Raw genomic sequence first — 57,413 nt, 5'->3', positions numbered from 1 at the left:
ATCCTCCGTGCGCTGCTGGCCGAGCGGCTCCAGCCTTCGGCGAGCGACCCGGATCAGGCCCGGGTGTGGTGAGCACCGTGAGCGAACGGGGCCCGGCCGAGCTGCCGACGGGACTCTGGGCGCTCATCGGCTTCGTCGTCAGCGGCCGGACGCGAACGGAAAACCTGGTGCGGCTGATCAAGGCCGCCACGATCTCCGTCATCAGCGTTCTTCTCGTCGTGGCCGTCATCGTCGGCAGCGTGCTGATGGGCACCGGGCACCTCGGCACGGGTCTGGGCCTCGTCGCCGGAGCGGTCACCTCGCCCGTCCTCGGCGGGCTGGGCTGGAAGGGGTGGAAGAAGGTGCGGGGCTTCCTCCGATCCCGGAAGCAGCAGAAGAAGGATGCGAGCAGCGCGTCAGGCGTCGAAGTCGACGGTGATCGTCTCCGAGACCGGGTATGACTGGCACGTCAGCACGAAGCCCGCCGCCACCTCGGCCTCCTCCAGCGCGAAGTTGCGCCGCAGGTCGACCTTGCCCTCCGTCACGCGGGCGCGGCACGTTCCGCACACCCCGCCCTTGCAGGCGAACGGCAGGTCCGGGCGGAACTTCTGCGCCCCGTCGAGCACCGACGACGAGCGCGGCAGCGTCATCGGCGTCGAACGGCCGTCCAGGACCACCGACACCTCCGACGACTCCCCCGCCACCGCCGGGTCGAGGTGCTCCACCGGGGCCGGTGGGGTGTCCACGTAGAACAGCTCCTGGTGGATGCGCTCCCGCGGCACGCCCAGCGACGCCAGCAGCTCCTGCGCCCCCGACACCATCTCGAACGGGCCGCACAGCCACCAGTGGTCCACCGAAGCCACCGGCACCAGCGAAGAGAACAGCGTGCGCAACTTCGGGACGTCCAGGCGGCCGGTGAACAGCTCCGCCTCCCGAGGCTCACGCGACAGCACGTGGATCAGCTCCAGCCGCGACGGCGCACGGTCCTTCAGGTCCGCCAGTTCGTCCGCGAACATCACCGTGTCCGTGCGGCGGTTGCCGTACAGGACCGTCACCGTGGCGTCCGGGGTGGCCAGCAGCGACGACACGATCGACAGCACCGGCGTGATGCCCGAGCCCGCCGCGATCAGGACGTGGTGGCCGCCCGCCGAGAGGTCCGGGGTGAACGAACCCGTCGGCGGGGCCACCTCGACCGTGTCGCCCGGGCGGACGTCGTTCACCAGCCACGACGAGAAGAACCCGTCCGGCACCAAGCGGACGCCCACCCGCGGTGCCGCGCCCGCGGGGGCGCAGATCGAGTACGACCGGCGCTCGTCGCGGCCGTCGATCGAGCGCCGCAACGTCAAGGACTGGCCGGGCTTGAAGGCGTACTCGGACGCCAGCGACGAAGGCACGTCGAACGTCACCGCGACCGCGTCGTCGCACAGCCGCTCGACCCCGGCCACCGTCAACTCGTGGAACCGCGCCACCTAGATCTCCTTGACGTGTTCGAAGGGCTCGAGGCACGCGCGGCAGCGCCGCAGCGCCTTGCAGGCCGTCGCGCCGAACCGGGACTGCTCTTCGGTGTCCGGGGAACCGCAATGCGGGCAGCGGACCCGCGTGACCGGCGCCGACAGCGTCAGCGGGATCGGGCCCGACCGCCGCGGGGCCGCACCCGGCGGGGCGATCCCGGCCGCGGCCAGTTTCTCCCGCCCCGAGGGCGAAATCCAATCCGACGTCCACGCCGGCGACAGCTGGGTCCGGATCTCGACGTCCGCGAAGCCCGCCGAAACCAGCGCGTGCTCCAGGTCGTCGCGCATGGTGTCCATCGCCGGGCAGCCCGTGTACGTCGGCGTGATCGCGACGACCACCCGGCCCTCGGCCTCGGACACCGAGCGCAGCACGCCCAGGTCCGCCAGGGTCAGCATCGGCAGTTCGGGGTCGGTGACCGTGGCGGCCACCGCGGCCGCGGTCACCATCGAGCGTCCGGCATCGCCCGGGCCACGCTCTGCAGCTCCGCCAGCAGGAACCCCATCTGCTCGGTGTGGACGCCGTCGCGGCCCGTCCGCCCGGAAACCCCGGCGAGCTCGCCGGACGAAGGCCGGGACAGCGTCGAAGCCGCGAGGACCTGGTCCAGCACCGCGTCGAACTCGGGCCGCAGCGAAGCCGCGTCCACGAACTCCGTGGGGTGCGTGCGGAACAGCTCCCCCACGTACGGCCAGACCTCGTCGAGCCCCTCCTGCATCCGCGAGTGCGACAACGGCGTCCCGTCGCCGAGACGGACCAGCCACTGCGCCGCGTAGTCGCGGTGGTAGGCGAGCTCCTTGACGCCCTTGTCCGCGATCGCCGCCAGCACCGGGTCCACCGACGTCTCGAGTCGCTGGAACAGCGCCAGCCGCCACGTCGAGAACACGAACAGGCGCGCGATCAGGTGCCCGAAGTGGCCGCCGCCCAGCTCGGCGAGCCGGACGTTGCGGAACTCGTTTTCGGCGCGCAGGAACGCGAACGAGTCCTCGGTGCGCGAAGAGCCGTCGGCCTTGCCGGCGCGGGCGAGCAGCAGCCGCGCCTGCCCCAGCAGGTCCAGGGCGATGTTGGCGATGGCGACCTCGTCCTCCAGCTCGGGCGCGTTGGTGCACCACTCCTGGAGCCGGTGGGAGAAGACCAGCGCGTCGTCACCCAGCATCAGGCAGTACGCGGCCAGTTGCACACCGTCCACACCGGACGGTACCGAAGTGTCCACTCCGGACAGCGGGTCCTCGAAGCCGGTGCCGAACGCCCAGCGGGCGTCGTTCTCCTCGGTGATGGCCTCGTACACGTTGTCGAAACTCATATGTGCGGCACATCCTCGGGGATGTCGTAGAACGTCGGGTGCCGGTAGACCTTGTCGCCGCTGGGCGCGAAGAACGGGTCCTTCTCGTCCGGCGACGACGCCGTGATGTCCGCCGCGCGCACGACCCAGATCGACACGCCTTCGTTGCGGCGGGTGTAGAGGTCGCGGGCGTGGTGCAGCGCCATCCGGTCGTCGGCCGCGTGCAGCGAGCCGACGTGCACGTGGTTCAGCCCGCGCTTGCCGCGGACGAACACCTCGTACAGCGGCCAGTCGTGCTTGATCGGGCCCGGAGCCGCGGGGACGCCCTCCAGGGGGACGGCGCCGTGGCCGCCTTCGGCCGTCAGGTCGGTCACTTGCGCTCCTTCTTCCCGGCGTGCGCGACGGCGGCTTCCCGCACCCACGCGCCGTCTTCGTGCGCCCGGCGCCGGTGCTCGATCCGCGAGGCGTTGCACGGGCCGTTGCCCTTCAGCACGTTCTTGAACTCGTCCCAGTCCACCGCGCCGAAGTCGTAGTGCCCGCGCTCGGCGTTCCACTTCAGCGCAGGGTCCGGGAACGTGACGCCCAGGGCCTCGGCCTGCGGCACCGACATGTCCACGAACCGCTGCCGCAGCTCGTCGTTGGTGTGGCGCTTGATCTTCCACGCCATCGACTGCGCGGTGTTCGGCGAATCGGCGTCCGGCGGCCCGAACATCATCAGCGACGGCCACCACCAGCGGTTCACGGCCTCCTGCACCATCTCCCGCTGCTGCGAGGTCCCGCGCATCATCGTCATCAGCAGCTCGTAGCCCTGCCGCTGGTGGAAGGACTCCTCCTTGCAGATCCGGATCATCGCCCGCGCGTACGGCCCGTACGACGACCGGCACAGCGGCACCTGGTTGCAGATCGCCGCGCCGTCGACCAGCCAGCCGATCACGCCGACGTCGGCGAAGGTCAGCGTCGGGTAGTTGAAGATCGACGAGTACTTCTGCCGTCCGGTGATCAGCTTGTCGGTGAGGTCCGCCCGGTCCGCGCCCAGCGTCGCCGCGGCCGAGTACAGGTAGAGCCCGTGGCCGGCCTCGTCCTGCACCTTGGCCAGCAGGATCGCCTTGCGCCGCAGCGACGGCGCCCGGGTGATCCAGTTGCCTTCGGGCTGCATGCCGATGATCTCCGAGTGCGCGTGCTGCGCGATCTGCCGGATCATCGTCTTGCGGTAGCCGTCGGGCACCCAGTCGCGCGGCTCGATCCGCTGGTCGCGCTGGATGGTGTGCTCGAAGTGCTCTTCGAGCGAAGCTACGGCCGTCACGGCTGCTCCTTCGAAACCAGCGTCAGGACGTCGTACTTGGCCACGGACTCGCCGTCGGCGTTGGTGACGTCGGCGTCCCAGCGGACCTCGCCGTACTCCTGGTCGATCCGCGGGGTGATCTGCTTCGCGGTCAGCGTCACCGTCAGCGAGTCGCCGACCTTGACCGGGGTGAGGAAGCGGAGGTTCTCCAAGCCGTAGTTGGCCAGCACCGGGCCCGGCTCGGGCGAGACGAACAACCCGGCCGCGAAGGAGACGACCAGGTACCCGTGCGCGACGATCCCGCCGAACAGCGGGTTCGCGGCCGCCGCCGCGGGGTCGGTGTGCGCGTAGAACGTGTCGCCGGTGAACTCGGCGAAGTGGTCGACGTCTTCCTGGGAAACCACCCGCGGCCCGGCCACCACCGAGTCGCCGATGCGAAGCTCGGCCAGGGACTTCCGGAACGGGTGGACGCCCTCGGTGCGCGGCGCGCCGGCGACCCAGCGGCCGGTGACGGCGGAGAGCACCGCGGGCGAACCCTGCACGGCGGTGCGCTGCATGTGGTGCAGGACCCCGCGGATCCCGCCCATCTCCTCGCCGCCGCCCGCGCGGCCCGGGCCGCCGTGGACCAGCTGCGGCATCGGTGAGCCGTGCCCGGTGGACTCCTTCGCGTCTTCGGCGTCGAGCACCAGCAGCCGGCCGTGGAACGGCGCCGCACCCAGGACGACCTCGCGGACGAACTCCTTGTCCGCCGACACGATCGAGCCGGCGAGGCTGCCGCCGCCGCGAGCGGCGAAGTCGACGACCTGCTCGGTGGACGTGTACGGCATCAGCGTCGAGACCGGGCCGAACGCCTCGACCTCGTGCGGCTCGGTTCGTTCCGGATCGGCCTTGAGCAGCACCGGCGAGATGAAGGCGCCACGCTCGGCATCGGCGTCGACGACCTCGACCTTCTCCGGGTCACCGAACACGACGCTCCCGGCGTCCAGCAGCGCCTTCAGCGACCGCCGGACCTCCTCGCGCTGTTCCAGGCTGGCCAGCGCACCCATCCGGACGCCTTCCGACGCGGGGTTGCCGACGGTCACCTTCGCGAGCCGCTCGGACGCGGCGGCAGCGACGTCGTCGAGCAGCGACGCCGGAACGAACGCGCGTCGGATCGCGGTGCACTTCTGCCCCGCCTTGACCGTCATTTCGGTGGTCAGCTGCTTGACGAACAGGTCGAACTCGGTGGTGCCCTTCACGGCGTCCGGGCCGAGGATCGAGCAGTTCAGCGAGTCGGCCTCGGCGTTGAACCGGACGGCGTTGCGGATGATCGCCGGGTGCGCGCGCAGCTTCTGGGCGGTCGACGCCGAGCCGGTGAAGGACACCAGGTCCTGCGCGGTGACGTGGTCCAGGAGGTCGCCGACGTTGCCGGCGACGAACTGCAGCGCGCCCTCCGGCAGGATGCCCGACTCGATGATCAGCTCGACCAGCCGCGCGGTCAGGTACGCCGTCGAGCTGGCCGGCTTGACCAGGCTCGGGACACCGGCCAGGAAGGCGGGCGCGAACTTCTCCAGCGGCCCCCAGACCGGGAAGTTGAACGCGTTGATCTGGACGGCGACGCCCCGCAGCGGGGTCGCGATGTGCTGGGCGACGAACGTGCCCCCGCGCGAGAGCGGCTCCACCGCGCCTTCGACGTAGACGGTGTCGTTCGGCAGCTCGCGCTTGCCCTTCGAGCCGTAGCTGAAGAGGACGCCGATGCCGCCGTCGATGTCGAACTTCGAGTCGCCCAGCGTCGCCCCGGTGCGAGCCGACAGCGCGTACAACTCCTCGCGGTGCTCGCGCAGGTGCGAGGCCAGCGCCTTGAGCAGGGCCGCACGCTGGTGGAACGTCAGCTCGCGCAGCGCCGGGCCGCCGACCGCGCGGCCGTACGCCAGCGCGGCGGCGAAGTCGACGCCCGCCGAGGAGATCCGGGCGACCTCCTCGCCGGTGGCCGCGTCGTGCAGCGGGACGCCCTCGTCCGCCGCCGTGTGCCAGCTCCCGGAGACGTAGCTGCGCAGCAGTGCCATCAGGTCCCTCTCGCCGAATTACCTACCGGACGTTCAGTTAATCGCATGGTAGCCGCCGAGCCCGAAGATCGGAAGACCTCGACGCTTGACACCGGCCCCGACCACTGCCTTTACTGAGCGGCACCGCGAGGTGACCGTCCATTCGGTCAGTGAAGACGGGGGATCAATGACCAACGCCGCGCACACCATGTTCGCCGCCGACGAGGCGTCCCGCGCGCTGGGCATCGAACTCGTCGAAGCAGGAGACGGCCGGGCCGTGGCGACCATGACGATCACGCCCGCGATGGTCAACGGCCACGACATCGCCCACGGCGGGTACGTCTTCCTGCTCGCCGACACCGCGTTCGCCTGCGCCTGCAACACCCACGGCCCGGTCACGGTCGCCGCGGGCGCGGAGATCTCCTTCGTCGCGGCCGGCCGGCTGGGTGACCACCTCGTCGCCACGGCCACCGAGCGCACCCGCTACGGCCGCAACGGCATCTACGACGTCACCGTGCACCGGGAGACCCCCGCGGGGCCCGAGGTCGTCGCCGAATTCCGCGGCCGCAGCCGCGTCCTCTCCGCGAAACGGGACTGAGCATGATCGAGACGGACATCGGCGCGGACGAGCTGGCCGCCCTCCAGCTGGAACGTCTGCAGTGGACACTCCGGCACGCCTACACGAACGTGCCCGCCTACACGCGGAAGTTCGACGAGGCCGGCGTCCACCCGGACGACTGCAAGGAACTGGCCGACCTGGCGAAGTTCCCGTTCACCACCAAGCAGGACCTGCGCGAGAACTACCCGTTCGGGATGTTCGCCGTGCCGCAGGACCAGGTGCGGCGCATCCACGCCTCCAGCGGCACCACCGGCAAGGCCACCGTCGTCGGGTACACCGAGCAGGACATCGACACCTGGGCGACGGTGATGGCCCGCTCGATCCACGCGGCGGGCGGCCGGCCGGGGCACAAGGTGCACGTCGCCTACGGCTACGGCCTGTTCACCGGCGGCCTCGGCGCGCACTACGGCGCCGAGAAGCTGGGCTGCACGGTGATCCCGGCCTCCGGCGGGATGACCGCGCGGCAGGTGCAGCTGATCACCGACTTCCGCCCGGAGATCATCATGGTGACGCCGTCGTACATGCTGACGCTGCTCGACGAGTTCGAGCGGCAGGGCGTCGACCCGCGGGCGAGCTCGCTCAAGGTCGGCATCTTCGGCGCGGAGCCGTGGACCGAGCAGATGCGCGCCGAGATCGAGGAGCGGTTCGCGCTCGACGCCGTCGACATCTACGGGCTGTCGGAGGTGATGGGCCCGGGGGTCGCGCAGGAGTGCGTCGAAACGAAGGACGGCCTGCACATCTGGGAGGACCACTTCTACCCCGAGGTGATCGACCCGTACTCCGAGGAGGTCCTGGGCGGCGGCGAGACCGGTGAACTGGTGTTCACGTCGCTGACCAAGCAGGCGCTGCCGATCATCCGCTACCGCACCCGCGACCTGACCGAGCTGAACCCGGGCACCGCGCGGCCGGCGTTCCGGCGGATGGCCAAGGTCACCGGGCGCACCGACGACCTGATCATCCTGCGCGGGGTCAACGTCTTCCCGACGCAGATCGAGGAGATCGTGCTGCGGACGGCCGGGCTGAGCCCGCACTTCCAGCTCGTCCGGTCCACCCGCGGCCGGCTCGACCACCTCACCGTGCGGGTCGAGGCCCGCCACGACGCTTCCGGCGACGACCGGTCGCGGGCGGCTGCGGAGCTGGTCACCGGCGTGAAGGACGGCGTCGGCGTGACGGTGTCGGTGGACGTCGTCGACCCGGACACCCTGGAACGGTCGATGGGCAAGATGCGGCGGATCGTGGACGAGCGGGACAAGCCGTGACGGCCCCGCGGCGCGGGCGGCCCGGCTACGACCTCGAATCACTGCTGCAGGTGGCGGTGAAGCTGTTCAACGAGCGCGGCTACGACGGCACGAGCATGGAGGACCTCTCCCGCAAGCTCGGCATCACGAAGTCGGCGATCTACCACCACGTGCCCAGCAAGGAAGAGCTGCTGCGGCTGGCGGTCGACCGCGCGCTGGACGGGCTGTTCGAGGTGGCGTCGGAGACGGCTCAGCTCGACGGGCGGGCGATCGACCGGCTGGAGCACCTGGTGCGCGGTAGCGTGCTGGTGCTGGCGGACCGGCTGCCGTTCGTGACGTTGCTGCTGCGCGTGCGCGGCAACACGAAGGTGGAGCGGGCGGCGCTGGCGCGGCGGCGCGAGTTCGACCGGTTGGTGACCGACCTGGTCAAGCAGGCCGAAGCGGAGGGCGACGTCCGCCCGGACGTCGACCCGGCGGTCACCGCGCGGCTGGTGTTCGGCATGGTGAACTCGCTGATCGAGTGGTACAAGCCGCGGCGCGGGTCGGCGGCGGCCGAGGTCGCGGACGCGGTGTGCAAGGTGGCCTTCGAGGGCCTGCGCACCGGGTCGTGAGCCGTCACTCCGCCCGCACGCGCTCCAAGCCCGGGCGGAGGTCTTCTTCGAGGACCTCTCCGAGGTAGACCGCGGCCACCTGCTGCCGTTTGTCGACGATCAGCGAGATCGGCACCGCGGCGAGCGGGATCCCGCGCAGCTGCAGGGCGATCCGCCCGGAGTCGTCGTGGATCGACGGATAGCCGAGCTCGAAGTTCCGGACGAAGTCGGCGGCGTACTGGCGGTTGTCCCGGACGTTGAGCCTCCGCACGGCAGGGCGGGCACCACGCGCCCCACAGGTTGAGCAGGACGACCTTCCGAGCGTAGTCGCTCAGGGCGATCCGCCGGGCCGGGTCGGTGACGTCGGGACCGGCCAGCTCGGCCAACGCGCCCGAGCAGCATGGCCCCACCCTGGCCAGTGCTCACTCCTCGGTGATCTGCGGCGGCCGCCCGGCCTGCCACAGCAGGGCCTCCCGCAGCTGGCCGATGAGCCGCTCGTCGTCCGCTTCGGACGGGTCGATGCCCAGCGGGATCCAGCGCTCGGACACCTTTTCGCCCCGGTCGTAGCTGGAGATCACGATGCCCGAGTACGACAGGGACGCTTCGTCCGCGCAGTCGCCGTCCGGCAGCGGCTCGTCGGCTTCGAAGCCTTCGTCGAAGCTGACGTGGCGATGCTGCAGGCGGACGCTCACCCAGCGTCCGGCCGGCCGGATCGGCGCGCCTTCTTCGTTCATCTGCTCCTACCCCCGGTCACGGGCCCCCTGCCGTCTCGTCGTATCCGGACGCCGAGGAGTTACCGGCGGGTTATTCCGGTTGCGTAACGACAAAGGTTGGCGCGAAACACCCCCCGACCGCCACCCGAGTCACTCTTTTGACGATGGGTCAACTACTTGTTGACACCGTGCCGATCCCCCGCGAGGCTGAGCGGATGACCAGTGGGACCCGGCCCCGGCGCCGCCGGCTCGAGCCGGCCGAACGGCGGGCGGAGATCCTCGCCGCCGCCCGGCACCTGTTCGGGGCGGGCAGCTACGCCTCGGTGTCCACTTCGGACATCGCCGAGGCCGCCGGGGTGGCGCGCCCGCTGATCAACCACTACTTCGGCGGGAAGCGCGAGCTGTACCTGCAAGTGGTGCGGCAGCTGATGATCGTGCCCGCGCCGGTCACCGAAGCGCTGCCGGACACCACGATGGAGCAGCGGCTGGCGATCGGCGTCGAACGGTGGATCGAGGTCGTGGACCGCAACCGCGACGCCTGGCTGACCGTGATCGGGCCGGAGGCGGCCGGGCGCGACCCCGAGATCGAGCGGATCATGCTGGAGGCCGACGAGATCGCCGCCGACCGGGTCCTGGAGGCCGCGCTGATGACCGGCGTGACCGAAGGCCGCGAAGAGCTGCGGGCGATGATCCGGTCGTTCGGCGGAATGCTGCGCGCGGCGTCGCGGGAGTGGCTGATCCGCGGCACGCTGGACCGCGCGGCGCTGCGCACCTTCCTCACCGATTCGATCCTCAACCTGCTGAAGATCACCTACCCGGCGGTCCTCGCCGAGCGGCGCGGAAGCGGCGGGCGAACGCCGCCGGTGTCATCCCGGTCCAGCGCTTGAACGCGTGGATGAAGCTCGACGCTTCGGCGTACCCGAGCCGGTAGGCGACGTCCTCGACCGAGAGCACGCCGGTGTCCAGGAGCTCTTCGGCGAGCGCCTGGCGGACCTCGTCGACCAGCGCCCGGTAGCTCGTGCCCGCTTCGGTCAGGCGCCGGCGCAGGGTGCGCGTGCTGAGCGTCAGCCGGCGGGCGATCTCGTCCATTCCGGCGTCGACGCCGCCGAGCCGGACCAGGCGTTCCCGTACCTGCTGCGAAATGCCCGAACGCTCCCGTCGCCGCGCGACGAGCGCTTCGCACTGCGCGGCGCACAGGGCGACGGTCTGGTCGTTGGCCTGCGGCAGCGGCCGGCTCAGCAGCGCCGGATCGAGAGTCGCGCGGCAGCCGTCGGCGCCGAAGCGCGGCAGCACGCCGAACGCGGCCCGGTAGTCCTCAGGCGTGGCCGGTCCGTGCCGGAAGGTCAGCTCGTCCAGCGCGATCTCGGGCAGGAGGTCGCGCATGACGGCGAAGATCGCGGCCAGATCCCGCAGGACGAGGAAGCGGGCGACGTCGGCGGGCACGCGGCGGTCGTCGAGTTCCAGCGTCAGCCGGTCGGCGCCGAGGACGACGTGCGGGATGCAGAAGGCGAAGCTCAGGTCGAAGTAGCGGAGGGCGAAGAGCATCGCGTCGCGCAACGTCGGGCTGCTGATGCAGGCGAAGCCGAAGATGCCGAAGGTGGTGACGCGGTAGCGGCGGCCCAGCTGCAGCGCCGTCGCGTCGGAGCCGTCGAGAGCGGCCAGCGCCCGGACGACGGCCAGCTCCTGGCGGGCGTCGACCTGGACGGCCGGGTCGGCGAGCTGGTCCGGCGTCAGCGTGGTCGCGGCGAGCAGCCGTTCGGCCGGCACGCCCCGTTCCGCGGCGAACCGGGTCATCAGCTCGATGCTCGCGGTGCCGCGCGGGAAGTCCCAGTCCACGACGGCGGGCGCGGCGAGCTCGGCCATGGCCGGAATTCTGGATCACGACCGGAGAAGTGTCCAATCGAGGACCGGATCTGTCCGGGATGGTCGTTAGGGTGACGCCGTGGAGACCTTGAGCCGCCGAGCCGTGAACCGCGCCACGCTGGAGCGCCAGCTGCTGCTGCGCCGGGCGAAGGTGTCCGCTTTTGACGCGGTGGAGCATCTGGCCGGCCTCCAGGCGCAAGCGCCGTTTCCGCCGTACTTCGGGCTGTGGGCGCGGCTGGAGGGGTTCCGGCCGCCGGAACTCGCGGAGCTGCTCGAGAACCGCCGCGTGGTGCGGATCGCGCTGATGCGCGGCACCGTCCACCTGGTGACGGCGGCGGACGCGCTGGCGTGGCGGCCGGTGGTGCAGGTGCTCTACGACCGCGATCTCCAGCAGAACGCCCTGCACGCCCGCGCACTGGCCGGGCTCGACCACGACCTCGTCGCCGAGGCCGCGCGGAAGCTGCTCCTCGGCGGGCCGATGCCGGGCAGCGCGCTGGGCGCCGAGCTGGCGCGCACCTGGGACGTCCCGGCGGCCTCCCTGACCCACCTGGCCCGGGGCCGGCTGCCGCTGGTGCAGACGCCGCCCCGGGCGATCTGGGGCAAAGCCGGGCAGACGACGTACGCGTGCCTCGACGAGTGGGTGGGCGCTCCCCTGTCGCCGCCTTCGCCCGCTTCGCTGATTTCGCGGTACTTGCGCGCGTTCGGCCCGGCCACGGTGGCGGACGTGCAGACGTGGGCGGGCATCACGCGCCTGGGCGAGGTGGCCGCTTCGATGGACTTGCGCCGCTACCGCGACGCGGACGGCCGCGAGCTGCTGGATCTGCCGGAGCTGACGCTGCCCGGCGAGGACGTTCCGGCGCCGCCGCGGCTGCTGGGGCCGTTCGACCAGCTGATCCTGTCGTACGCCGACCGGACCCGGGTGATCTCGGACGCCTGCCGCAAGCGCGTGATTTCGCAGAACGGCCTGGTCAAGGGCACGCTGCTGGTCGACGGCCAGGTGTGCGGCTTCTGGGAGATCAAGGCGTCGCGCAAGGCGGCGGTGATCGAGCTGTCGCCGTTCGAGAAGCTGGTGAAGCGTGATCTGGCGGCGTTGGAGAAGTCGGCGGCAGAACTGGTGAAGTGGGCCGAGACGGCCGCGGAGACGCATGAGGTGCGCGTCCTCCCCCCGGAGTGAGCTGGCCGGAAATCTCGATTGAGTGACCGTTCGTGGCCTGTTGTCACAGGCCTTCAGTCCGTAGCTTTTCGGGCATGACTGGTTCGGCGAAGGGGCCGTCGGTGCTGATCGTGGGCGCCGGGTTCGGCGGCATCGGGACGGCGATCGAGCTCAAGCGGGCGGGGTTCACCGAGTTCACGATCCTGGAGAGCGCCGCCGAACCCGGCGGCGTCTGGCGGGACAACACCTACCCCGGGGCCGCGTGTGACATCCCCTCGCCGCTCTACTCCTTCTCCTTCGAGCCCAACCCGCGGTGGCCGAAGCGGTTCTCGCACCAGCCCGACATCCTCGCCTACCTGCGGCGCGTCATCGCGAAGTACGGGCTCGAGCCGCACATCCGGTACCGGACCGAAGTCACCGGGGCCGCGTTCGACGAAGCGCGCGGCCTCTGGCGCGTCGAGACGCGGGGCGGGGAGACCTTCGAGGCGACCGTCTTCGTCCCCGCCGTCGGGCAGCTGTCGCGGCCGGCGCTGCCGGACATCCCGAACCGGGAAAGCTTCGCCGGCGACGCCTTCCACTCCGCGCGGTGGGACCACGACGTCGACCTGACCGGCAAGCGCGTCGCCGTCATCGGGACCGGGGCCAGCGCCGTGCAGTTCGTGCCCGAGCTGCGGAAACGCGCCCAGCACGTCACGGTCTTCCAGCGCACGCCGCCGTACGTCATGGCGAAGTCCGATCCGAGCTACCGGCGGTGGCAGCACTGGCTGTTCGAGCACCTGCCGCCGACCCAGCTGCTCGGCCGGCTGCGGATCTTCCTGCTCGCCGAGTACGCCACCTACGCCATGACCGCCACCCGGTGCTGGCGAAGATGTTCGAGCTGCGGACCGCCCAGCTGCGCCGCCGCCACATCAAGGATCCGGAGCTGCGGGCCAAACTCAAGCCCGCCTACCCGCTGGGCTGCAAGCGGATCCTCTTCACCAACGAGTACCTGCCCGCCCTCGCCCAGCCGGACGTCGACGTCGAGACGCGGCGGATCCGCGAGATCACCGAGAAGGGCGTGCGGGTCGAGGACGGGACGGAGCTCGAGGCGGACGTCCTGGTCTACGGCACCGGTTTCGCGGCGACGGAGTTCCTCGGCCGGATGCAGGTGCGCGGCCTCGGCGGGCGGTCGCTGCAGGACGAGTGGTCCGGCGGCGCGCGGGCGTACCTGGGCATGACCGTGCCCGGCTTCCCCAACCTGTTCTGCGTCTACGGGCCCAACACGAACCTCGGCGCCGGGTCCATCATCTACATGATCGAGCGCCAGGCGCGCTACATCCGCCAGGCGGTGGAGCGGCTCACCCGGCCCGGAGTGTCCTATTTGGACGTGCGGCCGGAGGTCGAAGACTCCTACGACCGGGAGGTGCAGCAGCGGCTGGGCCGCAGCGTGTGGACCGCCTGCACGAGCTGGTACCGGCAGGCCGACGGCCGGGTGACGACCAACTGGCCCGGCCTGGTCACCGAGTACGACCGCCGGACCCGGCGCTTCGACGTCGCGGACTACCGGGTGGCGGGCTGATGGACTACGACGTCCTGGTGATCGGTTCGGGGTTCGGCGGCAGCGTCACGGCGCTGCGGCTGACCGAGAAGGGCTACCGCGTCGGCGTGCTGGAGACCGGCCGCCGGTTCGCCGACGACGAGTTCGCGAAGACGTCGAAGCGGGTGCGGAAGTACCTGTGGGCGCCGGCACTGGGGTGCTTCGGCATCCAACGGCTCACACTGCTGAAGAACACGTTCGTGATGAGCGGCTCGGGCGTCGGCGGGGGTTCGCTGGTGTACGCGAACACGCTGTACGAGCCACCGGACGGCTTCTACGCCGACCCGCAGTGGGCGCACATCACGGACTGGAAGGCCGAGCTCGCGCCGTACTACGACCAGGCGAAGCGGATGCTCGGCGTGGTCGAGAACCCGGCGACGACGGCCGCGGACCGGGTGCTGCTTTCGGTGGCCGAGGACATGGGCATCGGGCACACCTATCGGCGCACGCCGGTCGGCGTCTACTTCGGACAGTCCGGAGTGGACCCGTTCTTCGGCGGCGCCGGTCCCCGGCGTTCGTCCTGCACGCTGTGCGGCGAGTGCATGACCGGGTGCCGGGTCGGGGCGAAGAACACGACCGTGAAGAACTACCTGTACCTGGCCGAGCAAGCGGGTGCCGTGGTCCATCCCTTGACGACGGCGGTGTCGGTGCGGCCGATCGACGGCGGGTACGCGGTGGACACCCGCCGCACCGGCGGCCGTTCCCGCCGGACGTTCACGGCGTCGCAGGTGGTGTTCTCCGCGGCCGCGCTGGGAACCCAGCGGCTCCTGCACCGGATGCGGGACACGGGAACGCTGCCTGCGCTGTCCCCCCGGCTGGGCCTGCTGGCCCGCACGAACTCCGAAGCCATCCTGGCCGCGCGGTCGCTGCGGCCGGGCACGGACTACACGCGCGGGGTCGCGATCACGTCGTCGATCCACCCGGACGCGGTCACGCACGTGGAGCCGGTGCGGTACGGGCGTGGCAGCAACCTGATGGGGCTGCTGGCGACGGTGCTGGTGGACGGCTCGCCGGGCCGCCGTCGCTGGGTGCTCGGGCTCCGCGAGCTGTTTTCTGGCCGAACCGCGGGGAGGTGGATCCGCGGCCGGCGTTGGGCTCGCCGTACCGGCGGGTGGCGGCGGTGGCTCCTCGACGTCCGGTCGTCCCGCCGGAAGCACCGGGAGCCCTGCGGCTGCCACTGACACCCCGCTGAGGGCCCTCCCGGACCGCGCCGCCGGGAGGGCCTGCTCAGCGCACGGTCACGGCAGGCCCGCGAGCCCGGCCGACACCGTGTTGGCGAACGCGTACCCCTGCGACGCGTCCCAGTTGATCGACCACGTCATCGCGCCCCGGATCGACGGGTACGTCGCCGACGGTTTGAAGCTGCCGCACGATGTTCCGCGGGCCAGGCAGTTCAGCGCCGAGACCGTGTTGGCCGGGGCCTGGTAGCCGCCGCCCGCGGCTTGGGGCGACGCCGGGAGGCCGAGGCCGACCTGGTCCGCTCGCAGGCCGCCCTGCAGCTGGATGCAGGCCAGCGCCGTCAGGAAGTCGACCGTGCCCTGGGAGTAGACGTTGCCGTTGCAGCCGTTCATCGAGCCGGAGTTGTAGTACTGCATGTTGACGATCGTCAGGATGTCCTTGATGTTCAGCGCCAGCTGGAAGTAACCGCCGGCCGTGGACTGCATGTCGATCGTCTGCGGCGCCATCGTGAGGACCTTGCCGCCGCCGTTGTAGATGCTCCGCAGCGCCTGGCCCATGTAGGTGGCGTTGATGCCGTTCTCCAGGTCGATGTCGACGCCGTCGAAGCCGTAGTTCGCGATCAGCGACTTGATGCTGTTCGCGAAGTTGTTCGCCGACGAAGAGTCGCTGACGCTGATCGTGCCGTTCTGGCCGCCGACCGAGATGATGACCTTCTGGCCGCGGGCCTGCACCGTCTTGATGTCGGCCTTGAACTGGGCGTCCGTGTAGCCGCCGAGCTGTGAAGACAGGCCGGAGTCGAGCGTGAAGCTCACCGCGCCGGGCGTGCCGGTGGCGTCCGCGAAGGACACCGCGATGATGTTGTACTTCGTCGGGACATCGGCGAGCTTCAGCGCCTTGGCCCCGTTGTAGAAGTTCTGCCAGTAGCCCGTCAGGACGTGCTTCGGCAGGTCGCCCTGCGTGGGCGGCGTCGTGGTCGTCGTCGGTGGGGTGGTCGTCGTCGGGGGCGTGGTCGGGGTGGTGGGCGTGGTCGGCGTCGTCGTCGGCGGGGTGCCCGGGCCGTCGAGGCTGACGTCGTCGGCGAAGTACGCCGGCTGGCCGTACCAGCCGTGCAGGTACACCGTCAGCGACGTGCTCGAGCCGGTCGTGAAGCTCAGCGACAGCTGCTGGTAGCCGCTGGTGCCCGGCGTCCAGGTGCTGGCCGTCGCCGAGCCGGAAACGCCCAGGTAGACGTAGCTGCCCTGGACCCAGCCGGACAGCTTGTACGCCGTGTTCGCCGAGACGGTGAGCGTCTGCGAGCACTGGGCGTTGTCCGACGACGACGGTGTCGCGTTCAGGGCCCGGCTGCCGCTGTGCACCGGCGAGCTCACCGCGGCCGACGTGCCGGTGCACGTCCAGCCCGTGGTGCCGGCTTCGAAGCCGGGGTTGGCCAGGATGTTCGCCGCCGAAGCGCTGCCGGCGAGCACGAAAGTCACGCCGAGGCACAGTGCAACCACGGAAAGTAAGGAAAGCAGAGCGAAGCGGACCTTGGGGACCACGGGCGACCTCCACGACACTGGTGAGGCAGGTCACCACAAAGTGGACTAGACCAATCTGATTGTCAAGCAGCCCCATCCGAAAGTCGGGGCGGCGGAAACGGCAGAATGAGACGATCGGAACCAGGCGAAGCAGGAGCGTGTTGCAGTGAGCGTGTCGGTCGAGCAGAAGATCGCCGAAGAACTGGGCGTGCGCGAAGGACAGGTCAAGGCCGCCGTCGAGCTGCTCGACGGCGGGTCGACCGTGCCGTTCATCGCCCGTTACCGCAAGGAAGTCACCGGCATGCTCGACGACGCGCAGCTGCGCACGCTCGAAGAGCGGCTGCGCTACCTGCGGGAACTCGACGAGCGCCGGCTCGCCGTGCTCGAGTCCGTCCGCAGCCAGGGCAAGCTCGACGAGGCCCTGGAGGCCCAGATCCTCGCCGCGGACACGAAGTCCCGGCTCGAGGACATCTACCTCCCGTACAAGCCGAAGCGCCGCACGAAGGCGATGATCGCCCGCGAAGCCGGTCTCGAACCGCTGGCCGACGGCCTGCTGAACGACCCTTCGACGGATCCGCAGGCCGCGGCGGCGGTGTTCGTCGACGCCGACAAGGGTGTCGCGGACGCCCAAGCCGCCCTCGACGGTGCCCGCGCGATCCTCGTCGAGCGCTTCGCCGAGGATCCCGACCTGATCGGCGAGCTGCGCGAGAAGATGTGGGGTCAGGGCCACCTGGTGGCCAAGGTCCGCGCGGGCAAGGAGGAGGAAGGCGCGAAGTTCTCCGACTACTTCGACTTCTCCGAGCCCTACACCAAGCTCCCCTCGCACCGGATCCTCGCGATGCTGCGCGGCGAGAAGGAGGAGGTCCTCGACCTCACCATGTCGCCGGACGAGCCCACCGACGAGCCGCAGGTCGGGCCGACCGACTACGAGGCGCGCATCGCCGCGAAGTTCGGCATCACGCAGCAGGGACGTCCGGGCGACAAGTGGCTCGGCGACACCGTCCGCTGGGCCTGGCGCACCAAGATCCTCCTCCACCTGGGCATCGACCTGCGGATGCGGCTGCGCCAGGCGGCCGAGGACGACGCCGTGCGCGTGTTCGCCGCCAACCTGCGCGACCTGCTGCTGGCCGCGCCGGCCGGCACCCGCGCCACCATGGGCCTCGACCCGGGCTTCCGGACCGGCGTCAAGGTGGCGGTCGTGGACGCGACCGGCAAGGTCGTCGACACCCACGTCATCTACCCGCACCAGCCGGCGAACAAGTGGGACCAGTCGATCGCCGAGCTCGCGGCGCTGTGCGCGCGGCACAAGGTCGAGCTGATCTCGATCGGCAACGGGACGGCGTCGCGCGAGACCGACAAGCTCGCCATCGAGCTGATCAAGAAGCACCCGGAGCTGAAGCTGACGAAGGCGATCGTGTCCGAGGCGGGCGCGTCGGTGTACTCGGCGTCGGCGTTCGCTTCGGCGGAGCTGCCGAACATGGACGTCTCGCTGCGCGGCGCGGTGTCGATCGCCCGCCGGCTGCAGGACCCCCTGGCCGAGCTGGTGAAGATCGACCCGAAGTCGATCGGCGTCGGGCAGTACCAGCACGACCTGTCCGAGGTTTCGCTGTCGCGCTCGCTCGACGCGGTGGTCGAGGACTGCGTGAACGCGGTGGGCGTGGACGTCAACACGGCGTCGGCGCCGCTGCTGACCCGGGTTTCGGGCATCACGACGGGCCTGGCGGAGAACATCGTGTCCCACCGCGACACGAACGGGCCGTTCCGCTCCCGCATGGCGCTGAAGGAGGTCGCGCGGCTGGGCCCGAAGGCGTTCGAGCAGTGCGCGGGCTTCCTGCGCATCCCGGACGGCGACGACCCGCTCGACTCGTCGGCGGTCCACCCGGAGGCGTACCCGGTGGTCCGGCGGATCCTGTCGAAGACGGGCACGGACATCCGCGCGCTGATCGGCAACTCCCGGACGCTCTCGTCGCTGCGCCCCGGCGAGTTCGTGGACGAGACGTTCGGCCTCCCGACGGTGACGGACATCCTCTCGGAGCTGGACAAGCCGGGCCGCGACCCCCGCCCGGCGTTCAAGACGGCGACGTTCGCCGAGGGCGTGGACAAGATCGGCGACCTCAAGCCGGGCATGACGCTGGAGGGTGTCGTGACGAACGTGGCGGCGTTCGGCGCGTTCATCGACGTCGGCGTCCACCAGGACGGGCTGGCCCACGTTTCGGCGCTGTCGAAGAACTTCGTGAAGGACCCGCGGGAGGTCGTCAAGCCCGGGGACATCGTGAAGGTGAAGGTGCTGGACGTCGACGTGCCGCGCAAGCGGATCTCGCTGACGCTGCGCCTGGACGACGAGCCGGGCGCCGGATCTTCCCGCGGCGGCGGCGAGCGCCGGGACCGCGGCCAGGGCGGCGGCGGTCAGGGCGGCGGCCAGCGCCGCGGCGGTGGCGGCGGGGGCGGTCAGCGCGGCAGCAGCGGCGGTGGCGGCGGCCGGGACCGCGGCGGGAACACGAGCGGCTCGATGGCCGACGCGCTCCGGCGGGCCGGGTTCGGCAAGTAGCTCTCCGGTGAAGGCGGGCCACCAGCGGGTGGGCCCGCCTTCACCGCGTTCAGGGCGACCGCAGCGCGAACAGGCCCACGGCGAACAGCACCACCGGCACCACCGCGGCCGCGGCGCTGATCAGCCAGGTGCCCCCGCGCCACCCCACCGGCGACGCGTCCAGAACCAGCCGCCGCACCAACGCCGCCTCCACGACCGCCGTCAGCAGAAAACCCAGTCCCACGCTGAAGATCGCCGCCGCCCCGACGAACAGCAGCCCGGAAGTCGACGCGGCGGCCAAGGGCACCGCGACCTCCCAGCGCACCACCCCCGCGGCCGCCGCGAGCAGCGCCAGCAGCAGCACGAACACCACCAGGAAGCCGATCCGCGCCGGCATCGGGTGGGGGCCGCGCGCGAAGAGCCAGAAGCCCGCGTCGAGCCCCGCCACGACGACCGCCAGCACCACGAGACCTGCACGGAACGTCAGCACCCGATCACTCTAGCGGCGAACAGAACCTCGCCTCCACGCTTCCCAGCTCACCGAAGTCCGCCACCACGTGGCTGCCCGCGCGGATCGGGCAGGGCGGGGTGGCCGTTCCCGTCGTCACGATGTCGCCCGGGCAAAGCGTCCGGCCGTGGCGGGGCAGCTCCATCGCCAGCCAGTGCAGTGCCAGGCGTGGGTCGCCCAGCACCAGGCTGCCGCTGCCGCGGGAGAACTCCTCACCGTCGGCGTGGAGGACCACCTGGCAGCGGGGCAGGTCGACGGTGCGCCAGCCCGGCACCGGGCGGCCCTCGACGAACCGGCCCGAGCACGCCGCGTCGGCCAGCAGTTGCGGGCCGCCCGCGTGGCGGTGGTCGGTGTAGCGGCTGTCCGGCAGCTCGATCGCCAGGAACATCGTGTCGACCGCGTCGAGCACCGCGGTCAGCGACGGCGACAGACCCGGGTCGGCCTTGAGCCGGAAGGCGAACTCGGGTTCGGCGACGCCCATGGTCATGGTGTCCGCCGGTACCGGGGCACCCTCGACCTGGTGGAACCGTTCGAACATCGCGCCCGCCAGCGGCCCGGGGACGCCGAGGTACTGGCGGGCGTACACGGTGGTCGCGCCGATCTTCCAGCCGGACACCGGCCCGGCCAGCTCGGCGAGCGCCGCCTGCGCCGCCATGCCGTCGGCCAGGTCGCCCGGGCGGGCGTCGTCCGGGAGACCCTCCAGCCGCTTGCCGGTCAGCCACGCGTCCCAGATCAGCTCCGCCGCCCGCTCTCGGTTCACGTCCGAGATCTTGCCAACCGGAACACCGGGTGTCGATCGGCTTCCGCGGCGAACGCTTCGGCCGGGTCGCCCGGCTTCGCGTCGAAGAACGGCGCCGTCACCGGAAGCTTGCGGACGTACGCGCGCAGCACCGGGCCCGCCGTCGCGGCGTCGGCCTCCTCGACCTCCCACGTCTGCCGCGTGTCGCCGCGCCACAGCCGGGCGGTCGCGTCGGCGCGCAGGTTGTGCACCCAGCCGACCCGCCCGTACGGCGACACGAGCCAGCGGTCGCCAGCGGCTTCGACGACGTTGACCGGGGTGGTGCGGTCGGCGCCGGAGCGCCGCCCGCGCGTGGTCAGCAGCCACCCGGTGCTCCCGGCGATCGGGATGCCGCGTTTCAGGCCCGCGGTCACCAGGACGTTCACCGCTTTCCGCATGACACCCAGCCGGTACTCCCGCGCCATCACGGGTGCATGGCGTAGACCCCGGAAAGCGCCCGCACCCGCGCCCACACGTTCTCGAACCGCCCGGCGTCCACCACCGGCTTGCGCAGCGCCGCCAGGGCGATCGCCTGCTGGGCCTCGGTCGAGCTCGCCTTGCCGTTGAGGTCCACCGCCGCGACGCTGAAGTCCTGCACCAGCACCGCGAAGATCTGGTCGGTGACCTCGTCGTCCAAGCCGGTGATGCGGGCCTGCTCCAGGACGAGCTGGCCGTAGACGATCAGCGTGAACAGCTCGGTCAGCGCGAGCCCGAAGTCGAGGTCGGCCTGCTGCGCCTCGTCCGGCGCCGCCTCGGTGAGCAGCTTGACCAGGAAGCCGGCCTGTTCGGTGAACAGCGCGACGTTCGGGATGTGGCCGGCTTCGGCGTAGGCGGTCTTCCAGTCGTGGAACCGGACCTTGGACAGGCCGCGCGCCGGGCCCTGGCGGAAGAGGAATTCGTCGTCCACGGCGTCGGTGCGCGTCGGCACCGGCGCGTACTCCTGCGGCGCGAACAGGTAGTTCGGCATGAACTTCGCGATCAGCGCCAGGTTGACGGCCACCGTGCCCTCGAGCTTCGGCAAGCCGTCGATGTCGTTCTTGGACATCGCCAGGTAGGTGTCGGCCTCGAACCCCTTGGCCGCGACGACGTCGGCGACCAGGCCGATCACCTTCTGCGCCTCGGTGGTGACCTTCATCTTGGTGATCGGGTTGAACAGCAGGTAGCGGCGGTCGTCCGGGTGCGCGCTGCGGAAGTAGTCCACGGCTCGGTCGGAGAACAGCTTCATCGCGGTCAGCCGCGCGTAGGCCTCGACGAACTCACGGCGGACGTGCGGGAAGTCCGTCACCGGCTTGCCGTACAGGACGCGGTTGTGCGCGTGCGTGATGGCTTCGTACAGCGAGTGCGTCGCCATGCCGATGCCGCCGAAGCAGAGGTTGAACTTGCCGATGTTGACCGTGTTCAGCGCGGCGCTGAACGCCTCGGCGCCGACGTGCAGGATGTCCTCGGCGTGCACCGGGTAGTCCTCGAGCCGGAACTCGGCGACGTACATCTGCGACGGCACGACGTTCTTCACGACGTGGTAGTTCGGGTGCCCGGAGTCGGCGTAGAAGAAGACGTACTGGTCAGGGCCCTCGACGCCGTCGATGCGGCCGAACACCGACACCGTGCGCGCGCAGTTGCCGTTGCCGATGTAGTACTTCGAGCCGTTCGCGCGGTAGCCGTCGCCGTCCTTCGTCAGCACCAGGTCGGAGGAGTAGATGTCGGCGCCGTGGTCCTTTTCGGACAGTCCGAAGGCGCCGACGCCGCCGGCGTCCAGCGCGTCGGCCGCGCGCTTGCGGGCGACGTCGTTGCCGCTCTGCCACACCGGGCCGAGGCCGAGGATGGTGACCTGCCACGGGTACCAGTAGTTGAGGCCGTAGAACCCGAGGATTTCCGAGAGCGCGGCGACGCGGCTGGTGTCCCAGCGCTTGTCCGGGTGGCCTTCGGCGTTCGCGGCCGGGGTCAGGAAGGTCGAGAACAGGCCTTCCTTGCCCGCGAACTCGAGGAAGTCCGCGTAGAAGGTGCGGGCGTGGTAGTCCTCGGTCAGCTTCGCCTTGCCGCGCTGCTCGAACCAGTCGATGGTCGCCCGGAGCAGGCGGCGCGTTTCCGCGTCGAAGCAGGCCGGATCGTACTCGTGCGGGTTCAGCAGCATGGGTGGTCCTCCTCGATTACCGACCGGTAACTTAGCAAGGCCGCGCGAGTGCGGGCAATCTCACTGGGAGTAGGTCACTCGCGTTGGGTACACTGATCATGCGGGCCGCTCAGTTCTGCCTCGGCCCGCTGCTGTTGTCGACTACCACGCGCCGCGGCCGTTGACCGGTCTGCGCCGGGCAGGACAACCCTTCTCAGATGATGGAGACCAGGGCGTTCGTACGCCCGCATGCACTTATGAGCACTTTTGCCGAACTCGGCCTGCCCACCCCGCTCGTGGCCGCGCTGGCCACGCAGGGCGTCACCGAGCCCTTCCCCATCCAGGCGGCGACCCTGCCGCACACCCTCGCCGGCCGTGACGTCCTCGGCCGCGGCCGGACCGGCTCCGGCAAGACCTACGGTTTCGTGCTGCCCCTGCTGGCCCGCCTCGCCGCGGGTCCGACGCGGCGCAAGCCGGGCCGTCCCCGCGCGCTGATCCTGGCGCCGACGCGCGAGCTCGCGACGCAGATCGAGGCGTCGATCCTGCCGCTGGCCAAGCCGCTGGGACTGAAGACGACGACCATCTTCGGCGGCGTCAGCGCGAACCCGCAGATCACCCGGCTGCGTGACGGCGTCGACATCGTCGTCGCCTGCCCCGGCCGGCTCGCCGACCACATGCGCTCCGGGCACGTGAAGCTCGACGCCATCGAGATCACCGTCCTCGACGAGGCCGACCACATGGCCGACCTGGGCTTCCTGCCCGAGGTGCGGCGGATCATGGACCAGACGCCGTCGCGCGGGCAGCGGATGCTCTTCTCCGCGACGCTGGACAACGGCGTCGACGTGCTGGTCAAGCGCTTCATGAACGACCCGATCACGCACAGCGTCGACTCGGCGCAGTCGCCGGTGTCGACGATGGAGCACCACGTCCTGCACCTGGAGGAGACCCACCGGCTGCCGGTGCTGGTCGACCTGACCGCGGCGCCGGGCCGCACGCTGGTGTTCACGCGGACCAAGAGCCGCGCGAAGGCGCTCACCCGCAAGCTGGTGGCGTCGGGCGTCCCGGCGGTGGAGCTGCACGGCAACCTGGGCCAGAACGCCCGCACGCGCAACCTCGAGGCGTTCTCTTCCGGCACCGCGAAGACGCTGGTCGCGACCGACATCGCGGCGCGCGGCATCCACGTCGACGACGTCCGGCTGGTCATCCACGCGGACCCGCCGGTGGAGCACAAGGCGTACCTGCACCGCTCCGGCCGCACGGCGCGCGCCGGGGCGTCGGGCACGGTGGTGACGCTGATGACCGACGCGCAGGTCCGCGACGTGCGCGACCTCACCCGCAAAGCGGGCATCAAGCCGACGACGACCCAGCTCGGCCCGGGTCACCCGCTGCTGGCGGAGCTGGCCCCGGGCGAGCGCACGTTCTCGAAGGCCCCGGCGGTCGACAACCGGCCGAAGAAGGTGTCCGCCACGGGCGCGGCACCGGGCGGCGGCGGTCGCGGGCGTCGTGGCGCACCGGCCACGCCGAAGGAGAACCGCGGCGGGCAGCGGTCGCGGGCGAACGGGCAGCCGCGGCGGGACGAGCAGCAGCCGCGTGCGGCGGCCTCGGGCCGGGGCGGTTCGGGAGGCAACCGCCGGTCCGGCGGCGCGACCAAGGCGGCGGGCACCGGCCGATCGGCAGCCCCGGCGACCGGTGGCCGCCGGAGCGGTGGCGCGGCCGCGTTTTCGGCCGGCACCCGGGCGGCAGCCCGCCGGCCGCGCTGAACACAGCAGGACGAGGACCGGGCCGGGGCGAGTGACCGGCCCGGAACGGCCGGCATGACCGGCTAAGCGCAACCCACGGAGACCGGATGGGTCAGGATCTGCCCCGTCCGGTCTTCGGTCTTTCCCACCCTGTCAATGCCGCGCCACTCCTGGACGACCAGGTACAACGTGTCCTCGCTGAGCGCGCACGCGAAGCAGCCCCGGTCGAACGTCAGCTGCTCCAGCACCTCGCCGCCTTCCCGGACCCGGGTGCACGACCGGTGCGGCACGTCCGACACCCACACCGCGCCCGAGGCGTCGAGCGCGATGCCGTCCGGCACCCCTTCGCCGAGGTCCGCCCACACGCGGCGGTCCGTCAGGCCGCCGTCCGGGAGCACCGAGAACGCCGTCAGCCGGTTCGCGTACGACTCGGCCACGATCAGCGTCGAGCCGTCCGGGGTCAGGGCCATGCCGTTGCCGAACGCGATGTCGTCCGCCACCCGGCGGACCGAGCCGTCCGGGCCGGCGAACAAGATCGCCCCCGGCCGGTAGGGCTCTCCGGCCATCAGGTCGAAGCCACCCCCGTTGACGTAGCAGCCTCCGGCACCGGTCACCACCACCTCGTTGAACCCGGTACCACCCAGCTCGGCGTGCGTGGACAGGCCGGACTCCGAGAGCCGCAGCAGAAGACCGTCCGACGAAGACACGATCAGCGGCTGCCCGCCGAGGAAGTCGAAACACATCGGCATCGTCGGGAAGTCCGCGCGGAACACGACCTCGCGCTCCCCCGCCGGCGAGACGGCCACGATCTCGTGGGTCAGCCAGTCGGCGAACCAGAGCCGCCCGTCGTGCCAGCGCGGGGACTCGCCGAACGCGACTGCCTCGAGCAACACCGCCGTCATCGCCACACCCCCAGCAGAACCGCCACCACGGCGATCTTCGCCAGGAAGTCACCCGCGTGCAACGCCGCGAGGCGGACCGGCACCCGCTCGTGCAGCACCGATCCCGCGAGGATCACCACCGGGAAGCCCGCCCAGAGCAGCAGCGCGAGGCCGAGGGCGCCGGGCACGCCGTCCACGCCGACGGCCCCGACCAGCAGCGCGAACGCCACCACCAGCGCCACCGTCCGCGCGAACTCCGCGCCCATCCGCCACGGGGACGGCCGGGCCACGGCGCCCGCCGGGCTCAGGCGCGCCCAGACCGGCCCGAAGGCCAGGTACCACGCCGAACTCACCACGAACGCCGCCACCGACGTCACCAGTACCGCGATCACCATCGCTCGCTCCTTCGCTCGCCACAACCGCTTGCGAAGGGGACGTCGACACCGCGGAACCGGCTTCGACATCCGGGCGGAAACTTCTAGAGCGACGAGGTGAGCCCGCGCGCCCGCAGCACCGCGCGCTCCAGGGGGCGGAACACCAGCAGCTCGATCCCCACGCCGACCAGCAGGATCAGGAAGATCGCCGCGATCACCGTCTCCATGCTGTTGAACGACGATCCCTGGTTCAGGTACGCGCCGAGGCCGATGCCGAGCTGGGGGGACAGCGCGATCAGTTCCGCCGCCATCAGCGAGCGCCACGAGAACGCCCAGCCCTGCTTGAGCCCGGCGAGGAAGCCCGGCAGCGCCGCCGGCAGCAGGATGTGGCGGGCCGATGACAGCCGGTTCGCGCCCATCACCTGGCCCACGCGCGGGAGGATCGGGGGGATCTGGTCGATGCCGGACACCAGGCCGTTCGCGATCGACGGCACCGAGCCGAGCAGCACCACGAAGTAGATCGCCGCGTCGTTGATCCCGAACCACAGGATCGCCGCCGGCACCCACGCCACCGACGGGAGGCTCTGCAGCCCCGTCAGCAGCGGGCCGATCGCCGCGCGCACCACGCGGACCTTCGCCACCACCAGGCCCAGCGGGGTGCCGATGAGCACGCCGGCGAGGAAGCCGAGCGCCGCGCGGTGCACCGACGTCCAGACGAAGCCGAACACCTTGCCGTCGACGACGATGCTCCGGAACTCGCCCCACACCGCGGCCGGCGACGGCAGCTGCGACTCCGGCCAGAAGGCGGCGGCCCAGAGGATCTGCCAGACGACGACGAGCACGACGACCGCGCCCAGCGGAGGCAGGAATCCCCAGGCGAACCGCTTCCAGAAGCCCGGGCGGCGGTCGCCGAGGGGGGCGTCGAGCGAATCCAGTCCGGCGCCGACCGCGTCGAGGTCGGCACCCCCTTCGGGGGTCCCCAGGGGGGCGGAGCTCCCCTGGGCGGGGGTCTGGGGGTTCGACCCCCAGGCAGCCGAGTCAAGCTGCGGCATGGGTGCTGATCACCTCACGCAGGTGCCCGGTGATTTCCTCGGTCAGCTCCGCGGCGTCGGCCAGCGGCACGTCCGCCCACTCGCGCACGACCCGGCCGGGCCGCGACGACAGCAGCACCACGCGCTGGCCGAGCCGGACCGCCTCGCGCACGTCGTGCGTCACGAACAGCACGGACGTGCCCGTGCTCCGGTAGACGCGCAGCAGCTCGCCCTGCAGGACGTCGCGGGTGATGGCGTCGAGCGCGGCGAACGGCTCGTCCATCAGCAGGAGCGACTGCTCCGGGTCGCCACCGACGCGCAGCGTCGCGGCCAGCGCCCGGGCCAGCGCGACGCGCTGCCGCATCCCGCCGGACAGTTCGTGCGGCCGCTTGCCGCCCGCTCCGTTCAGCCGCACCAGGTCCAGCAGCTCGGCGGCCTTTTCGCGGCGCTCGGCCCGGCCGAACCCGGCCAGCCGCAGCGGCAGCTCGACGTTGCGCGCCGCGGTCAGCCACGGCATCAGCGCGGCCTCCTGGAACATGACCGCCGGCCGGGAGGTGTTCAGCGTGATCTCCCCCGCCGACGGCGCGTCCAGCCCGGCGACCAGGTTCAGCAGCGTGCTCTTGCCGCAGCCGGACGCGCCGAGCAGGCAGACGAACTCGCCGGGCGCGACCGTCAGGTCCACGCCGTCGAGCGCGACGACCGCGCGGCCGGCGGTGCCGAACGTCTTGCGCACGCCGTCGAGACGCACCGCGGTCGCGCCGGTGAAACTGGCCCGGCCGGTGGGGAGGGTCGTAGTCATCGCTGGCTGCCTCTCCGGACTCTCTTTGTTCGGGGGCTCCGGGTGGGCGGAGCCCCGGTTTCACTTGGTCAGTTCGGGGGCTTCGACGGCCGGCAGGTTCCGGGCCTTCAGCACCTCGTTCAGCGGGCCGAAGTCGGCGAAGCCCTTCAGCGCCACCGCCGACTTCACCACGCCGGCCGTGACCGAGTCCTGCGCGAGCTGCGGGAATTCGGCGGCGACGGGGTCGGTGGCCAGCTCGATGCCGGAGAAGGCACGGTCCAGGACCGCTGCGCTCAGGGTACTGCCGGCCAGCTCCTTGAGCGCGCCGTTGACCACGGTCTTCGCCTCCGCCGGGTTGGTCTTGGCCCAGTCGATGGCGGCGAGCTCGCCCTTGAGCAGGGCGCGGACGGTGTCCGGGTGCTGCTGCAGGAACTCGCTGCGCACGATGACGACGGTGGTCGGGAAGCGGCCACCCGGCCACAGCGTCTTCTCGTCGACCAGGACCTTCGCGCCGGCGTCGAGGACCAGCCGGGACGCCCACGGCTCGGGCAGCCAGCCGCCGTCGACCTCGCCCTTCTTGAAGGCGTCGAGCGTCTTGGGGTTGTCGAGGTTGGTGATCTTGACCTGGTCGGTCAGCTGCTTGCCGGCGAGGAACTTCTTGAGCGCGACGTCCTGGGTGTTGGCCAGCTGCGGCGTGGCGATGTTCTTGCCCTTGAGCTGGTCCACGCTCGTGATGTCGGGCTTGACGACCAGCTGCGCGCCGCCCGAGACGGCGCCGGAGACCAGCTGGATGGCGCCCTTGGACTTCGTGAAGGCGTTGATCGCCGGGCCGGAGCCGATGAAGGCGACGTCGAGGGAGCCGCCGAGCAGGGCGTTGACCTCTTCCGGGCCGGCGTTGAAGGTCTGGGTGGTGAGCTTGGTGGAGCCGAGCTCGGTCTTGAAGAAGTCCTTTTTGACGCCGATCAGCGCGGGAGCGTGCGTGACGTTCGGGAAGAAGCCGACCCGGACCTCGCCGGCGGCCCCCTGGTTCGCGGCCGGTGCGGTGCTGCTGTCGGCGCGCGAACAGCCTCCCAGTACGCCCACGACGGTCAGGGCGGCCAGCGCCGAGGCCAGGGTTCTCCGAGGGGTGCGCACGTCAGCATCGCCTTTCGTCGGTGTCGGGGCGAGGTTCGCACGGTCACCCACTCAGGCGCATAGCCATCCGCATCCCGGGAATCCTGGTGAGATTTCTTGACATCGGCGGCCGCGGCGCTTAGGGCCGCGGGAGAAAATCGCCAAACCGGGCAACCGCTCGCGTCACCCGGACGTGGTACAGGGTGGACCACGGATTCGGGAGGAAGACATGACGAGCAAGGGCCAGGGAGCCGCCGGCGTCCGCGTGGCGCTGGTCGTGTTGTTCATCGGTATGGGCCAGGCGTCGTTCGAGTGGCTCAGGTCACTGGGCATGGACGCACTGACGAGCATGGTGGTGTGGGCGATCCCGGTCGTCACGGCCGCGGCGGTGACGCTCGTGCTGTGGGTGGCCTCGGACCGCGCCTTCACGCTGCGCAACTGGCTGCCGGTGGCGATTTCGATCCCGGTGTACCTCGGCGGAGCATTCGGCTTGGCGACGGCCACGGCGAGTTTGGTGGCGTCGATCGTCAGCGGTGTGGGGCTGGGGGTGGCTGCGGTGGCTGTTGCTGGGGTGGTGCGGTCGCGGCGGCGGGTCTCGGCTGGTCAGTAGGGGTTTCTGCTTCGGTTGTCCACAGGGCGGTGGGGCTGTGGACAACCTGGCGGCAGGGCGGGCTTTTCGGACTTTTCGCCGGGGGTGGGCGATAGACTGGTCCTGGGACGCCCCCCTGGGAGTGGCGGGGGCTGCTGGCGTGGCGGGGGCTGCTGGAGTGGCGGAGGCTGCTGGCGTGGCGGAGGCTGCTGGAGCAGCCAGGCACTGCCAGAGCGGCGAGGCTGCTGGAGCGGCGAGGACTGCCGGAGCGGCCAGGCAACTGCCGGAGCAGGGGGGACCACCAGAGCAGCGGGAGCTGTTGGAGTGGCCAGGCACTGCCGGAGCGGCGGGGCTGCCGGAGCAGCGGGGGCTGCTCAACCATCAGCGGCGCAGCAGAAGTGACACGTCGCCGAACTCATGCCACAAGTACCGCTCCTCCACCGCCGCCTCATACGCCTTCTGGACCACCTCCGCCCCCGCCACCGCCTCCAGCAGCAACAAGTGCGATGCCTCCGGGGCGTGCAGCCCCGTCACGATCCCGTCCACCACCCGGGCCGGGCGGTCCGGGCCCAGCACCAGCTCCGTCCAGCCCTCGGCCGCGCGAACCCGACCCGCCGAGGCCGCCGATTCCAGTGCGCGGGCCGCCGTCGTACCCACCGCTACCACCCGGCCTCCGCGTTCCCGGACCCACGAGACCAACGCTGCCGTCGTCGGCGGGACTCGGTACCTCTCCGCCTGGGGTGGCTCCGCCGCCTCCGGGGACGACACTCCGGTGTGCAGCAGCAGCGGGGCGAACAGCACCCCGTCCGTCACCAAGCCGGTCACCAGCTCCGGCGTGAACGGCCGCGCCGCCGAGGGCATCTCCGCGCTGCCCGGCTCGCGGGCGAACACCGTCTGGTAGTCCGAAAGCGGCCACGCCCGGGGGACGTACCCGTAGCGGATCGGCCGGCCCGCCGCCGCGAGCAGCGCGCGGACCTCGATCGACGCCGTCGCGCGCCACAGCCTCGCTGTGCCCGGGACCGCCGGGGCCAGCAACGTCAGCGAGGCGTCACCGGCCAGGGCGAGGCGCTCGCCCGGACGACCGTCGAGCAAAGGGCCGTCCGGTGCTCGCAGCTCGACGACCCAGGATCCGTCGTCGAGCCGTGTCGCGAAATGGACCACGACCGGGCGGCCGTTCCGGCGCGCGTCGACCGCCGCCGGGAGCGTCCCCGACGTGTTCACCACCAGCAGGTCGCCCGGGCGAAGGTGCTCCCCCAAGCCGGTGAACGCCGTGTGGTGGACGCCCGCCGGGGACGCGACCAGCAGGCGGACCTCGTCGCGGGACAGGCCGCGGGCCTCCGGCGGGGCCGATGCCGACAGCTCCGCGGGCAGGTCGAACCGGATGTTCACGCCGTCACCAGCAGGTCGGCCGCGCGGTAACGGCCACTCGGCGGACGCTCGTCGAGCACCCTCAGGAACGCCGGGACGGCCGTCTCCGGCAGCGGCCGGTCCGAGATGTCCTCGCCGGGGAACGCGCGCTGGTGCATCGCCGTGCGCAGGTCGCCCGGGTCGATCGCGTACACGGACAGGTCGGGGTGTTCCACGCCCAGGACGGCGGTCACCTGATCGAGTGCCGCCTTCGCGGAGCCGTAGCCGCCCCAGCCTTCGTACGCCTCGACAGCGGCGTCGGAACTGATGTCGATCACGACGCCGCGCGCCGCGGTCAACGCGGGCAGCAGGAGCTGCGTCAGCGCAAGAGGCGCGAAGACGTTGACGCGGTAGACGTCCTCCAGGTCCGCCACCGGGTAGCGCGCCAGGGGCGGCAGCGGGCTGACGCCGAGGGCGCTGGCGTTGTTGACGAGCAGGTCGAGTTCGGGACAGGCGTCGGCGAGCGCGGCGCGGTGGGCCGGGTCGGTGACGTCGCCGGGGACGGCCGTGAAGCCGGCCTCGCCGGCCGCCGAAGCCAGTGCGGCCGGGTCGCGGCCGTCGCCGATGACCGTCCACCTGCGACGTACCAGGGCGGCCGCGAGCGCGCGGCCCAGCCCGGCGGAAGCGCCGGTGACGAGTGCGGTGGGCATGGTTCCTCCTTCGAGGGTGACCACCCCATCGTGAAACCTCTACATTACTTGAGGTCAACCGAAGAGCGACCGCGCAGCAGGAAATACGCTGCCAGCGAAACGACCAGGCCGACGTAGTACGCGAGGTCCGCGCCGTGCAGCGCCGCGGCGACCGGTCCGGTGTAGAGGGTCGTGTTCATGAACGGCACCGCGGCGCCGAACCCCACCAGGAAGGCCACCACCGCCGCCCAAGGGCGCACGGAAACCGACGCCAGGACGTCCACGCGCCGGCCGCCGCGGGTGCGCGCGAGCCAGTCCGGGACGACCACGCCGAGGAACGGCGGGATCCAGTAGCTCACGAACAGCAGCACGTTCTGGAACTTCGCCGAGAGGTCGCCGCTGTGCATCCAGAGGATCAGCGCGAACGCGAGGACGGTGACGACCACCGCCGACACCGGGCGCCGCAGCCGGACGCCGACCGTCTGCAACGCGAGCGAGCCGCTGTAGTCGTTCATCGCGTTCGACGACACCGCCGCCAGCGCGATCACGGCCAGCGCCAGCGCGCCCAGGAACCCGCCGCCGAGCAGCTGAGCGACGCCCGCCGCCGTCTGGTCGCCCAGCGAAGACCCCAACGCGAGACCGAGGCCTTCGCCGATCGCGTACGAGACGACGAGACCGAGCAGCGTCGCCCAGAAGACCGCCCGTGACGAAGCCGAGACGGGCAGGTAGCGGCTGAAGTCCGACGCGTACGGCGCCCAGGAGATCGCCAGCGACAACGTGATCGTCGTGAACAGGACGACGCCGCCCGCCAGGCCGGCGCCGGAAGCGGTGCCGGCGCCGGCGATCGGGTGTCCGGAAAGGACCTTCACGGCGAGCGCGGCGAACGCGAGCAGCAGCAGCACGCTCATCACCGCCTGCACGCGGTGGATCAGCGCGTACCCGAACACGCCGAGCGCGCACTGCAGCACCAGCACGATCAGCACCGCCGCCCAGAACGGCAGCCCGGTCAGCTCGGCCAGCGCCTCGCCGCCGAAGAGGCCGACCAGCGCGTCCCAGGCGATCGAGCCGAGCCACTGCACCAGGCCGGGCAGCACGACGCCGCCGCCGAACGGCAGCCGGGCGAGCGGCAGCTGGCCGGTGCCGGTGCGCGGGCCCCACGTCGACAGGTACGCCACCGGCAGCGACCCGAGCACGGTGCCGGCGAGCATCGCGGCCAAGCCGGTCCAGAACCCGAGGCCGAGCGACGCCGCGAGGGTGCCGGTGAACACCGCCGTCATCGTCAGGTTCGGCGCGAACCACACGCTGAACAGCCGCCACGGGCGCCCGAACCGGTTGTCCTCCGGCACCGGCGCGATGCCGTGGGTTTCGATCGCCAGGTCGCGCCCGCCGGCAGGCATCCGCCCGCCGAAGACGTCGGCGTCCAGACCGTGTCCGCTCATGTTCCGCCTCTCATCGCCGATCACCCTAAAGCGCAGCCGCGTGGTGTAACGCGACGGCCCGAACGGGCGAATCACGGTTAGCCGTTGCCGGACTGCTCCACCGCACCGCCAAGACGCACCGGGAGGGTCGCGAAGTGCAGCACCCGCGGACGTCGGCGATGACCGGGCTGCTGGCCGCCGGCTGCGCGCTCGGCGTGGTCGCGCTGACGCTCAAAGCCGGCGAAGGCTCCCACTCGGCGCGCGACACCGCACTCAGCACCACGACCGGGTTCCTCTTCCTGCTCGCGGGCGCGGTCGCGCACGTGCGGCGCCCGGCCAACCCGATCGGCGTGCTCATCGCGCTCGTCGGCGTCGCCCTGTTCCTCGAAGACCTGCAGTTCGCGCAGAACCCGGTGCTGTACACGATCGCCGTGCCGCTGCGCGCCGCGTCCAGCCCGGTCATCGCGCACCTGGTGCTCGCCTTCCCGCACGGCAGGCTCCGCTCGCGGTGGGAACGGCTGCTGGTGGCCGCGGCCTACCTGGTGGTGCTCGGCTCGGGCGTGGTCGGGCTGCTGGTCGACGACGACCCGCGCGACCTGCTGGCGCTCTGGCCGGGCAGCGGCGCCCTCGCCGACCGCGCCCTGGAGCCGGCCGCGACGGCGGTCAGCGCGGGCGTGGTCGTCGTGCTGCTCTACCGGTGGCTGACCGGGCGGCTGCCGCAGCGGCGGCTGCTGTCGCCGGTGGTGGTCATCGCCCTGGCCGGCGCGCTGACGTCGGGGGCGGGCACGGCGCTCGGCGACGCGCACCCGCTGTCCGGCCCGCTGCTGCAGGCGTACCGGATCCTGTTCTGCCTGTGGCCGCTGGCGTTCCTGGCCGGGGTGATGCGGGCCCGGGTCGGCAACGCGGAAATGGTCCGGCTGCTGCTGGAGCGCGACGGCACCGGGCTGGCCGCGCTGGTGCAGGACGACGAGGTGTGGAAGGACAGCCGGTCGATCGACGCGCTCAACGCGGCCGCCGGGCTGGTGCTGGACAACCAGCGGCTCACCGCCGAGCTGGAGCAGCGCCTGGCCGAGGTGCGCGCGTCGCGGGCGCGGCTGGTGGCGGCCGGGGACGAGGAGCGCCGCCGGCTCGAGCGCGACCTGCACGACGGCGCCCAGCAGCGGCTGGTCAGCGTCGTGCTGCTGCTGCGGATGGCCGGCCGCCGCTCCGGCGCGGAGCTGCCGCCGGAGATCCGGGCCCTGCTCACCGGCGCGGTCGACGAGCTGCAGACGGCGATCACCGAGCTGCGCGAGCTGGCCCGCGGCATCCGCCCCGCAATCCTCACCGAAGCGGGCGTGGTCGCGGCGGTCCGGTCGCTGGCCGACCGCATCCCGATGGAGGTGGCCCTGACGGTCGGCACGGTGCCGCGCCTGGACGCGGCGGTGGAGGCGACGGCGTACTTCGTGACGTCGGAGGCGCTGACGAACGCGCTGAAGCACGCGCGGACCGACCGCGCCGACGTGCGGATCGAGGTGGCGGGCGCGGAGCTGCGGGTCGAGGTGACGGACGCGGGCGTCGGCGGCGCGGATCCGGAGGGTGGCTCGGGACTGGCCGGGCTGCGGGACCGGGTGCAGGCGCTGGGCGGGGAGCTCGACGTCGCCAGCGGGCCCGGGGGCACCGCGGTGACCGCGGTCATCCCGCTGGCAGGCTGAGGGGCCGATCCCGCGGCACGCGGCGCCCGGAATCCGAAAAGGGCCCCCTCGCCGAGACCGGCGAGGGGGCCCTTCATCGAAGCCAGCCGACTAGACGAGCAGCAGGAACAGCAGCCCGTTGGGCACACCGAGGCCGGTCACGTCGTCGTAGCCGGGGGTGGTGTGGATGGTCAGGCCCTGGTAGTCCAGCGTGCGGACCGAGTGGAGCAGGCCCGCCGAGGCGTCGACCGAGTTCGCGTAGTCCACGCGGGCCACCGCGGCGTCCACGTGCTTCACGTCGGAGATCGCCGGCGTGCGGGACGTCAGCTTGTAGATCACCGGGTTGATGAAGCCGTGGTGGAAGTGGTCGAAGCTGTCGGCCACCGCCATGATGCCGGCGAACACCGGCGACGCGAGGCTCGTGCCGCCGATCCGGTACTGGTCGTAGTGCGCACCCTCCGGGAAGGTCTGCGTCTGGCCGACCAGGAAGCCGGTGTTCGGGTCGCCGACCGCGGAGATGTCCGGGACGACGCGGCCCTTCTTGTTGCCGGTCTGGTTCTTCTTCGCCAGCGCGTCCGGGACGACACCCTTCTGGTAGAAGGGCTGCTCGAACAGGCGGCTCGTGCCGCCGCCGGAACCGCTGGTGTAGTTGGCCGGGCCGTAGACGCCGTTGGTCAGCACCGACTTGCTGGTCTCCCAGCCGCTCTCGAAGATCTTCTTGCCGTCCTTGCCGATGGCGATGGACGTGCCGCCGACCGCGGTGATCCACGGCGCGGAGGCGGAGAAGTCCGGCGACGGCGTGCCGAGGCGCGCGACCTCGTCACCGTTGTCGCCCGAGGAGAAGTACACGCCGATGCCCTCGAGGACCGCCTGCAGCGAGATCTGGTTGAACACCTTGACCTCGTCGGCCGGGATGTCCTCGCCGGTGTCGCCGTAGGAGTTCGACACGATGTCGGCCTTGTGGCCGGCGACCACGTAGTTCAGCGCCTCGTCGAGCGAGTTGTCCTGGCAGTCGGAGCCGCCGACGTACAGGATGTCCGCGCCCGGCGCGAGACCGTGGGCGGCCTCGACGTCGAGGGTCTCCTCGCCGTACCAGCCCGCCGCGTCGCACTGGTCCGCCGGCTCGAGGACCGGGTTGACCGGGAAGACGTGCTGCGAGAACTGGCTCTGCTTCAGCGGGTGCTGCGGGTCGTTCTTCTTCGCGTACGTGCTCGCGTCCGAGTAGATGGTCGGCGAGGCGAACGCGTCCACGATGGCGATCGTCGTGCCCTTGCCGTCGGCGCCGAGCTTGTCGATGCCGTAGGCCGAGCGCAGCTGCGACGGGGTGTAGCCGCAGGGGGCGTACGGCAGCTGCTTGCCGTTGTACGCGGGATCGGTGGTGTCGATCTTCTCGCCGTAGTAGGCGCTGCACGGCGGCGCGTTGCGGAACCCGGGCCCGGGCGCGACGTCCGACGGCGTGCCGGAGCCGGTCGCGTGGTCCGGTTTGAACAGGTTGGTCGCCTGGTCGACACCGACGACGCCGAGCACGTCACCGGCCAGGTTCGCCGGCACCGACAGGTTCTTGTCGGCGGCGCGCAGCGTCTGGCCCTTGACCCGGTACTTGCCGAGGTCGACGGCGAACGCCTTTTCCGTCTGGTCCGCGGTGCCGGTGGCTTCGACGTACGCGCGGTTCGACGGGATCTCGCCGATGCTGAAGCCGTTGCCGGTCAGCCACGCCTTGACGGCGCCGACGGTCGCGTCACTGGCCGCGAAGCGGTCGCGCACCTGGTCGGGGCTGAGGTACTGGCGGTAGGTCTTGCTGTCCGGGTCGGACACGGCCTGGGCCAGCGCCTCGGCACCGGCGTTGTCGCGCTGGTTCAGGTAAACCCGGAAGCTCAGCTTCGCGGCGGGCGCCGTGTCGGCGACCTTCGCCTGCGCGTTCGCCCACAACGGGTGCGACTGCGGAATGTCCTGACGCCCCTGCGCGGACGCCGTCGCCGGCAGGGTGCCGGTCAGGCCACCCACCACCGCGAGCGAAAGGAGCAGGGTGGAGCTTCTTCGCACAGAAATCTCCCTCTTCGAAAGCGGCCCCAGAAATCGGGCCTTGGAACACCGGCTGAGACTAGATCGGTGTTCCGCTCGCGGGGAAGTGCTTGCGGAACCGTTATCTGGCCGGGAATTCGCCTGCCGTGAACCGTGGTACCGAAATCCGATTTGTCGCGGCGAAAACGCGAGGAATCGTCCCTGATGTGCGATTGGTCCGGTTCGCGACGGTATGGTGGACCACGCGCCACCGGCTTGCGCCACCTACTAAAGTCGGTCGCTCCGTCCACACCGGACAGTCCGGGTGTGACGGCAGTTCGGCCGTCACACCCGCGCGGCCAGGCGCCGGTCCACCTCGGCGGGCGCGAACACCGCGTCGACGACCATCGCCACCGCGCCGGCCACCGCCATTCCCTCGCCGCGGCCACCGATTTCCACCCGCAGGTTCTGCGTCGCCCGCGGGAGCGCCCGGCGGTACAGCACCTCCCGGACCCCCGCCACGAAATGCGGCTCGGCGAGGTCGCCGGCGATCACCACCACGCCGGGGTTGACCACGCACACCAGCGTCGCCAGCACCGCCCCCACCTGGCGGCCGGCCACTTCGGCGAGCCGCACCGCGGCCGGGTCCCCCGCCGTGATCCGGTCGCGGACGCCCGAGCCCGACTCCGTCGGCAGCCCCAGCGCGGTCAACTTCGCCGCCAGCGCACCGCCGCCGGCGACGGCCGCGAGGCAGCCGAGCGAGCCGCACGGGCAGCGGGCCTCCGGGTGGTCCGGGAGCCGGATGTGGCCGATGTCGCCCGCACCGCCGTCGATTCCGCGGTACACCTCGCCGCCGAGGACCAGGCCGGCGCCGATCCCGGTCGACACCTTCACCACGACCAGCGCCGCCGACTCCGGGTGGCGGGCCCGGTGTTCCCCCAGCGCCATCAGGTTCGCGTCGTTGTCGACCAGCACCGGGGCACCGAAGCGCGCGCCGAGGTGGGCGTCGATCGGGTAGCCGTCCCAGCCCGGCATGATCGGCGGCTGCGTGACGCGGGCGCGGCCGGGCTCCACCGGGCCCGGGACCGAAACGCCCACCCCGCACACCGGCCGGGCCGCCTCGGCCCGCAGCGCCTCGAACCACTCCGCGATCCGGTCGAGCACGGGCTCAGGGCCGTCGGCGACCCGCACCGCGCCCGCGCGCCGCGCCAGCACCCGGCCCGCCAGGTCGGTGACGGCGGCCTCGGCGTGCGTCGTGTCGATGCTCGCGGCGAGGACGACCGCGTGCCGGTCGTCGAAGCACAGCTGCCGCGCCGGGCGGCCGCCGGTGGAATCCTCCTGACCGCCCTCGGCGAGCAGGCCCGCGGTCTGGAGCTGCTCCAGGCGCGCGGTCAGCGTCGAGCGCGACAGCCCGCTGCGCTCCAGGAGGGCCTTCCGCGTGCTCGCCTGCCCCGTCCGGACCAGCTGCAGCAGCTCGCCGGCGCTGGTCGGCGTGGTCATCCGCCACCTCCTTCGGACTTTTGTCCATTGACAAGACACAAGCCGGAGATAGATTGGACATATGAACGTAACACGGGAGCGGGCCGCGGCTGTCCTGGCGGGCAACTGGCTCGGCGCGTCCACCGTGCCCTCGCGGGCGCTCTACCCGCACCAATGGAGCTGGGACTCCGCCTTCATCGCCCTCGGCCTGCGCCACCTGTCCCCCGGGCGCGCCCGGCGCGAGCTGCGGACGCTGTTCACCGCGCAGTGGGCCGACGGCCGCGTCCCGCACATCGTGTTCGACCCGCAGACACCGCCCGAGGCGTACTTCCCCGGGCCGTCGTTCTGGCACGCCGGGCGGACGTCGGGCCTGGTCCAGCCGCCGGTGCACGCCCGCGCCGTGCTCGCGGTGCACCGCACCGAGCCCGATCGCGAATTCCTCGCCGCGCTGTACCCGAAGCTGGTGGCCTGGCACGACTACCTGCGGACCGGCCGCGACGCGGGCGGGCGCGGGCTGGTGGCGATCGTGCACCCCTGGGAATCCGGCATGGACAACAGCCCGGCCTGGGACGAGCCGCTCACGCGCGTCCCGCCCGCCACCGGGTTCGTCCGCCGCGACCTGGCGCACGGCGACGCCGGCGACCGGCCGAGCGACGACGACTACGGCCGGTACGTCCGGCTCGCCGCCGAGTACCGCGACAGCGGTTACCGGGACTTCGGCCGCTTCGCCGTCGAAGACCCCGGCTTCAACGCCCTGCTGGCCGACGCCGAACTGGCGCTGGCCGAGATCGCCGAGGAGCTCGACCTGCCGTCCGCCGGCCACCGCGAAGCCGCCGCGCGCGTCCAGAAGGCGATGCAGGAGACGCTGTGGGACAGCGCCGCCGGCTTCTTCTTCGCCCGCGACGTCCACACCGGCTCGCTGGTCCGCGAGTACACGTGCGCCGGCCTGCTGCCGCTGGTGCTGCCGGACCTGGCGGTCGCCCCGGCACTGCTGGCGACCGCGACCGGCCCGCGCTTCCGGCTCGGCCGGGTGCACGGCGTCCCGAGCTACGACCTGACCGCACCGGGCTTCGACACCGGCCGCTACTGGCGCGGGCCGTCGTGGTTCAACGTCGGCTGGCTGATCCGGCAGGGCCTGCTGCACCACGGCGAGTTCGCCCTCGCCGAGCGGCTGGGCGACGACCTCGTCGAGATCGCCGCCCGCACGGACTTCGCCGAGTACGCCGACCCGCTGACCGGGGCCGGGCACGGCACCCGCACGTTCAGCTGGACGGCCGCCCTGACCGTGGACCTGCTGTCCGAGGGGAAGTGACGGGTCGCCCGGCCGCGTCGGGGGCGGCCGGGCGACCCGCTCAGCCCGCCGCGGTCGCGTAGTCCGAGCCCACCCAGGTTTCGTCGATCCGCAGCCGCTTGTAGCGCGAACTGTCGCTCGACGCCGCGTACGTGCTCGTCACCTGGAGCCGCACGTACCGGGCCGTCACCGCGGAGAGGTCGACGAACTGGACGCCGCGGTGGCTCGGCAGCGTCCCGGACTTCACCGCGCTGCCCCAGTCCTTGCCGTCACTCGACACGAACACCTTGTACGCCTTGATCCGCGCCGACTGCTCGGTGTCCGACCGGGCGTAGCTGACGGAGTCCTCGCGCTGGTTGAGCCCGAGGTACTGCACCTTCTTCGCCGCCCCGAGGTCGTAGTCGAGGTTGACCGGCAGCGTCTTGTTGTTGTCGAAGTAGGTCAGGTAGCTGCCGTCGCTCGCCGACTGTCCACCGTGGCCGCTCGCCGACGCGCTCGCCTTGAGCGTCACGGTCGCCGGGTCGTAGGTTCCGGTGCGGCCCGCCGTCTCGACCTTGAACACCGTGTCGTAGCTGTCCCAGCCGGACAGGCCGCTCAGCGTGAGACTGCCGCCGCCCTGGCTGAAGGAGATCGCCGCGCCGGTGCGCAGGTTCGTGACGCGGCGGACGCGGTAACCGTTGTCGCGGATCTTCAGCGTCGACGTCGACGGCTTGGTCAGGACGTGCACGTACTGGTTGCCACCCTTGATGGTGATGACACCGTGGGCGCCGTCGTTCCAGAAGCCCGGCTGCATGCCGCCGTACATGTACCCGGCGCCCTCCGTGCCGCCCAGGGACTCCCAGATCGCGTCCAGGTAGGTCTTCGCGAAGTTGTTGAACGCTTCCTGGTTCGAGGGGAACTTCCCGTTCACCATCGCCGTCTCGGCCATCAGGGACTTGATCGACGAGCCCGAGTTCGTGATGAACCGGCCGATGTTCAGCATCTTGTTGACCGCCGAGTTGGATCCGCCGTACCACCACGAGCCGGTGTCGGGGAGCTTGAAGCACGCCTCGGTGAGCCGCGGCATCGCGGTGTACGTCGCCTGCGGGTAGTCGTACGACGGCGTCATGCCGGTCTTCTGCTCGTTGCTGATCGTGTCCATGATCGGCGTGTCTTCGTTGTTGTTGCTCAGCAGATAATCCGGCCGCTGCTGGTAGATCTGCTGGTACAGGTCGTGCGACTCCCAGTAGGCGTTGTCGTTGTCGATCCAGAAGCCGCCGAGGTCGGGGTAGTTCTTCATGACTTCGAAGAAGTTGTCGTAGCTGAACTGGCCGAAGCCGTCCTGGCTGTCGAGGTTCACGGTCTTGCCCTTGTACTTCGAGTAGCCGGCGGAGTCGAGCCACTCGTGGCCGCCCTCGTCGTGCCACTGGGCGTCGTTGGTCATGTAGAGGATGACCTTGAGACCCCGTGCCTTCGCCGCGGCGACCAGCTCGCCGAGGAAGTCCCGCTTGGTGGAGCAGCTGCCGGGGATCTTCGACGGCCAGGCCCGCGAGTAGCCGAGCCGGCTGTGGAACGAGGCGAGCACGAGGTACGACGCGTGCAGCTTCTCGGCTTCGGTGACCCAGTAGGCGGGATCCCAGCCGCCGTCGGTGATCGCCTTTTCCCAGGCGCTGCAACTGGTGTAGCCGGGTGACGTGCGCATGCCCCAGTGCAGGAACAGCCCGGCCTGGCTGTCGCGCAGCCACTGCTGGGAAGGCTTCTGCAGATCGGCCGACGCCGGCGCGGCGACGAGCCCGGACACCGCCAGCGTCGCCGCGCACGCGACGAGCGCCCGGCGGAGGAACTTGGCTGCCATGAACGACCTCCAGTGGTCTGGTCCACTCGGTGGTGTACTCCTGGCCCGGCGGGCCGGTCAAGGTTTAGATCCGACCTTTCCGCCGAGTTTCGCTGGCCGGTACATCGCAGCCGCCGCCGTTCGGGTTAAATATCTGATATATGACGCAAGAGATCCGATCACTCTTGACTCCGCGTCCCGGGGGCGAGTAGATATTTCCCCCGGAAGCGCTTTCGCTTCCGAGACCATCGCTCCGGCGACACGGGCAGCACGCCGCGCCCCCCAGAGCTGGTCGGGATGCCGACGGACGGCGGATCGGCATCCCGGCCACCCTTCCACCGCGTCGCGGGGCCAGTGCACGAAAGGGACGACGATGTCCGAACACCCCCTTCGCCCGACCCGGCGCGCGGTCCTGGCCGGCACCCTCGGTGCCCTGGGCGCGCTCACCGCGGCGGGCCCCCTCGCGCGCGCGGCGGACCGGCTGCCCCCGATCGGCGGCGCGGCGCCGCCGGCGGACTGGTCCCGCGCGGTGATCGACTCGACGATGAAGCGCTACACGCCGGACAAGCTCGGCGGCTGGGGCTACACCCTCGGGCTGTACCTCTACGGGCAGTACCTGTTCTACAAGCGCACCGGCGAGAAGAAGTACCTCGACTACATCATCGCGTGGTACGACCGGTTCATCACCGACAGCGGCATCTCCAACAGCTTCAACAACCTGGACTCGATGCGCTCGTGCCAGATGCTGCCGCTGCTGTACGCGGAAACGGGCCGCAAGAAGTACAAGACGGCGGCCGACCAGCTGCGCAAGCGGTTCCCGTCCTACCCCCGGACGTCCGACGGCGGCATGTTCCACGCCACCAGCAAGGTCGGCCAGCTCTGGGGCGACGGCGTCTACATGGCCCAGCCGTTCCTCGCGCTGTACGGCGCGGCCTTCGGCGACGGTGACTACTGCTTCGAAGAGTCGGCGAAGAACATCGTCGTCTACTTCGGCCATCTGCGCGAACCGGCGAAGAACCTGCTGTACCACGCCTACGACGAGGACGGCTCCGAGTCGTGGGCGTCCGGAACCGGCCACCACTCGAAGTACCACTGGGCGCGCGCGATCGGCTGGTTCGGCATGGCCACCATCGACATCCTCGAGGTGCTGCCGGCCAACCACCCGCGGCGGGCCGCGCTGATCGACGTCGTCAACTTCCTGGCCGCCGGTTACCAGCGGTACCAGGACGCCTCGACCGGCCGCTGGTACCAGGTGGTGGACCGCGGCGGCGACTCGAAGAACTGGCTGGAGACGTCGGCGTCGTCGATGTACACGTTCACGATGGCCCGCGGCGTCCAGCGCGGCTACCTGCCGGCGTCCTACCAGGCGGTGGCAGACCGCGGCTACGCCGGCGTGCTTCGCAAGGTTTCCGTCGGCTCGGACGGCCTGACGAACATCACCGACATCTGCGAAGGCACCAACGTCGGTGACCTGTCCTACTACTACGGCCGGGCCCGCAAGACCAACGACTTCCACGGCCTCGGCGCGTTCCTCATCATGAACGAGCAGTACATGCACTGACCCCTGTGACGCCGCAGAAGGGGCCCCGGCTCACCAGCCGGGGCCCCTTCGTCTGTCCCGGAACGGACGGCGCGCGTACCCGAGCGGACGACACGCGTACGCAGATGGACGACACACCGGGCGAGTAGGTCCGCCCGGTGTGTCGTCCAGTCAGGTACGCGTGTCGTCCATGTAGGTCAGCAGGTTGAGGTGGAACTTGTGGTGTTGATGCGGAGGGTGCCGCCCGAGGTGGTGGCCGAGTCCTTGACGCAGTAGCCCGTCACCGACTGGAAGCCGATGTCGAACGGGCTCTTCGAACCCTTCTCCGCCGTGAAGTGGTCGAACGTGATGTCCGAGCTGTTGTTGACGATGCTCGCCGGGCGGCCGTCGTCCTTGGCGAACTCCACCGAGCTGTTCACGAACCGGATGCCGGCCGCGTAGTGCAGGTACCAGCCGTACGACGGGCGGGTGCCGATGCTCTTCGGGTTGTAGTCCGTCGCGGTGTTGCTCGGCACGCCCGTGCCCATCGTGCCGTTGCCGCCGGGCACCGACAGCTTCACGCCGGTGAACGTGACGTCGGAGACGCGGTGGCCGCTGTCCGCGCCCCAGATCGTCGGGCTGAAGTTCGTGCCGGTGTGCGTGCCGGTGACGTTGTCGAACGTGATGCCGCTGATCGACCCGACGCCGGGGTTGTTGCCGCAGCGTTTGCGCGTGCCGATCTTCATCATGATCGGCGAATACGTGCCCGACATCGTGATGTTGCGGTAGTGCACGTCGGAAATCTTGGCGCCGTCCATGGAGACGATGCCGATGCCGGATTTGTGCGCGCTGGTGATCGTGATGTCCGAGAACTGGTAGCCGGTGAAGTCACCGCACGTCTCGGACCCGAACATCAGCGCGTTGCAGCACTGCGCCGACAGTTTCGCGTTGTTCACCGTGACGTTCCCGTTCGGCAGTTTCGCGCCGAGCGCGTAGTCGCTCTTGAACACCAGTGCGTCGTCGTTCGCCGCGATGGTGGCGTTCGTGATCGTGACGTTCGTCGTGCTGATGATGTTCCAGCCGTCGCGGTCACTCGCCGTGTCGATGGTCAGGTGGTCGGAAACGACGTTCGTGCAGCCGTTGATCAGGGCCGCGAAGTGGCCGCCGCGGCGCAGTTTGACGCCGGACAGCGTCAGCCCGTCACACCGGGTGAGGGACAGGATCTTGTCGGCCTCGCCGGACTTCGGGTTGCCGGTGATGAGGTTGCCGCCGCCGTCGATCGTGCCCGCGCCGGTGAAGCCGATGTTCGTCAGCTTGTCGCCGTAGAACATGGCGTTGTGGAAGTGGCTGTGGCCGTAGTCCTGGTATTCGTCCCACTGGTTCGACTCGGGCTTGTCGTAGGTGTCCGCGCTGGACCCGGTGATCGTGGCACCCGCGTCGAGCTGGATCGTCACGTTGCTCTTGAGGTGGACGGTGTTCGCCGACTTGTAGGTGCCGGAGGTGAACCGGACGGTGCCGCCGCCCGCCGCGTTGGCCGCGGTGATCGCTTTGTCGATGGCGGCGGAATCGTTGGCCGACCCGTTTCCCTTGGCGCCGTAGTCCTTCACGTCGTAAACGCCGCCGGGCGCGGCGACGGAAACGCCGGCACCGGCCACCACCAGTCCCGCCACCGCGAAGGTGATCAGCAGGAGTTTCTTCACGTGCAACCGCCTTGTCATGGAATCGAAAAATTCGGCATGACGGCGGAACACCCAGATTACGAGTGGACCGAACGGAATGTCAAGATCGCCGGCCCGGGGACCCGCGCCACCCCCAGTCGGGCGCGGGTCCCCGTGATCGGTGACCCCGGTGTCCATTCAGGATTCCCGGAGTCTACCTTCACCGAGCCCGGGTTCCCCAGGCGTTTTCCCGGTCCGGATCAGGAAAGCGGCAGGATCGGCGGTACCCGGCGGGCACTGCTCCGGACGAGGACGGCGTGCCACCCGTTCGGCCGCCCCCCTGTCACCCAGAGTGGCTTCAGACCTTCTGCAGGCCGGGCTTCCCCGCTTGCACCACGTAGCTCGCGTCGTTCTTGATCACCACCGACGCCGGGTCGTAGACGCTCGTGTCGGAGGTGGTCACGAAGTCCGCGCGCATCTGCGACGGCGTGGTCGTGACGCGCACGTAGCCGCGCTCGCCCTTGCAGTACTTGACGTGCGGGTTGTTCGCGTACCAGGCCGCGCTGGGCGCCGCGGCGGTGTCGCTGTTGCTCGTCACCGACGTCGTGACCAGCTCCGAGCCGATGACCGGGTCGCTGTGGTCGAAGTAGTCGAGCCGCAGGTCGGCGGCCCAGTGCCGGTGGACGTCGCCGGTGAGCACGACCGGGTTGGCGACCTTGCGGTCGACCCAGCCCTGCTGGATCCGGTTGCGGGAGGCCTCGTAGCCCTGCCAGGAGTCGTTGCCCTCGCAGGTGGCCTTGTTGCCGTCGGCGTCCCGCGTGGCGAAGAAGACCTGCTGGCCGAGGAAGTCCCAGGTCGCCGGGTGCGATTCGAACTGCTTGAGCAGCCACGCCTCCTCGGTGGCGCCGAGGATGCTGCGCGAGGTGCTGCGCATGTCGGTGCAGGCCGGACCGGCGTCGCCGGCCGGGTCGGCCACCTGGGCGCTGCGGTACTGGCGCGTGTCGAGCATGTGGAAGCGGGCCAGGTTGCCCCACATCAGCTGCCGGTACAGCTGGATCGACGCGCCGTCGGGCTTGGCCGTCGACCGGATCGGGGTGTTCTCGTAGAAGGCCTGGAACCCGGCGGCCTTGCGCGCGGCCGGGGCGGGCGAGGTGGTGCCGTTCCAGTTGTTCATGACCTCGTGGTCGTCGAACACGACGATCCAGGGCGCGATCGCGTGCGCGGCCTGCAGGTCGGCGTCGGTCTTGTGCTGGGCGTGGCGGGCGCGGTACTGCGCGAGCGTGGTGACGTCCTCGGTGAAGGCCAGGCTGCGCGGGTTGCGCTCCTGCGCGGCCCGCCCCGACTTCTTTTCGTAGATGTAGTCGCCGAGGAACAGCACCAGGTCGGGGTCGTCGGCCACGATGCCCTTGTACGCGTGGTAGTAGCCCTCCTCCCAGTGCTGGCAGGAGCTGAAGCAGTACTTGAGCTGGTTGACCGCGGCACCGGCGGCGGGCGCGGTGCGCGTCCGGCCGACCGGCGAAAGGTAGCCGGAACTGCGGAAGCGGTAGAAGTACTCGCGCGTGGGCTGCAGCCCGGTCGGTTCGATGTGGACACTGTGCGCCGACGCACGGGTCGCGCTCACCGAGCCGCTCTGCACGATCGAGCTGAACGCCGCGTCGTTCGCGATCTCCCAGTCGACCGCGTACGTGGCGTCCGGCATGCCGCCGAAGCCGTCCGGGCTGAGCGGGGCGGGCGCGAGCCGCGTCCACAGCACGACGCTGTCGGGCAGCGGATCGCCCGAAGCGACGCCGAGCTGGAAAGGATCGTGGACGGCGGGGGCGGCCACCGTGGTGCGGGCGTTCGCCCACGACGGCAGCGCCGCCGAAGCCGCGGTGGCGGTGACCGCGGCGAGCCCGCCGAGGAGCACCTTGCGCCGGTTGACCTGACCCATGGGAAGGCCCTTTCTCGGGGTGGACGCGCGGTCAGGCCGCGAAGTCGGTGATGCCGTCGCTGCAGGACTTCAGGTCGGGCTTGGCGGTCGTGTAGTTCGCGACGCACACCTTGTAGAAGACCCAGCTGCCGTGCGGGACGGAGACGGCCTTGTCGGCCTTCGTGCCCTCGCCGCCGGAGTTCCAGACGTAGAACGGCCCGGCGCCGCCCTTGAGCCAGTAGGCGACCACCGCGGAGTAGCCGTCGGAATTCGTGTCGTAGACCAGGAAGTGCGAGTCGGACGAGCGGTACTGCGCCTCACCCGCGCAGGCGTCGGCGCACTGCCCGCTGCCCGAGCCGACGCCGCAGTCGGGCGCGACCCGCGTGTCGGAGTTCGTGAAGACGTAGGTGTCCGAGATGTACCCGCCGAGCGCGGGCACGTAGTCCCACAACGTGCCCGTGCCGTAGGTGCCGGTCACCGAAGAGCCGTTGACCTGGCAGTCGATGGTGACGGTGGCACCGTTCGCGACGGTCTTCACGGCCGTGGCACCCGCGGTGGGTGCCCGGCGGACGTTGAGCGGGTCACCCGCGGTCTTCACGGTCCCGCTCGCCGCGGCGGTCGCTTCGGCCGCGCCACCGGCCAGGAGCGCGCCCACCGCGGCCATTACCAGGCCGGAACCGGCGATACGCCGGAGTTTCGAACGCTTCATGGCGGCAGCGTGACGCCGGCCCGTACACGTTCCGTACAAAGGCGCACGTGTGCGCACAGACACTCCGAATGGATCTATCCCCTGCGCCGGACGGGTCCTAGAGTCCCGGCCATGGGGGAACTCATCGGGCAGGTTGAGACCACCTCGCTTACCATCCGCGTCCTCGGTCCGCTGGAGGTCACCGCCGCCGGGCGGGTGATCGCCCTCGGCGGCCCGAAGCCCCGGCTGCTGCTGGCCGCGCTGGCCCTGCAGCCGAACGTCGTCGTCTCGACCGATGTGCTGGTGGAAGTGCTGTGGCCGGAATCGGCGCCGCGGTCGGCCGCGGCGAACATCCGCACGTACGTGCACTCCCTGCGGAGGCGGTTCGCCGAAATCGACCCCGCCCTCGGCGAGCGGATCAGCAGCCGGGCCTCCGGCTACCTGCTGACCGCGGCGCCGGACGAACTGGACCACCTCGCGTTCGCCGCCCTGGCCGGCGAAGCGCAGGAAGCGCTCGACGCCGGTGAAGCCGAGGGCGCCCTCAAACTCCTCGACAAGGCCGACGCGCTGTGGCGCGGCGAAGTCCTCGAAGGCCTGCCGCACGACCACAGCTGGGGCGCGACCGTCGCCCGGCTCACCGAACTGCGGCTGTCGGTGCAGGAACAGCGGCTCCGCGCGCGGATCGGCCTCGGCCGCTCCGGCGAAGCCATCGCCGAGCTGCGCGGGCTGGTCACCGAGCACCCGCTGCGCGAGGAGCTCTGGGCGCAGCTGATCGTCGCGCTGCGCGCCGCGGGCCGGACCGGCGACGCGATCGAGGCGTACGAGTCGGCCGAGCGGGTCCTGCGCGAGGAGCTCGACGCCGAACCGGGCGCCCGGCTGCGCGAGCTGCGCGCGACGCTGGTGCCGGAGAACGTGCTCACCCCGGCGCGCGCGGCCGACGTCGCCCCGGTCTGCCAGCTGCCCCTGGACCTGCCGGACTTCACCGGCCGCGGCGCGCTGATCCGCGACGTCGTCACCCTGCTGCAGGAACGCGCGGACGCCGGCACGCCCGCCGTGGTCGTGCTGTCGGGCGCACCCGGCGTCGGCAAGTCGGCGGTCGCCGTCCGGGTCGCGCACGCGGTCCGCGACGAGTTCCCCGACGGCCAGCTGCACGTCGACCTGGCCGGCACGTCGTCGTCGCCGCGGGCACCGATGAGCGTGCTCGCCGAGCTGCTGCGCACGCTGGGCATCCCCGACGCCGGCCTGCCGCGCGAGCTGGCCGAGCGGTCGGCGCTGCTGCGGTCGCGGCTGGCCGGGCGCCGGATGTGCGTCGTGCTCGACGACGCCGGCAGCGAGGCCCAGGTGCGGCCGCTGCTGCCCGGGGCCGGGGCCTGCGCGGTGCTGGTGACCAGCCGGATCCGGCTGCCCGGGCTGGCCGGCGCGAAGCCGGTGGACGTCGACCTGCTGCCCGAGGCCGAGGCCGCGCGGCTGCTGGAGGGCATCGTCGGCGCCGAGCGGGTGGCGGCCGAGCCGGAGAGCGCCGCGGCGATCCTGCGCCAGTGCGGGCACCTGCCGCTGGCGATCCGGGTGGCCGGCGCGAAGCTCACGCACCGGCCGGGCTGGACGCTGCGGCTGCTGGCCGACCGGCTCGGTGACGAGCGCCGCCGGCTCGACGAGCTGCGCGTCGGCGACCTCGCCGTCCGTGCGAGCGTGACGCTGTCCTACGACCTGCTGCCGATGTCGGCGGCCACCGCCTTCCGCGGGCTGGGCCTGCTCGGCCCGGTCCAGTTCCCGACGTGGGCGGTCGCGGCCGTACTGGGCCGCCGCGACGCCGACGAGGTGCTCGACGTGCTGGTCGACGGCCACCTCGTCGAGCTCGTCGGCTCGGATTCGGCCGGCCAGCCGCGCTACCGGTTGCACGACCTGCTGCGCGTGTACGCGGTGGAGCTCGCCGAGCGCAGTGACGCGGCGAAGACCCGCGCCGGCCTGCGGCGGGTGCTGGAGGGGTACCTGGGGCTCGCGCTGGAGGCGGCGCGCCGGATGCCGCTGCACTTCTTCGGCATGTACTGCGACGACGAGCTGCCGCGCCCCGCGGTGCCCGAAGGCGTGCTGCCCGAAGACCCGGCCGCGTGGTTCGCGGCCGAGCGGCACACGACCGTCGCGGCGGTTTCGCTGGCCGCCCAGCACGGCTTCGACGACCTGGCCTGGCAGCTGGCTTCGGCGCTGACGCCGTACTTCGATCTGCGGGGCCCGCAGGACGACTGGCACAGCACGCACCTGGTCGCGCTAGCGGCGGCCCGCCGGACGGGCTCGACGCGGGCCGAGGCGATCGTCCAGCGCAACCTCGGGCAGTACCTGCTCTACCAGGACGAGTACGCCGAGGCACGGGTGGCGTTCGAGGAGTCGAAGAAGCTGTTCGACACGATCGGTGACGTCCAGGGCGTCGCCGTCGCCCTGACCGGGATCTCGACGATCCTGCGCATCGAAGGCGAGGACGACCTGGCCCTCGACCACTGCCACGAGGCGCTGAAGCTGTTCGCCGAGGCCGACGACCCGAACGGCGAAGCGGTGGCCCGCCTCGGCGCGGGTTCGGTGTGGATGTCCCGGGGCTGTTACGCGGCGGCGAAGCGCTGGATCACGGACGCACTGGAGCTGTCGGCCGCGATCGGCGACCGCCACCGCGAGGCCCACGCCCTCAAACGGCTGGGCCTGCTGTTCCAGCACCAGGGCAACCTGGCGGCGGCCCGCGAGCACGTCGACCGGGCCATCGCGATCTTCACCGACCTCGGTGACGACCATTGTGTGGGGTACGCGAACCAGAACCTCGGTGAGCTGTGCCTGCACAGCGGGGATTTCGCGCACGCGCAGCTGCTGCTGGTGAACTCGCTGGCGGTGCACCGCCGCAACGGCGACCGCCGATCGGAGGCGGAGGTTTCGCAGCTGCTCGGCGAGCTGCACCGCGCGCTTTCCCAGCCGGAGCGCTCGCGGGACTACTCGGAGCGGGCGCTGGCGATCTGGCGTGAGCTGTCCACCCGGCCGAAGGAGCCGGCGGTCGTCGTGGAAGCGCGGCCGCACATAGCTTCGGCCTGAGGTCACCGCGGCAGCTCGGCCCACCACGGCAGCTCGGCTCCGCCACGGCAGCTCGGCCCCACCGCGGCCGACTCGGCTCCACAACCGACTCGGCTCCACCGCGGCAGCTCGGCTCCGCCACGGCCGACTCGGCTCCACCGCGGCAACTCCGCTCGACCGCCGCCGACAGGACCGCCCCGGCCACACCCCCCTGCCGAACCGATACGCAGCCGCCTCAGCGGCCGACAGGCCGTGTCAAGGCACGCTTTCCCGCCTTGACACGGCCTGTCGGCCGTTGAACAATCCGGCGTTCGGGCCGGCGGGAAGAATCCGGCAGCGCAGAATCCGGCAGGCGAGAATCCGGCAGCGCAGAATCCGGCAGCGCAGAATCCGGCAGCCGAGAATCCGGCAGACCACGACTCGCACCACCGCCCGCACATACCTTCCCCCCGGCGCACAATCCGCTTGTACAGATCATGTACGCCGCCCCGTCAGTCTTCCTCCACGTTCGAGTGAACAAGTGCGAGAGGAGAACCGGGGATGATCCGGATCATGAAGGCCGGCCGCGTAACCGCGGCGGTTCTGGCCGCCGGGGCGGTGACGGCGCTGGCCGGAGCCCCCGCGCAGGCCGCCACGACGCCGTCCAACACCAACTGGACCGCCGATCTATCCACTGTGGACAGCAACGACGTCAACGTGACCGGCGCCGGTGGCACGCTGACGCTGACCGACGCCGCCTGGCACAGAACCGAACGCGTGTTCGCCGGCAGCGAGGGCAGCCTGACCACGGCCGAGCACAGGCTCGGCTCGGCGGCGAACCGCGTCAGCGCCGAACTGACCGCCGACACCCCCAAGGGCACCTCGGTCGACGTCGACGTCCGCGGCCGGACCGGCGTGAACGACTGGACCGAGTGGACCCCCGCGGGCACCGCGCTGAAGAGCGCCGTGAGCGAGGTGCAGGTGCGGATCAGCCTGCACAGCACCGCCGACGGCGTGCGGCCCTCCGTCAAGAGCGTCGCGCTCAGCGCCGACAGCGTCCCGCAGGTCAACGCGCTGGCCGCCGCGACCGCGCTGACCTACAAGGTCTTCGGCACCCGGGAAGGCCTGACCGGGCAGACGACCGCCAACGGCCACGTCATCACCAGCCGCGACCACTTCGTCGCGCTGCCGTCCGGGCGCGCCCTGGCCGGCAAGGGCAGCGGCACCTACACCGTGCGCGTCTGCAAGACCGACGGCAGCCGGTGCGAGTACGCGCCGGTGTGGGACGTCGGCCCGTGGAACACCAAGGACGACTACTGGAACCCGGCCTCGGTGCGCGCCGAGTACAAGGACCTCCCGCAGGGCCAGCCCGAGGCGTACGCCGCCTACCACAACGGCTACAACGGCGGTAAGGACGACCTCGGCTACAAGGTCGGCAACCCGGCCGGCATCGACCTCGCCGACGGCGTCTTCTACGACGGGCTCGGCATGTCGGACAACGGCAACGTCAACGTCACCTACCTGTGGACCGGCTCCGACAAGACCGGCGTGGTCAGCACGGCGGGCGACCCGATGAACGTCCGGGCGAGCGCCAGCACTTCGGCCGCCATCAAGGGCCTCGCGGCGAACTACGCCAAGGTGAACATCGAGTGCTACGTCGAGGGTGACACGGTCGCCGGCAAGTTCGGCACCACCAACATCTGGGACCGGATCGGCCCGAACAACTACGTCTCGGACACCTACCTCCAGACCGGTTCGGACGACCCCGTCGCCCCGCACTGCTGAACCCCCGATCATCGCGGGGGTCGACTGCCCTCACCCCCGCGATAACGCGAAGGCCCGGTGTCCCCCGCCGGGCCTTCGCCCATTTCCCCGCCATTCCACTCAGCGGCACACAATTCACAAGCGTGAACAGGCTTCCGCCGGGTGTACAACCGCCCGCCGGGCGTGCAAAAATTCCGGGCACTCTCCTCCCCACGGATTCACGGAATGGCGGGCACCTGTGAGCGTTTCCCGGAGAACCCTGCTGACCACCGCGGCCGGTGCCGCGGTGGCGGTGGGCGCCAGCACCTCGACGGCCGCCGCCGCAGGCACCGTCGCGGCCACCCCCGACCACCCCGACCTGGCCTCGGCCACCCGGACGCTCCGCCAAGCGGCCGATTACGCGGTGGCCAAGCTCCGCGCAGTGGCCCCCGGCGTCACCGCGTTTCCGGTCGGCACGAAGTTCGAGAAATGGACCTATTCGCAGAACGGCGACTGGGTCGGCGGATTCTGGCCCGGCCAGTTGTGGCTGGCCTGGCTGCACAGCGGCGAGGAGCAATTCAAAACCCTCGCACTGGCTTCCGCCGAGAAACTCGCGCCGCGGCAGAACGACACGGGCACGCACGACCTCGGCTTCCTCTTCTCCCCCTCGTGGGTGACCGCCTGGCGGCTCACCGGCGACGAGAAGTGGAAGGCCGGCGCGGTGCAGGCCGCGTCGTCGCTGATCAAGCGCTACAACCCCGCGGGCCGGTTCATCCGCGCCTGGGGTGCGCTGTCCGACCCGAACAACGCCGGCCGGGTCATCATGGACACGATGATGAACCTGGACCTGCTCGCGTTCGCCAGTGCGCAGACCGGGGACCCGAAGTACCTCGAAATCGCCGCCGCGCACGCGAAGACGGCACAGCAGCACTTCCCTCGCCCCGACGGGTCGACCCCGCACGTGTTCGACTTCGACCCGGTCACCGGCGCGCCGATCGGGCCGAACACGGTGCAGGGCTACAGCCCCACGTCGTGCTGGTCGCGCGGGCAGGCCTGGGGCGTCTACGGGTTCACGACCATCCACCGGCGCACCGGCGACCCGGAGTTCCTGACCACCGCCCGGCGGCTCGCGGACTTCGCGCTGTCCCAGCTGACGCCCGATCACGTGCCCGTGTGGGACTACCTGGCCCCGCAGGCGCCCGACGACGTCAAGGACGCCTCCGCCGGCGTGATCATGGCGTGCGGTCTGCTGGATCTCGCCGAACTCACGCACCGCCCGCACTACCGCGAAAGCGCGCTGAGGATTCTCACCGCGGTGTCTCGGACGTGCCTGACGACGAAGTCCACCCGCGCCGAGGCGAGCGTCGCGCGCTGCACCCGCAACCGGCCGAACGAGGACGGCGTCGAGGTGTCGCTGCCCTACGCCGACTACTACCTGCTGGAAGGCATCCTGCGGGTGCTCGACCGGCGCAAGGTGGACCGCGCGATCGACCTTTCGAGCGTGTAGTGCCTCCGGGGAGGCCGCCACCTCCCCGGACGCGCTGTCAGTGCTGGTGGTGCGCGTGCACCTTGGCGTGGCCGAGGCCGCGCCCGATCATCCACTTGTTGACCGGCACCGTGACGACGAACGCGATCGCCAGCGAGAGCGCCAGCGACAGCCAGAACAGGAAGCCGGCCAGCCCGGCGTTCATCGCGCCCGGGATCGCCACGACCACGGTGTTGTCGATCAGCTCCATCACGGCGATCGACACGGTGTCCGCGGCCAGCGCAACCTTGAACGCCGCCGCCGCGCCGAGCCCCGACTTCAGCACGCCCCGCATGGTCAGGCCGTACCCGAAGACGAAGGCCAGCACGATCGACAGGACCACGGTCGCCGCGTTGTGCAGGCCGAACGCCGTGCCCAGCACCATGCCGAGCACCTCACCGATGGCACAGCCGGTCAGGCAGTGCAGAGTCGCTTGGATCGCTGTCGCCCACGAAGCCCCGTGCTGTTCACTCATGACCGGAACGATACCCCTGGGGGGTACCACGCGCACGTTTCGCCGGTCACCCCACCCGGGGCTTGCGGCCTGCTACGGAACGTGACCAAAAGCGGCCGGCCAGGGCTTCCACCTCCGGACGCCCTCGAAGCAGAGCTCACTTTCGTAACCCTTTGCGCACATCCCGTTGACCACAGTTACCCGGGGCCCTACGTTCGCCCTTGGTCTCCACCATGGGCAGACCCATCGAACTGATCGAATTGCCTGAGGAACGGGTGGAGATGCGAGGGCCGACGAAGACCTTCCGGCTGGTCGCGACGGTGCCGCTGGTCGCGGCGCTCACGCTCGGAGGCTGCTCGGACCAGCTGGGCAGCGCGCCCGCGCCGTCGCCGACCCGGGTCGAGTTCGTGCCCAAGGTCCGCGGCATCCCGTACTTCGAGGCGATGGACAACGGCGGGCTCGAGGCGGCGAAACAGCTGGGGCTGGCGTGGCACTCGACCGGCCCGGCCACCGTCGACCCGGCCGCGCAGGTGACGATCATGCGCGACCTGATCGCGAAGAAGGTCGACGTCATCGTCGTGGCCCCGAACGACCCGGCCGCGCTCGCGGGCGTGATCGCCGAGGCCCGGGCCAAGGGCATCCACGTGCTCACCTCGGACACCGACGCGCCGGGCACGCAGCGTGAGGTGTTCGTCAACCAGGCCAGCGCGCAGGGCATCGGCACCGCGCTCGTCGACGCGCTGATGGCCAAGACCGGCGGCACCGGCCAGTACGCGATCGTCTCCTGCGGACCGGCCGCGGCGAACCTCAACTCGTGGATCGCGGTGCAGAAGGAGTACGCGGCGGCGCACTACCCGAAGGCGGAGCTCGTCGACACCGTGTACGCGGGCGAAGACGTAGAAGCCGCGACGGCGCTGGCCAAGCAGCTCATGGCCGGCCATCCCGGCCTGACCGGGCTGATCGGCGAGTGCACGACGTCCGCGCCCGGCGTCGCGAAGGCCGTCGACGACGAACAGAAGATCGGCCGGGTGTTCACCGTCGGTGTCGGGACGCCGCAGGCGATCAAGCCGTTCCTCCTCAAGGGCGCGTGCTCGCAGTCGGTGCTGTGGAACGTCGAGTCGCTGGGCTACCTGACCGCGTGGACGGCGAAGCAGGTCGTCGACGGCAAGCCACTGGGCCCGGTCAACAAGGTGAGCCTGGAGCTGCCGGCGGTGAAGTACGACGCCGCGGCGAAGACCGTCCTGCTGGGCGACCCGCTGCTCATCACCGCCGACAACGTCGACCAGTTCAAGTACTGACCGGGCTCACCGGTGCCGGCGCCCGTGGGCGGCCGCCGCACCCCCGCCGAGCACGAGGATCAGCGCCGTCAGCCCCCAGCGGCGTTTCTCCTGGGTCCGCCGTCGTCCGGTGTCCTGGGCCACCGGCTCGGTCTTCTCCTCCGGACGCGCGTGGTGCGTCGTCGGCGGGGCCGGCGGCGGAGGTGACGGGGCCGGGGTGGACGGCGGGGGCGTCACCACCGCCGGAGGCGTGGGTGCCGGCACCGGGGCCGGGGGCAGGACGACGGGCTGCTCCACCGGTGGCGGCGGCGGGGGCGGCTCCGGCGACGGCTCAGGTGACGGCGTCTCGGTCCGGGGCGGCGGCGGCTCCGACGACTGCCCCGGAGGCGTCGTCGGGGGTGGTGACGACTGCCCCGGGGGCGTCGTCGGCGGAGGTGACGTCGTCGGCGGACGTGCCGGCGGCTCGGCGAGGCAGCCGGCCGCATCGCCGCTCACCAGCGGTGGCCCGGTCGCGACCTCCGTCGCCGGGCCCGAGCCGTCCCGCGGTAAGCGGAACGTGGCGCTGCGCCGGCCGGCTTGGTTGGCCGTGGCGTAGATCGCGCCGGGGGCGAGCACCACCGACCCGTACGCGCCGCCTTCGGGGAACCGGAGCCCGGGCACCACCGCGACCTTCCCGCTCGCCGGGTCGAGGGTGACCACCGAGCTGTCCCCGCGCGAAGTCGCCGAGACGCCGTACAGGAGCCCGTCCGCCGGGTCGACGGCGAAGTCGTCGACGCCGATGGCGAGCGACACCGGCCGCAGCGACGTCCGGTGCACCACCCGCAGGTAGTCCGCGCCGGCCGGGTCGATGTCCACTGTGTACAGATCGCTGCCCTGCCGGACGTACCAGCGGGCGCCGTCGACCGCACCCGCGGTGGCCCCGGTGACCGGGCTCCACACCGGTTTCGGCGCGCCGGCCCGGCCGATCACGCCCAGGTCGGTGACCACGCCGGCGGCGTCGATCCGCACCGCGTGCGCGCCGTGGTACCGGCCGGCGCGGGTGCCGTCGGCGACGCCGTAGACCACGTTCTGCGCCGCGGAGTAGCCCATCGCGTTGATCCAGTACCCGGCCTGGCTCACCCGCCGCGTGACGCCGCCGGGCAGCGAGAGCAGCCGCAGCGTCGTCGGTGCGCCGCTGCGTTCGTTCTCCGCCTGCAGGATCGTGCAGCCGGCCGGCTCCCGCGCCACCGTGAGGTGGGACGCCGGGGGCGCGAGCCAGCCCGAGGCCGCCAGCAGCGCCGAAACCGCCGCGGCCACGCCGAACGCGGCCGCCCAGCGGATCCGCGTGCCGGTCAAACCAGCCTGGCCAGCGCCGAGGTGAACGCCTCGGGGGGCACGCTGACGCCGCCGCTGAACGGGTTCTGCAGCTGGTAGATCGCGAACAGCAGCAACGTGATCGTGCCGGCCAGGGTGGACACGATGACGATGTGCGCGGCCAGCCGCGTGCCGCCGAACAGGTTGGGCAGCAGGATGGCCGTGATCAGGCTGCCGAGGATCAGCGCGAACCAGACGACCGCGCCGACCCCGCCGGCGCCGGAGTGGGCCAGCCGCTGCTGCCGGGCCTGGTAGACCGACCAGAGCTGGTTGCTCGCCTCGGTCTTGCGGTCCAGCAGCCAGTCGTCGTCGGCCGGGGCTTCGGCCACCGCCTGGCGCATCTGGTCGAGCTGCGAAGCACCCGTGGCGGGGACCTCGCCGCCGTCGGCCAGGCGCGGCCACTCCTGCTCTTCGACCGTGCGCGCGTAGGCCGCGGCGAGCTGGTGCACCCGGTCCTTCGTCGCCTCGGGCAGCGCGTCGGCCGCCCAGCTGGCCGCGACCAGGCTGTCGGCTTCGCTCTGCGCGGTCTGGCTCACGGTGCTGACCGAGTCGTACAGCGAGATGAGGACGAAGGCGACCAGGACCGCGTGCAGCCCGCCGACGATGGTGAACACCTGACCGGCCGCGTCGTTGTTGCCGGGCCGCCCTTCGTCGTCCCGGCCGAACCGGCGGACCAGGTAGGCGATCAGGCCGCCGACGCAGGCCGCACCGGCCACCCAGAGACTGCCGGCCACGAAGATGTTCATCCGGGTCCTTTCGCCCGCGAAGCGCGGGAAGCACTGCCCGGCGCATTCCACGGCCGGGACCGCTCAAGTTAGTCACCCATTTACGGGCCGACAACAGCAACGGCGGAATTCATCCGAGTGGCCGTAAAAATCCGCGCTCGTCGCCGGTTCGGCGCAGTTACCGGGCCTCCGGGACCCTTTCTCCGTTCCGCACGGCGATCACGGCAGGCCGGTGCAGAGCTGGACCTTCCCGACCGGGTGACGCTCAGGAACAGGCAGTCACCGCATCCGGTCCGCCCCCTCCGCGGGACGCCACCCGAAACCCACCCAGGTCGAACAGGTGATTTTCGCCGATGACCCCGATCGTGTCATTGTGCGACGGGACGCCGTTGCTATGTTGATTCGGCGGAGCCGCAAAACCAGGCGGATATCAGCAATAAAAGATCATGACCGGCGTGCCGGCCGGGACGCCGCACGTGCCGAACGCGAATGATTGGGTGGTCCTCGTTGTGACTGTCACCGACCCGGTGGAATCCGAGCAGGCACCGTCGAGCCTGGGACGGGCGGCGGCCCGGACACTGGCCACCACCACCAAATCCGTCCCCCAGATGCAGGGCATCTCCTCCCGCTGGCTGCTCAAACTCCTCCCCTGGGTCGACGTCGCCGCCGGCGCCTACCGCGTCAACCGCCGCCTCTCCTACGCCGTCGGCGACGGCCGCGTCACCTTCACCACCACCGGCGCCCACGTCCGCGTCATCCCCCCCGAACTCGGCGAACTCGCCCCCCTACGCGGCTACGACGACGAAGACGTCCTCACCGAACTCGCCGACCGCTTCACCCAACACGAATACGCCCCCGGCGACGCCCTCGTCGAATTCGGC

At 71.2% G+C, this 57,413-nt stretch carries 48 protein-coding genes and 3 pseudogenes (1 of these 51 only partly in view); 20 read left to right on the top strand and 31 right to left on the bottom strand.

Annotation, left to right across the window (positions count from 1 at the left end; translation table 11 throughout):
- A protein-coding gene (locus ISP_RS08475; protein ID WP_013223469.1) for a helix-turn-helix domain-containing protein crosses the window boundary here: on the top strand, positions 1–72 show its 3' end. The gene continues 1,098 nt to the left of window position 1, outside the view; only the last 72 of its 1,170 coding nucleotides appear in the window; the start codon falls outside the window, past its left edge; the stop codon is at positions 70–72.
- Between the two features lie 5 nt (positions 73–77).
- On the top strand, positions 78–440 hold the full coding sequence (locus ISP_RS08470; protein ID WP_230468741.1) for a hypothetical protein: 363 nt from the start codon (positions 78–80) through the stop codon (positions 438–440).
- On the opposite strand, the gene paaE is transcribed toward ISP_RS08470, so the two are convergent.
- The 6 genes from paaE to paaZ all read right to left on the bottom strand — a co-directional run bounded on the left by paaE (position 396) and on the right by paaZ (position 6,094).
- Positions 396–1,448 carry a 1,2-phenylacetyl-CoA epoxidase subunit PaaE gene (gene paaE / locus ISP_RS08465; protein ID WP_013223467.1) on the bottom strand — a complete coding sequence of 351 codons (1,053 nt, stop codon included), beginning with the start codon at positions 1,446–1,448 and terminating at the stop codon, positions 396–398. The two genes, ISP_RS08470 and paaE, sit on opposite strands and share 45 nt — an antisense overlap.
- Positions 1,449–1,937: a 1,2-phenylacetyl-CoA epoxidase subunit PaaD gene (paaD, locus tag ISP_RS08460; RefSeq protein ID WP_013223466.1), complete on the bottom strand. Its 489-nt coding sequence runs from the start codon at positions 1,935–1,937 to the stop codon at positions 1,449–1,451.
- Positions 1,931–2,788: a 1,2-phenylacetyl-CoA epoxidase subunit PaaC gene (gene paaC, locus ISP_RS08455; protein WP_013223465.1), complete on the bottom strand. Its 858-nt coding sequence runs from the start codon at positions 2,786–2,788 to the stop codon at positions 1,931–1,933. Before paaC ends, paaD begins: the two co-directional genes overlap by 7 nt.
- Positions 2,785–3,069 carry a 1,2-phenylacetyl-CoA epoxidase subunit PaaB gene (gene paaB, locus ISP_RS08450; protein ID WP_034284443.1) on the bottom strand — a complete coding sequence of 95 codons (285 nt, stop codon included), beginning with the start codon at positions 3,067–3,069 and terminating at the stop codon, positions 2,785–2,787. Before paaB ends, paaC begins: the two co-directional genes overlap by 4 nt.
- Before the next feature lie 68 nt (positions 3,070–3,137).
- Positions 3,138–4,070, bottom strand: a complete 933-nt coding sequence (paaA, locus tag ISP_RS08445; protein WP_013223463.1) for a 1,2-phenylacetyl-CoA epoxidase subunit PaaA — start codon at positions 4,068–4,070, stop codon at positions 3,138–3,140.
- Positions 4,067–6,094: a phenylacetic acid degradation bifunctional protein PaaZ gene (paaZ, locus tag ISP_RS08440; RefSeq protein WP_013223462.1), complete on the bottom strand. Its 2,028-nt coding sequence runs from the start codon at positions 6,092–6,094 to the stop codon at positions 4,067–4,069. Before paaZ ends, paaA begins: the two co-directional genes overlap by 4 nt.
- A 166-nt stretch (positions 6,095–6,260) precedes the next feature.
- Here paaZ and paaI point away from each other — a divergent pair, with 166 nt between their 5' ends.
- Genes paaI through ISP_RS08425 form a run of 3 tightly spaced genes read left to right on the top strand, consistent with a single transcriptional unit; the run spans position 6,261 to position 8,541 of the window.
- Positions 6,261–6,671, top strand: coding sequence for a hydroxyphenylacetyl-CoA thioesterase PaaI (paaI, locus tag ISP_RS08435; RefSeq protein ID WP_013223461.1), 411 nt, complete (start codon positions 6,261–6,263; stop codon positions 6,669–6,671).
- A gap of 2 nt (positions 6,672–6,673) precedes the next feature.
- Complete coding sequence (gene paaK / locus ISP_RS08430) at positions 6,674–7,951, top strand: phenylacetate--CoA ligase PaaK (RefSeq protein WP_013223460.1); 1,278 nt, start codon at positions 6,674–6,676, stop codon at positions 7,949–7,951.
- Positions 7,948–8,541, top strand: a complete 594-nt coding sequence (locus ISP_RS08425) for a TetR/AcrR family transcriptional regulator (RefSeq protein WP_013223459.1) — start codon at positions 7,948–7,950, stop codon at positions 8,539–8,541. The genes paaK and ISP_RS08425 overlap by 4 nt, the downstream gene beginning before the upstream one ends.
- Before the next feature lie 4 nt (positions 8,542–8,545).
- On the opposite strand, the gene ISP_RS08420 is transcribed toward ISP_RS08425, so the two are convergent.
- Both ISP_RS08420 and ISP_RS08415 read right to left on the bottom strand, forming a co-directional pair.
- Entirely contained in the window at positions 8,546–8,791 is a 246-nt protein-coding gene (locus ISP_RS08420; RefSeq protein ID WP_013223458.1) for a TlpA family protein disulfide reductase, read from the bottom strand.
- A gap of 151 nt (positions 8,792–8,942) precedes the next feature.
- Positions 8,943–9,254 carry a hypothetical protein gene (locus tag ISP_RS08415; protein WP_013223457.1) on the bottom strand — a complete coding sequence of 104 codons (312 nt, stop codon included), beginning with the start codon at positions 9,252–9,254 and terminating at the stop codon, positions 8,943–8,945.
- A 194-nt stretch (positions 9,255–9,448) separates the two neighbouring features.
- Here ISP_RS08415 and ISP_RS08410 point away from each other — a divergent pair, with 194 nt between their 5' ends.
- Positions 9,449–10,120 (top strand): TetR/AcrR family transcriptional regulator, encoded by a 672-nt coding sequence (locus tag ISP_RS08410; protein WP_013223456.1) that lies wholly within the window; start codon positions 9,449–9,451, stop codon positions 10,118–10,120.
- On the opposite strand, the gene ISP_RS08405 is transcribed toward ISP_RS08410, so the two are convergent.
- Positions 10,041–11,096: an AraC family transcriptional regulator gene (locus tag ISP_RS08405; RefSeq protein ID WP_013223455.1), complete on the bottom strand. Its 1,056-nt coding sequence runs from the start codon at positions 11,094–11,096 to the stop codon at positions 10,041–10,043. The two genes, ISP_RS08410 and ISP_RS08405, sit on opposite strands and share 80 nt — an antisense overlap.
- Positions 11,097–11,175: 79 nt before the next feature.
- On the opposite strand from ISP_RS08405, the gene ISP_RS08400 reads away from it, so the two are divergent.
- The 3 genes and pseudogenes from ISP_RS08400 to ISP_RS08390 form a co-directional block, all read left to right on the top strand.
- Positions 11,176–12,270 (top strand): winged helix DNA-binding domain-containing protein, encoded by a 1,095-nt coding sequence (locus tag ISP_RS08400; protein WP_013223454.1) that lies wholly within the window; start codon positions 11,176–11,178, stop codon positions 12,268–12,270.
- Between the two features lie 74 nt (positions 12,271–12,344).
- Positions 12,345–13,807, top strand: a pseudogene (locus ISP_RS08395) (flavin-containing monooxygenase).
- Positions 13,807–14,937, top strand: a pseudogene (locus ISP_RS08390) (GMC family oxidoreductase N-terminal domain-containing protein); the annotation flags it as partial. The pseudogenes ISP_RS08395 and ISP_RS08390, both read left to right, overlap by 1 nt.
- A gap of 126 nt (positions 14,938–15,063) precedes the next feature.
- On the opposite strand, the gene ISP_RS08385 reads toward ISP_RS08390, so the two are convergent.
- On the bottom strand, positions 15,064–16,539 hold the full coding sequence (locus tag ISP_RS08385; protein ID WP_013223451.1) for a chitinase: 1,476 nt from the start codon (positions 16,537–16,539) through the stop codon (positions 15,064–15,066).
- A gap of 145 nt (positions 16,540–16,684) precedes the next feature.
- Between ISP_RS08385 and ISP_RS08380 the strand changes: the two genes are divergently transcribed.
- Positions 16,685–19,066 carry a Tex family protein gene (locus ISP_RS08380; RefSeq protein ID WP_013223450.1) on the top strand — a complete coding sequence of 794 codons (2,382 nt, stop codon included), beginning with the start codon at positions 16,685–16,687 and terminating at the stop codon, positions 19,064–19,066.
- Positions 19,067–19,115: 49 nt separating this feature from the next.
- On the opposite strand, the gene ISP_RS08375 is transcribed toward ISP_RS08380, so the two are convergent.
- From ISP_RS08375 to ISP_RS08360, 4 genes are read right to left on the bottom strand one after another with little or no spacing between them, the layout of a single operon-like run.
- Entirely contained in the window at positions 19,116–19,535 is a 420-nt protein-coding gene (locus ISP_RS08375) for a hypothetical protein (protein ID WP_013223449.1), read from the bottom strand.
- A gap of 4 nt (positions 19,536–19,539) precedes the next feature.
- Positions 19,540–20,313 (bottom strand): 2-keto-4-pentenoate hydratase, encoded by a 774-nt coding sequence (locus ISP_RS08370; protein ID WP_013223448.1) that lies wholly within the window; start codon positions 20,311–20,313, stop codon positions 19,540–19,542.
- Entirely contained in the window at positions 20,310–20,756 is a 447-nt protein-coding gene (locus ISP_RS08365) for a nitroreductase family deazaflavin-dependent oxidoreductase (RefSeq protein WP_014466682.1), read from the bottom strand. The genes ISP_RS08370 and ISP_RS08365 overlap by 4 nt, the downstream gene beginning before the upstream one ends.
- Complete coding sequence (locus ISP_RS08360; RefSeq protein ID WP_013223446.1) at positions 20,756–22,462, bottom strand: acyl-CoA dehydrogenase; 1,707 nt, start codon at positions 22,460–22,462, stop codon at positions 20,756–20,758. Before ISP_RS08360 ends, ISP_RS08365 begins: the two co-directional genes overlap by 1 nt.
- 236 nt (positions 22,463–22,698) lie before the next feature.
- Here ISP_RS08360 and ISP_RS08355 point away from each other — a divergent pair, with 236 nt between their 5' ends.
- Positions 22,699–24,201, top strand: a complete 1,503-nt coding sequence (locus ISP_RS08355; protein ID WP_013223445.1) for a DEAD/DEAH box helicase — start codon at positions 22,699–22,701, stop codon at positions 24,199–24,201.
- 62 nt (positions 24,202–24,263) lie between these two features.
- Here the strand turns inward: ISP_RS08355 and ISP_RS08350 are convergent, their stop codons facing one another.
- From ISP_RS08350 to ISP_RS08330, 5 genes are all read right to left on the bottom strand, one after another.
- Complete coding sequence (locus tag ISP_RS08350) at positions 24,264–25,082, bottom strand: SMP-30/gluconolactonase/LRE family protein (protein WP_230468740.1); 819 nt, start codon at positions 25,080–25,082, stop codon at positions 24,264–24,266.
- A complete protein-coding gene (locus tag ISP_RS08345) occupies positions 25,079–25,456 on the bottom strand; it encodes a DUF1761 domain-containing protein (RefSeq protein WP_013223443.1) in 378 nt (125 codons plus the stop codon). Before ISP_RS08345 ends, ISP_RS08350 begins: the two co-directional genes overlap by 4 nt.
- Positions 25,457–25,539: 83 nt before the next feature.
- Positions 25,540–26,487 (bottom strand): ABC transporter permease, encoded by a 948-nt coding sequence (locus ISP_RS08340; protein WP_013223442.1) that lies wholly within the window; start codon positions 26,485–26,487, stop codon positions 25,540–25,542.
- Positions 26,474–27,265 carry an ABC transporter ATP-binding protein gene (locus ISP_RS08335; RefSeq protein ID WP_013223441.1) on the bottom strand — a complete coding sequence of 264 codons (792 nt, stop codon included), beginning with the start codon at positions 27,263–27,265 and terminating at the stop codon, positions 26,474–26,476. Before ISP_RS08335 ends, ISP_RS08340 begins: the two co-directional genes overlap by 14 nt.
- 60 nt (positions 27,266–27,325) lie before the next feature.
- A complete protein-coding gene (locus ISP_RS08330) occupies positions 27,326–28,378 on the bottom strand; it encodes an ABC transporter substrate-binding protein (protein ID WP_013223440.1) in 1,053 nt (350 codons plus the stop codon).
- A gap of 208 nt (positions 28,379–28,586) precedes the next feature.
- On the opposite strand from ISP_RS08330, the gene ISP_RS08325 reads away from it, so the two are divergent.
- Positions 28,587–28,967: a hypothetical protein gene (locus ISP_RS08325; protein WP_013223439.1), complete on the top strand. Its 381-nt coding sequence runs from the start codon at positions 28,587–28,589 to the stop codon at positions 28,965–28,967.
- A 360-nt stretch (positions 28,968–29,327) separates the two neighbouring features.
- Here ISP_RS08325 and ISP_RS08320 read toward each other — a convergent pair whose 3' ends face one another.
- The 3 genes from ISP_RS08320 to ISP_RS08310 are packed head-to-tail and all read right to left on the bottom strand — an operon-like array spanning position 29,328 to position 32,421.
- On the bottom strand, positions 29,328–30,335 hold the full coding sequence (locus ISP_RS08320) for an S-adenosylmethionine:tRNA ribosyltransferase-isomerase (protein WP_013223438.1): 1,008 nt from the start codon (positions 30,333–30,335) through the stop codon (positions 29,328–29,330).
- Positions 30,332–31,003, bottom strand: coding sequence for an SDR family NAD(P)-dependent oxidoreductase (locus tag ISP_RS08315; protein WP_014466681.1), 672 nt, complete (start codon positions 31,001–31,003; stop codon positions 30,332–30,334). The genes ISP_RS08320 and ISP_RS08315 overlap by 4 nt, the downstream gene beginning before the upstream one ends.
- Positions 31,004–31,047: 44 nt before the next feature.
- Positions 31,048–32,421, bottom strand: coding sequence for a purine-cytosine permease family protein (locus ISP_RS08310; RefSeq protein WP_013223436.1), 1,374 nt, complete (start codon positions 32,419–32,421; stop codon positions 31,048–31,050).
- A 134-nt stretch (positions 32,422–32,555) separates the two neighbouring features.
- Between ISP_RS08310 and ISP_RS08305 the strand changes: the two genes are divergently transcribed.
- The gene (locus ISP_RS08305; protein ID WP_013223435.1) at positions 32,556–34,091 is read left to right on the top strand and encodes a sensor histidine kinase; all 1,536 of its coding nucleotides are present in this window, start codon (positions 32,556–32,558) and stop codon (positions 34,089–34,091) included.
- Between the two features lie 90 nt (positions 34,092–34,181).
- On the opposite strand, the gene ISP_RS08300 is transcribed toward ISP_RS08305, so the two are convergent.
- Positions 34,182–36,113: a S53 family peptidase gene (locus tag ISP_RS08300; RefSeq protein ID WP_013223434.1), complete on the bottom strand. Its 1,932-nt coding sequence runs from the start codon at positions 36,111–36,113 to the stop codon at positions 34,182–34,184.
- Between the two features lie 303 nt (positions 36,114–36,416).
- Positions 36,417–37,571, bottom strand: a complete 1,155-nt coding sequence (locus tag ISP_RS08295; protein WP_013223433.1) for an ROK family transcriptional regulator — start codon at positions 37,569–37,571, stop codon at positions 36,417–36,419.
- 61 nt (positions 37,572–37,632) lie between these two features.
- On the opposite strand from ISP_RS08295, the gene ISP_RS08290 reads away from it, so the two are divergent.
- Positions 37,633–38,862, top strand: a complete 1,230-nt coding sequence (locus tag ISP_RS08290) for an MGH1-like glycoside hydrolase domain-containing protein (RefSeq protein WP_013223432.1) — start codon at positions 37,633–37,635, stop codon at positions 38,860–38,862.
- A 40-nt stretch (positions 38,863–38,902) separates the two neighbouring features.
- Here the strand turns inward: ISP_RS08290 and ISP_RS08285 are convergent, their stop codons facing one another.
- Positions 38,903–40,675 (bottom strand): alpha-L-fucosidase, encoded by a 1,773-nt coding sequence (locus ISP_RS08285; RefSeq protein ID WP_013223431.1) that lies wholly within the window; start codon positions 40,673–40,675, stop codon positions 38,903–38,905.
- Between the two features lie 352 nt (positions 40,676–41,027).
- Here ISP_RS08285 and ISP_RS08280 point away from each other — a divergent pair, with 352 nt between their 5' ends.
- Positions 41,028–42,215 carry a glycoside hydrolase family 88/105 protein gene (locus tag ISP_RS08280; RefSeq protein ID WP_013223430.1) on the top strand — a complete coding sequence of 396 codons (1,188 nt, stop codon included), beginning with the start codon at positions 41,028–41,030 and terminating at the stop codon, positions 42,213–42,215.
- A 176-nt stretch (positions 42,216–42,391) separates the two neighbouring features.
- Here the strand turns inward: ISP_RS08280 and ISP_RS08275 are convergent, their stop codons facing one another.
- From ISP_RS08275 to ISP_RS08265, 3 genes are all read right to left on the bottom strand, one after another.
- Positions 42,392–43,873: a glycoside hydrolase family 28 protein gene (locus ISP_RS08275; protein ID WP_013223429.1), complete on the bottom strand. Its 1,482-nt coding sequence runs from the start codon at positions 43,871–43,873 to the stop codon at positions 42,392–42,394.
- A 316-nt stretch (positions 43,874–44,189) separates the two neighbouring features.
- Positions 44,190–45,761, bottom strand: a complete 1,572-nt coding sequence (locus ISP_RS08270) for an alkaline phosphatase D family protein (RefSeq protein ID WP_013223428.1) — start codon at positions 45,759–45,761, stop codon at positions 44,190–44,192.
- A gap of 31 nt (positions 45,762–45,792) precedes the next feature.
- On the bottom strand, positions 45,793–46,449 hold the full coding sequence (locus ISP_RS08265) for a hypothetical protein (protein ID WP_034284436.1): 657 nt from the start codon (positions 46,447–46,449) through the stop codon (positions 45,793–45,795).
- Between the two features lie 111 nt (positions 46,450–46,560).
- Between ISP_RS08265 and ISP_RS08260 the strand changes: the two genes are divergently transcribed.
- From ISP_RS08260 to ISP_RS08250, 3 genes are all read left to right on the top strand, one after another.
- Positions 46,561–49,497 carry an AfsR/SARP family transcriptional regulator gene (locus tag ISP_RS08260; protein WP_013223426.1) on the top strand — a complete coding sequence of 979 codons (2,937 nt, stop codon included), beginning with the start codon at positions 46,561–46,563 and terminating at the stop codon, positions 49,495–49,497.
- A 519-nt stretch (positions 49,498–50,016) separates the two neighbouring features.
- Positions 50,017–51,240, top strand: coding sequence for a hypothetical protein (locus ISP_RS08255; protein WP_013223425.1), 1,224 nt, complete (start codon positions 50,017–50,019; stop codon positions 51,238–51,240).
- A 217-nt stretch (positions 51,241–51,457) separates the two neighbouring features.
- On the top strand, positions 51,458–52,705 hold the full coding sequence (locus ISP_RS08250; RefSeq protein ID WP_013223424.1) for a glycoside hydrolase family protein: 1,248 nt from the start codon (positions 51,458–51,460) through the stop codon (positions 52,703–52,705).
- A 37-nt stretch (positions 52,706–52,742) separates the two neighbouring features.
- On the opposite strand, the gene ISP_RS08245 is transcribed toward ISP_RS08250, so the two are convergent.
- On the bottom strand, positions 52,743–53,198 hold the full coding sequence (locus ISP_RS08245) for a DUF4396 domain-containing protein (RefSeq protein WP_014466680.1): 456 nt from the start codon (positions 53,196–53,198) through the stop codon (positions 52,743–52,745).
- 260 nt (positions 53,199–53,458) lie between these two features.
- Between ISP_RS08245 and ISP_RS08240 the strand changes: the two genes are divergently transcribed.
- Positions 53,459–54,475 (top strand): autoinducer 2 ABC transporter substrate-binding protein, encoded by a 1,017-nt coding sequence (locus ISP_RS08240; RefSeq protein WP_176742142.1) that lies wholly within the window; start codon positions 53,459–53,461, stop codon positions 54,473–54,475.
- 6 nt (positions 54,476–54,481) lie between these two features.
- On the opposite strand, the gene ISP_RS08235 is transcribed toward ISP_RS08240, so the two are convergent.
- The gene (locus ISP_RS08235) at positions 54,482–55,789 is read right to left on the bottom strand and encodes a DUF6923 family protein (RefSeq protein WP_013223421.1); all 1,308 of its coding nucleotides are present in this window, start codon (positions 55,787–55,789) and stop codon (positions 54,482–54,484) included.
- Positions 55,786–56,553, bottom strand: coding sequence for a bestrophin-like domain (locus ISP_RS08230; protein ID WP_013223420.1), 768 nt, complete (start codon positions 56,551–56,553; stop codon positions 55,786–55,788). The genes ISP_RS08235 and ISP_RS08230 overlap by 4 nt, the downstream gene beginning before the upstream one ends.
- A gap of 425 nt (positions 56,554–56,978) precedes the next feature.
- Between ISP_RS08230 and ISP_RS08225 the strand changes: the two are divergent.
- Positions 56,979–57,413: pseudogene (locus ISP_RS08225) on the top strand (Crp/Fnr family transcriptional regulator); the annotation flags it as partial.

Origin of the sequence: Amycolatopsis mediterranei (assembly GCF_026017845.1) — a bacterium.
Lineage (GTDB): Bacteria > Actinomycetota > Actinomycetes > Mycobacteriales > Pseudonocardiaceae > Amycolatopsis > Amycolatopsis mediterranei.
Note: the sequence above shows the minus strand (reverse complement) of the source record. Positions and strands in the feature narration are given on the sequence as shown.

Bases quoted from the DNA above. Each gene is read 5' to 3' on its own strand.
- paaD (WP_013223466.1), bottom strand. From the start codon at position 1,937: ATGGTGACCGCGGCCGCGGTGGCCGCCACGGTCACCGACCCCGAACTG.
- paaC (WP_013223465.1), bottom strand. From the start codon at position 2,788: ATGAGTTTCGACAACGTGTACGAGGCCATCACCGAGGAGAACGACGCC.
- paaZ (WP_013223462.1), bottom strand. From the start codon at position 6,094: ATGGCACTGCTGCGCAGCTACGTCTCCGGGAGCTGGCACACGGCGGCG.
- paaI (WP_013223461.1), top strand. From the start codon at position 6,261: ATGACCAACGCCGCGCACACCATGTTCGCCGCCGACGAGGCGTCCCGC.
- paaK (WP_013223460.1), top strand. From the start codon at position 6,674: ATGATCGAGACGGACATCGGCGCGGACGAGCTGGCCGCCCTCCAGCTG.
- ISP_RS08415 (WP_013223457.1), bottom strand. From the start codon at position 9,254: ATGAACGAAGAAGGCGCGCCGATCCGGCCGGCCGGACGCTGGGTGAGC.
- ISP_RS08410 (WP_013223456.1), top strand. From the start codon at position 9,449: ATGACCAGTGGGACCCGGCCCCGGCGCCGCCGGCTCGAGCCGGCCGAA.
- ISP_RS08405 (WP_013223455.1), bottom strand. From the start codon at position 11,096: ATGGCCGAGCTCGCCGCGCCCGCCGTCGTGGACTGGGACTTCCCGCGC.
- ISP_RS08365 (WP_014466682.1), bottom strand. From the start codon at position 20,756: ATGGCGCGGGAGTACCGGCTGGGTGTCATGCGGAAAGCGGTGAACGTC.
- ISP_RS08360 (WP_013223446.1), bottom strand. From the start codon at position 22,462: ATGCTGCTGAACCCGCACGAGTACGATCCGGCCTGCTTCGACGCGGAA.
- ISP_RS08355 (WP_013223445.1), top strand. From the start codon at position 22,699: ATGAGCACTTTTGCCGAACTCGGCCTGCCCACCCCGCTCGTGGCCGCG.
- ISP_RS08350 (WP_230468740.1), bottom strand. From the start codon at position 25,082: ATGACGGCGGTGTTGCTCGAGGCAGTCGCGTTCGGCGAGTCCCCGCGC.
- ISP_RS08345 (WP_013223443.1), bottom strand. From the start codon at position 25,456: ATGGTGATCGCGGTACTGGTGACGTCGGTGGCGGCGTTCGTGGTGAGT.
- ISP_RS08340 (WP_013223442.1), bottom strand. From the start codon at position 26,487: ATGCCGCAGCTTGACTCGGCTGCCTGGGGGTCGAACCCCCAGACCCCC.
- ISP_RS08335 (WP_013223441.1), bottom strand. From the start codon at position 27,265: ATGACTACGACCCTCCCCACCGGCCGGGCCAGTTTCACCGGCGCGACC.
- ISP_RS08325 (WP_013223439.1), top strand. From the start codon at position 28,587: ATGACGAGCAAGGGCCAGGGAGCCGCCGGCGTCCGCGTGGCGCTGGTC.
- ISP_RS08315 (WP_014466681.1), bottom strand. From the start codon at position 31,003: ATGCCCACCGCACTCGTCACCGGCGCTTCCGCCGGGCTGGGCCGCGCG.
- ISP_RS08310 (WP_013223436.1), bottom strand. From the start codon at position 32,421: ATGAGCGGACACGGTCTGGACGCCGACGTCTTCGGCGGGCGGATGCCT.
- ISP_RS08295 (WP_013223433.1), bottom strand. From the start codon at position 37,571: ATGACCACGCCGACCAGCGCCGGCGAGCTGCTGCAGCTGGTCCGGACG.
- ISP_RS08290 (WP_013223432.1), top strand. From the start codon at position 37,633: ATGAACGTAACACGGGAGCGGGCCGCGGCTGTCCTGGCGGGCAACTGG.
- ISP_RS08285 (WP_013223431.1), bottom strand. From the start codon at position 40,675: ATGGCAGCCAAGTTCCTCCGCCGGGCGCTCGTCGCGTGCGCGGCGACG.
- ISP_RS08280 (WP_013223430.1), top strand. From the start codon at position 41,028: ATGTCCGAACACCCCCTTCGCCCGACCCGGCGCGCGGTCCTGGCCGGC.
- ISP_RS08270 (WP_013223428.1), bottom strand. From the start codon at position 45,761: ATGGGTCAGGTCAACCGGCGCAAGGTGCTCCTCGGCGGGCTCGCCGCG.
- ISP_RS08265 (WP_034284436.1), bottom strand. From the start codon at position 46,449: ATGAAGCGTTCGAAACTCCGGCGTATCGCCGGTTCCGGCCTGGTAATG.
- ISP_RS08260 (WP_013223426.1), top strand. From the start codon at position 46,561: ATGGGGGAACTCATCGGGCAGGTTGAGACCACCTCGCTTACCATCCGC.
- ISP_RS08255 (WP_013223425.1), top strand. From the start codon at position 50,017: ATGATCCGGATCATGAAGGCCGGCCGCGTAACCGCGGCGGTTCTGGCC.
- ISP_RS08245 (WP_014466680.1), bottom strand. From the start codon at position 53,198: ATGAGTGAACAGCACGGGGCTTCGTGGGCGACAGCGATCCAAGCGACT.
- ISP_RS08240 (WP_176742142.1), top strand. From the start codon at position 53,459: ATGCGAGGGCCGACGAAGACCTTCCGGCTGGTCGCGACGGTGCCGCTG.
- ISP_RS08230 (WP_013223420.1), bottom strand. From the start codon at position 56,553: ATGAACATCTTCGTGGCCGGCAGTCTCTGGGTGGCCGGTGCGGCCTGC.